Raw genomic sequence first — 57,671 nt, 5'->3', positions numbered from 1 at the left:
GGGCTTGTGAAGGCGCCAGCACCACAATTTGTCGTGTGCGGAGCCGCAACCGCGCAAGCCAGCCATGACCTGCGCGAACGGCCCGCAGCCTGCGGTCGAGTTGAAGCGGATTTCAATCCGCTTTGGACCGCGACCGCGGTCCCGGCCTCTCGCGGGAACTTCGTTCCCGCTGGCGGCAGGCGGATGCCAAAGGCATCCGCTGAGAGCCGCGCGTGCGGCCGAAGCCCGGCTGGCGTGTGAAGGCATATGAATCGAAAGCGAATGGCAATTCGCTTTAGTCGTTCACATTGGCGCCCCGGAAACCCGTGGCGACCACGTAGGTTTCCGAGGATTCGGCCCGGCTGGCCGGCGGCTTCGCATGGCGGACAGTCGCGAAATCGCGCTTCAGCCGCTCCAGCAGCGACTTTTCCGCCCCGCCCTGGAACAGCTTGGCGACGAAGGCCCCGCCGGGAGCCAGCACCTCTTCCGCGAAGTCGTAGGCGGCCTCGGCCAGCGCCATGATGCGCAGGTGGTCGGTCGCCTGATGGCCGATGGTGGGCGCTGCCATGTCGCTGAGCACCAGGTCGGCCGGTCCGCCCAGCGCGTCCTTCAGCCGCTCCGCAGCCCCTTCCTCCAGGAAATCGGCCTGCATGGTGGTGGCGCCGGGCACCGGATCCATGGGCAGGATGTCCAGCCCCACGACCTTCCAGCCATCCTTGGCGGTCTGCACCTTCTCCACCGCCACCTGAGTCCAGCCGCCGGGGGCGGCACCCAGGTCCACCACGCGCTTGCCGGGGCCGAGCAGACGGAACTTCTCGTCGAGCTGCAGCAGCTTGAAGGCCGCGCGCGACCGGAAGCCGCGCTTCGTCGCCTCGTGCACATAGGGGTCGTTCAGGTGCCGCTCCAGCCAGCGGGCCGACGATGTGGACCGCTTGGCGGCGGTCTTCACGCGGACGGTGGCGCGGCGTCCGCCCGGCTTGGAGGAGGACGGGGGCTTTCCAACCATGATCTCACAGTTCCTTAATACAATTCCCGCGCCGAGCCGATCAGCTCCACCAAGATGCCTTCCCGCAGGCCGCGGTCGGCGATGCGCAGGCGCTCCACCGGCCAACAGTCGCAGAGCGCTTCCAGCACCGCGCAGCCGGCGATCACGAGGTCGGCGCGGTCGTGACCGATGCAGGGATGCCGCGCCCGGCCGTCGAAGTCCAGCGTGACGAGCCGTTCGATGACCGCGCGGGCGTGGTCGATGCGCAGGAAGCTGCCGTCCACCGCCCGCCGGTCGTACCGCCCGAGCCCCAGATGCACCCCGGCGAGCGTCGTCACCGTGCCCGACGTGCCGAGCATCTGCACCCGCCCGGCCATGACGAGATCGCGGATCCCGTTGCGTGCCTCGAATCCGGCGATGGCGGAGGCGACCTCGTCCACCATGCGCCTATACATGGCGGGCGTAACCTCGGGGCCGCCGAACTGTTCGGTCAGGCCGATGACTCCGCACTGGATGGAGATCTGGTCGAGGATGCGGGGCGCCCTGCCCTTCTCCAAAGCCAGCCACATCAGCTCCGTCGATCCGCCGCCGATGTCGAAGACCACCGCATAGGGAATCTGCGGGTCGAGCAAAGAGGCGCATCCGGCCAGCGCCAGCCGCCCTTCCTCCTGGCTGGAGATGATCTCGATGGCGATGCCGGTTTCGCGCTCCACCGCGTCGATGAACTCGTTGCAGTTCCGGGCGCGCCGACAGGCCTCCGTCGCCACGGCCCGGGCGGCGGTGACGCCGCGGCGCTCGATCTTGGAGCCGCAGACCTTCAGGGCGGCGATGGTGCGCTCCATCGCCGAGTCCGACAACTGGTCGTGACGGGTCAGCCCTTCGCCGAGCCGGACGATGCGCGAAAAGGCGTCGATGACACGGAAACCGCCGGGCATGGCCCGCGCGATGAGCAGGCGGCAGTTGTTGGTGCCGAGATCGATCGCGGCGAAGACAGGGCGTGCGGGCGCCAACGAACGCAACCGTCCGGTGTCGTTCTGCCGCTCGCTGTGCACCTGTAGGTCCACGAATCCTCCCCGCCGCGCTGAAGAGAAACATACTAACCCGGTTTCAGCGCCGCGCGAAACCCCACGAATGGCGAGGTTTGACCAATCCCCGGCCAATCCAACCTTCCGCGCACAAAAAAAGTCTATACAAGCGCCGGAGCCTTTGCTAAAAGAGCGCCCCACGACGGGAGCGGCAACGCGCCGCCCCGGCGACGGTCTGGGGGATCGTCTAGCGGTAGGACAGCGGACTCTGACTCCGCCAGCCTAGGTTCGAATCCTAGTCCCCCAACCAACTCTTCGAAAATTCCTCCAAAATCAGCCGCGTGGTTCCGCCGCCCCTGCAACGGTCTGCAGGCAGTGCTTGCATGGCTGCGGCCAAAATCTGCTGCGTTCCATAGCTCTCCGCGAGTCGACAGCAGCCGGGAAAAGGACTTTCCCTGGCCGGTTCGTTGGCGCAGCGCCGGAGGATTTGCGGGAGGGTGTCGTCACCAGCCGTGGTAATGGCGATGCCCATAAGGCCGCCCATAATAGCCCCAGGCGGGCGGCGGCGCGTAGTGCCGGTAATGGGGGCGCTCGTAGTAGCCGTAGCTGTAAACGGCCGGGGGCGGCGCCTCGACAACGTAGCAGCCGGTGAGGAGAATTCCGGTCAGGGCAAGAAGGGACAGGGTGCGGAGCGTCATGGTTGACCATCGTGTGGCTTGCTCGCCGTAAGCCCCCGCGAGGGGCCTTACACGGTCATGAACGCGCTGCCCTGCCCCTTTATTCCATAGCCCTGTTCCATGGAACTCTCCGGGTCTACTTCGTCGCCCCTGTTCCGGCCCCCTCCTCGAACAGTTCCCGGAACGGCTTGCCGCGCGATCCCGGCACCTCGGTGAGGATCAGCGCGAAATCCACGCCCTCCAGACCTGGCGTGTGCAGGACCTCGGTGATGCGGAAGGTGAACAGCGTTCCGCTCTCTTCGAACTGGACGGCGTCACCGGACCGCGGCGGCAGGCGCAATGTCTTGTCGCTCCAGACAGGCTTCTGCCCCTCGCGGGCGAGCAGGCAGCGGCATTGAATGCTCACGCACGTTCTCCTCAGAACGGTGGGCCGGGCGGCATGTCTGCTGAGGGTGAGGCGCAAGCGGGCGAGGTCAAGGGCCGTTCGCGACGAAAACCGGCCGGTCACACCCTCCGGGAACCGCTATTCCTTCTTCTCCGATTCATCGTCCCCGCCCCGGAACGGCGCGGTGATCACATGCGCGGTGCCGGCCGCGACATCGCCGGCGATGCTGACCGCCGATCCGGCGACGCTCGCCGCGGTGTCGACCGTCGCCACGACCACGCCGCAACCGGCCAAGCTGAAAAGAGCAACGAACGACAGCGTAAGGCGAAGCATGATTGGGTTCTCCGGAGGAGGAAGGGGGCGCGCATCATGCCCGGCCAGCCGTCGGCACCGCCGTGATGAATTGCGGCCGCCCTCTTATTGGTGCCGTCCTCTTGGTTATGCCCCTCAATTGGTTATGATTGGCCAATCATAACGATGGGGAGGAGACGGGCATGGCCGTCCCGGCGGGCGCGGAGCCGGTGACGCTCTACGCCGCTACGCCGCCATCATCGAGGGCATCATCGACACCGCCGCCACGGAATGAGGGAGCGCGCCATGCCCGTCCCCCTCGCCCATTCCCGCCCAGCCGAGGGCACCAGCTTCCCGGCTGCAATCAACCAGTCCACCATCACATGGCTGGTGGCGGAGGAGGCGCCGGTCGCCTTCGCCCTCTTGCTGGAGTACCAGCCGATGAACCGCGCCAACCGCTCCCTGCACGCGGCGGCCTGGTGCGATCCCGCGGGCCGCATCCTGCTGGCCCGCGAGGATGTCGGCCGGCACAACGCGCTGGACAAGCTGGCCGGCGCGCTCGCCACGGCCGGGCACGACCGGGCGGCGGGCTTCGCCGTGCTGAGCAGTCGGTGCAGCTTCGAGTTGGTGCAGAAGGCGGCGGCGGTCGGCATTCCGCTGCTGGCGACCATCTCCGTCCCCACCGGCCTCGCCCTGACGCTCGCCCGCAAAGCCGGCATGGTTCTGGCCGCCCGCGCGCGCGGCGACGGTGTCATGCTGTTCCGCTGCCCCCGGCACACGTCCCGCCCGCGCCTGTTGGTCCCATGATCGGACACACAATCCACGGAGCATGGCCATGTCCAAGGCGGAATCGAAAAAGCAGCAGATGGCGGCGGGCGCGGCGCTCGCCGCGAAGCGCGGCGAGAAGCCGGAATCGAGCCTGCGCGGCGCCTCGAAGGAGATGGCGAAGTCGATGACCGAAGAGGAACTGCGCGACCTCGCCTCCACCAAGCGCAAGGATTTGCCGGAACGGGAGTCGAAGGACTGAGTCCTTTAAAAAGCCCTCGCCCGGCTCCGCCGGGAGAGGGGGGGGGGCCCACCGCGAAGCGGTGGGAGGGTGAGGGCAAGGTCAATCCGAAAATCCCTGGCCCGCATTCCCTGTATTCTCGGCAAAACCTTGCCCTCACCCTCCCGCACCTTTGGCGCGGGCCCCTCCCTCTCCCATCGGAGATGGGCGAGGGGACTTTTGGCCGTGCGGGCGCCCCAACGTCAGGCACGCCTCACGACGGTCCGGACGGTCACGGCCTCCGCCTCTTCCAGAGCGCGGCGCATGGCATCCTCGTCGGTGAAGCGGCCCCGCAGGCGGCGCCCCTCGCAGACCAGTTCGACGCGCTCGCCCGCGAAGGGCCATGGCTCCGCGACCAGTTCCGCGACATCGCCGGACGGCGAGCGGAGGTGGAGTTCGGTGCGCCCCTCGCCCGTGGTCGGCACGTTGGGGATTCGTGCCTCGCCCCCGATGCCCCAGCAGATTTCCAGCGACATGCGGTCCACCGCGCCGACCAGCAGCCGGTTGCGCTCCACCACCGGTGGGGCGAGATGGGCCGCGTAGCACGGGTCTGCGGACAAGGCGTCGATGCAGGCGCGCTGGAAGCGGTGCTGCTCCTCCAGGAAGCGGCGGACGAGTGCTGCGTCCTCCGGCGTCGCCTTGTCGAAGTCGAAGAAGGTTCCGTAGATCGTGTCCGCGTGCAGCGACACGAGCAAGGCCGGATAGCGCCCATAGGCCAGCGCGCGGCGCACGCCCTCCGTCCAGAGGCCCGTGTGAATCGTGGGGCCGAGTTCCTGGAAGCCGTGCGGCCGGCCGGTCTTTTGGTTCAGGGTCGGCTCCGTCTCCCAGGACAGCCAGCCGATGTCGTGCTGCTCCGCCCCCAGGCAGACCTCTTCGTGCGGCGACGGCGGGGCGAAGGCCTCGTTGCCCCAGGCGCGCAGCAGTTGGCCCGAGAGCCATGCGTGGCTCGGCTGCGGAATGGCGATCACGCCGTCGTGGTCATCTCGGAAGGGCATGGCGCGGAACAGCATGGCGGCACCTCCGACACCGACAACAGTCGGCGCCGACTTATCGCTTTGGCATTCCCGGCATGCTGACCTTTTCATAGCCGGACGGCACGCGGAACAGGGCCGCGTCCTGCGGGGCGACCTCCAGCCGGGTGACCTCCAGCACGGTCTTCGCCGCCTTGCCCTCGCCGCTGGTGACGCGCAGGACGATCCCGTCGGCGGTGATGCAGGAACTGTCCGTGCCCTTGCTCACGGGGTCGGTGTAGGACCACACCTCGCAGGCGTGGCCGGCCACGCGGTCCTGGCCGGTCTTGCGCGCGGTCAGCGCCCCGGATTTGGGCAGGCGCACGGGACCGCCGCCCGCCCCGACCTCCATGGCCGTCTTCTCCTCCTCCATCAGCATCACGCCCGTGCCCTTGCGCGCGTCGAACAGGAAGGCGACCTTTTCGCCGTCCATGGCCATGTCCACGCGCATCACGCCGTTCTTGTGCCGGTAGAGCGCCGGCCCCTCCATCCCGTCGATGCGGACCTGGGCGGCGTAATCCACCTTCGGCACCGGCATCTCCTCCGCGGCCAGCGGGGCCGCAAAGCTCACGGACAAGGACACCAAGGCCAGGACAGCGACGCGCATGGTTCCACCCCCAATTCGGTTGCGGAACTCACTGTAGAAAAGGCAATCGACCGGACACCATGGGCGCGAAAGGGTCAACCCGCCCGGAGGACGCTCGAAGGGCGGGCATCGAAGACGGCCCGGACCATCCCCACATAAGTCCCACAGGCGGCCCAAAGGCAGACAATGCCACAGGCCGCCGAAACTGCTAAAATGCCGGACATGAGCGCCCTGATCTCCTTGAGCCTTTCCCCGCAAGAGCACTGGTGCAACCGTCATGCAGCTTGATTCCTATCTCGGCTTCCGCCCCGGCGACGAGGTTCTGGACGCCGCGGAACTCACGGCCGGAACGGCGCGGATCAAGGCGATCCATCTCGTGAACGACGACCTGGGGCTGGCCGCCATCGCGGTCATGGAGAATGGTGCTGAGCGCTACGTCGTCCAGTTGAAGAAGGTGCCCCGCATCGACCGGGAAGCCCGGACGGACAACGTCACCGCCCTGCATGGCTGAACCCGTAACCACCGGGGAGTCGGGCGAGCCCACCCCGCACGCCCCCTTCGTTCCGCACGACCACCAGATCGAGGCGCGCGACCGCATCCTGGAGCATCGCCGGGCCGGACGGCCGGGCTTCCTGCTGGGCGACCGCACCGGGCTTGGCAAGACGCTGTCGGTGTGGCTCGCCATTGCGGCCATGCCCGAGGAGGTGGTGCTGGTCGTCTGCCCCAAGGGCGCGCTCGCCCACTGGCGCCGCACCATCGCCCGGTCCGGCTGCCCGCCCAAGCGCGTCACCCTCGTCAACTACGAACGGACCAAGTCGCTGCTGAAGCCGGTCGCGGCCAGCACCCGCCGCTCGACGCGCGCCAAGAACAACGAACTCGCCAAGCATGGGGAGCCGAAGCGGACATGGCCCATCGTCGTCTTCGACGAGAGCCACCGGCTGCGCAACCCCGGCGCGCAGCAGACTATGGCCTGCCGCAGCATCGCCGACGCCGCGGCCTTCTGCGTCTACATGAGCGCCACCGCCGGGCAGGCCCCGCATGAGTTGGCTTATCTCGGCGCGCTGCTCGGCCACGCGGCCGGGGTGGACACCGCCGACATCGGCGGCTTCCGCAACCTGATGAAGCGCCTGGGCATCGGCAAGGCCAAGGGGCGCTGGAAGAACTGGTCGTGGGAGCCGAACGAGCGGGACTGCCGCGTCATGGCCGACCTGCTCTACCAGGGTCCGAACGCCATCGGCCTGCGCCGCACGCCGGAAGACATCGCAGGCTGGCCCGAAGTCGAACGGGCGCTGGCCCCGACCGCCTTCGACCGCGAGGAGCGGCGCCTCTACGACGCCACATGGCGCGAGTTCCGGCGGGAGTTCGGGCTGGCCGGCGGCAGCACCCGCCGCCCGCAGGGCTGGGCCGCTGACCTGCGCTTCCGGCAGAAGGGATCGCTGCTGCGCGTGCGCGGCACCGCCGATGTCGTGGAGGAGCTTCTGGACAATGGGCTGAAGGCCGCCGTGTCCGTCGCCTTCCTGGAGACCGCGGCGCTGCTGGAGGACACACTGCGCGGCCGGGGCTGGCGGGTCGGCCGGATCACCGGGGAGAACACGGCCGACGCCAACGAGGCGACGCGCGTCGCCTTCCAGACCGGCGCCCTGGACGTGGTGGTCTTCACCGTGACGGAGTCGATCTCGCTGCACGAAGGGGAGATGCCCGGCGGCGAGGCCCCGCGCGCCCTGGTCGTGCACGACCTGCGCTATTCCGCCATCCAGATGCAGCAGATCGAGGGGCGCTGCCACCGCGATGGCCGCAAGGCGACGGTCTGGTACGCCTACGCCGAGGACACGGTGGAGGAGCGTGTGGCCGAGGCGGTGATCGCCCGCATGGCCTCCATGGACGCCATGGCGGGCGACGACACGTCGCTGCTGGACGACATCTACGCCATCCTCCGCACGACGGTGGAGACCCGCCTCGCGGCCTGATGGAGCGCAAGGCAGCCCAGCCCTTTTGCCGCCTTGCGACCGGCTTCGCGCGTGCCGTACCCTGCCGCGATACCCCGCCTTTGTCACTTTCCGCGCCCATGGAAGCGGCCGACCATTGAGGGTGCGCCGGCCGCGGGTGCACCGGCGCCAGCCTCCCGAGAAGCCTTCATGACGGTCGAACCCTTCAGCCTGATCCTGTCCCTGCTCCAGCAGATGTGCGTCTACCTCGTGGTCGCCTTTCTGTTGAGCCGGACGCCGCTGTTCCTCCCCCTGATGCACGTCACGGTGCGCTGGCCGCACAAGCTGGCCTGCTACCTGATCTTCTCGATGTTCTGCATCATGGGGACCTATTTCGGCCTGCAGATCGACGATTCCATCGCCAACACGCGGGCCATCGGCGCGGTGCTGGGCGGCATCCTCGGCGGGCCGTCGGTGGGCGTGTCGGTGGGGCTGACCGGCGGGCTGCACCGCTACTCGCTGGGCGGCATCTCCGCCACCGCCTGCGCCATTTCCACGGTGGTGGAGGGGCTGATCGGCGGGCTGGTGCACCGGCACATGGTCCGGCGCGGCAAGATCGAGCCCCTGTTCGACCCCGTGCGCGTGGGCGCGGTCACTTTCGTCGCGGAGGTCACGCAGATGCTGATCATCCTGGCGGTGGCGCGCCCGTTCGAGGCGGCGGTGCATCTGGTGGAGGTCGTGGCGGCCCCCATGATCATCGCCAACACGCTGGGCGCCGGGCTGTTCATGCGCATCCTGCTCGACCGCCGGGCGCTGATCGAGAAGGAGTCCAGCGCCTTTTCCGCCAAGGCGCTGAAGATCGCCGCGCGGGCCGACGGCGTGCTGCGCAGCGGCTTCAACGAGGAAAACAGCACCCGCGTCGCCCGCATCATCTACGAGGAAACCGGCGTCGGCGCCGTCGCCATCACCGACCGGGAAAAGCTGCTGGCCTTCATCGGCACGGGCGACGACCACCACCTGCCCGGCACGCCGATCACCTCGCTCCAGACCATGCAGGCGATCGCCAACAACCAGGTCATCTACGCCGACGGCAACGAGGTCTCCTACCAGTGCTCGATCAGCCCGCACTGCCGGCTGGGCGCTTCGCTGGTGATCCCGCTGGTCGGTGAGGACGACCGGGTGATCGGGGCGATCAAGCTGTACGAGCCGAAGACCAAGATCTTCTCCACCATCAACCGCACGCTGGGCGAGGGCATCGCGAAGCTGCTGTCCAGCCAGATCCTCGCCGGCCGCTACGAACAGCAGAAGGCGCTGCTCGCCCAGTCGGAGATCAAGCTGCTGCACGCGCAGGTCAACCCGCACTTCCTGTTCAACACGCTGAACACCATCTCCGCCGTCATCCGCAACGACCCGGAACGGGCGCGCCAGCTGGTGCAGAACCTGTCCACCTTCTTCCGCAAGAACCTGAAGCGCCCCAGCGAGGACGCGACGCTCGGCGACGAGATCGAGCACGTCAACGCCTACCTCCAGATTGAGCTGGCCCGCTTCACCGGCAGCCTGACCGTGGACATCGACGTGCCGGAGGATCTGCGCCGCACCCGCCTGCCGGCCTTCTCGCTCCAGCCTGTGGTGGAGAACGCCATCAAGCACGGCACCTCGCAACTGCTCGGCAGCGGCCATGTGCGCATCGCCGCCGGGCGCGAAGGCGACGACCTGCTGCTGACGGTGGAGGACAACGCCGGCCTGTATGAGGAAAAGCCCGTCGGCCAGGGCCTGGGCATGACCATCGTGGACCGCCGCATCCGCAACCGCCACGGCGAGGCCTACGGCGTTTCCATCGCCTGCGAGCGCGACGCCTTCACCCGCGTGACCCTGCGCCTTCCCCTGGAATCCGTCCCCGCATGATAAACGTCCTGATCGTCGACGACGAGCCTCTGGCCCGCGAGGAGCTGCGCCGCCTGCTGGAAGGCGCTGACGACATCACCATCATCGGCGAGTGCGCCAACGCCATCGAGGCCATCGGCGCCATCAACCGCCAGACGCCCGACGTGGTGTTCCTGGACATCCAGATGCCGCGCGTCAGCGGGCTGGAAATGCTGAGCATGCTCGACCCCGACCGCATGCCGCACATCGTCTTCCTGACCGCCCACGACGAATACGCCGTCCAGGCCTTCGAGGAGCACGCCTTCGACTATCTGCTGAAGCCCGCCGACCCGGTTCGGCTGGACAAAACGCTGCAACGGCTGCGCCGCGCCCTTCAGAACGCCCACGCGCCGCAGGACGTGCGGGTGCTGAAGGGAGCGGCCGAACTGCGGCAGATCCCCTGCGCCGGCCACAACCGCATCACGCTGCTGAAGCTGGAGGACGTGGAATACGTCGTCTCCCGCCCCGCCGGCGTCTATGTCGTCGCCGAGGACGGGCAGGAGCGCTTCACCGAACTGACCCTGCACACGCTCCAGGAAAAAAGCCCGCTGTTCCGCTGCCACCGCCAGCACCTCGTCAACCCGGAGCGCATCAAGGAAATTCGCTTCCAGGACGGCGGCTTGGCGGAAATCGAGACCACCGGCGGCCACACCGTCCCCGTCAGCCGCCGCTTCCTCGGCGCGCTGAAGGAGCGTCTGGGCATCGGGTGATTTCAAACCGGCAATCCGCCCCTCTCCCGCCTCCCGTGGGCGAGGGAAATCAAAAATGCTTCACCGCTAGCCTCGCATGTTCCGGGAGCGGCCGGGCTCCAGGGGCTTGCGGGCCGGGATGGGGGGTGGGGCCGTCTCCTTGCCGGGCTCCGTGAAATAGAGCTGGGCGGCGGCGACAACGGAATGCCAAGGGCGATCGAAGGGAAGGTCGGGCCAGTTGCAGGGAAACAGGCCCGAGATCATCCAGCCCCCCAGCAGCGTCACCGCCAACTGCTCCGAAAAGCCGCCGGTCTTCAGGATGGGCAGGGCGAAGTTGCGGCGGCGCTTGATCGGCCACAGCAGGGGCAGGCCCGCCGGGGTCAGAAGGTCCCCCGCCAGATGGGTGAGATAACCGACCAGAAACGGGATGATCAGGTGCGAGTAGGCGGAGTATTCGCGCAAGGCCCACAGGCAGGCGGCAATGGCCAGCGTCGAATGCGTAATCCCCCGATGGCCGAAGACGCCGGAGATCAGCAGCGACAAGGGCTTCACCCACTGTCCGAGCGTCGATTTCGGGTGGTCGATGTCCGGCGCCAAAGAGCCCAGGATGGCGGCGCCGAAGGCCACCGCGTCGAAGCCGAAGCCCAGCCGCGTCGACACATAGAACCACGTGGCTCCACCGACGATGATGTGGGAAGACGCCATCATGGGCGATCACCACCCGGCGAAAAATAGATCGGCACGGGCCGGATCGGCACGCGATGCCAGTGCCTGTGTGATCACGAGGGTGTCGCCGGATCTTGGGTTTCAGGATCCCAACATTAGGACAGAAGTCGCCTGCGCACAATCCTTTGCAACTGTTGAGGGATTCCGGGGAAGCATGGCGACCATGCACAACGCCGCCGCGGGCGGGAACCCGCGGCGGCGTTGGCGCAGTGACGGATCAGTGCGCGCCGTGGAAGGTGCGGCTGATGACGTCCATCTGCTGCTCGCGGGTCAGCTTGATGAAGTTGACCGCGTAGCCGGAGACCCGGATGGTGAGCTGCGGGTACAGCTCCGGATGGTCCATGGCGTGCAGCAGCGTTTCGCGGTCGAAGACGTTGACGTTGATGTGGTGCCCGCCCTGGGCGAAGTAGCCGTCGAGCAGCCCGACCAGATTGTCCACCCGCTCACCCTCCGTGGGTCCCAGGCCCGAAGGCACGATGGTGAAGGTGTAGCTGATGCCGTCCTGCGCGTGCGCATAGGGCAGCTTCGCCACGCTCGCCATCGAGGCCAGCGCCCCCTTCCTGTCGCGGCCATGCATCGGGTTGGCGCCGGGCGCGAAGGGCTGGCCGGCCTTGCGGCCATCCGGCGTGTTGCCGGTCTTCTTGCCGTAGACCACGTTCGACGTGATCGTCAGCACCGACTGCGTCGGCAGGGCGTTGCGGTAGGTCTTCTGCTTGCGCAGCATGCTCATGAAGGTTTCGACGACCCACACGGCGATCTCGTCCACCCGCGCATCGTTGTTGCCGAAGGCCGGGTACTCGCCCCCGATCGAGAAATCGGTGGCAAGGCCGCGCTCGTCGCGGATGACCGTCACGGTGGCGTGCTTGATCGCCGAGAGGCTGTCGGCGACCACGCTGAGCCCGGCGATGCCGCAGGCCATCGTGCGCAACACGTCGCGGTCGTGCAGCGCCATCTCCAGCCGCTCATACATGTACTTGTCGTGCATGCAGTGGATGGTGTTCAGCGTGTTCATGTAGGCCCGAGCCAGCCAGTCCATCATCGGCTGGAAGCGCGCCAACACCTCGTCATAGTCCAGCACGTCGCCGGTGATCGGGGCGTAGGCCGGGCCGATCTGCTCGCCCGACACCTCGTCCCGGCCGCCGTTGATGGCGTAGAGCAGCGTTTTCGCCAAGTTGGCGCGGGCGCCGAAGAACTGCATCTGCTTGCCGATGCGCATCGCCGACACGCAGCAGGCGATGCCGTAGTCGTCGCCCCAGAAGGGCCGCATCAGGTCATCGCTCTCGTACTGGACGGAGCTGGTCTTGATGGAGGTCTCCGCGCAAAACTTCTTGAAGCCCTCCGGAAGCCGTTCGGACCACAGCACGGTCAGGTTCGGCTCCGGCGCCGGTCCCAGGTTCACCAGCGTGTGGAGCATGCGGAAGCTGTTCTTGGTGACCAGCGTCCGCCCGTCCAGCGCCATGCCTCCGACGCATTCCGTCACCCAGGTCGGGTCGCCGGAGAACAGCTGGTCGTATTCCGGCGTCCGCAGGAAGCGGACCAGCCGCAGCTTCATGACGAACTGGTCGATCAGGGCCTGCGCCTCCACCTCGCACAGCAGGCCTTCGCGCAGGTCGCGCTCGATGTAGATATCGAGGAAGCTGGACACGCGGCCCAGCGACATCGCCGCGCCGTTGGCTTCCTTCACGGCGGCGAGATAGGCGAGGTAGGTCCACTGCACGGCCTCCTGCGCGGTTGCCGCCGGGCGAGCCACGTCGAAGCCGTAAGCGGCGGCCATCCGCTTCAGTTCGCCCAGCGCCTTGATCTGCTCGGAAATTTCCTCGCGCAGGCGCAGCGTCTCCTCGGTGATCTGGTCGAGGTCCAGGGACTTGAGCTGCGCCTTCTTGTCGGTGATGAGGAAATCGGCGCCGTAGAGCGCCAGCCGGCGGTAATCGCCGATGATGCGGCCGCGCCCATAGGCGTCCGGCAGGCCGGTGATGACGCCGGACTTCCGGCAGCGCAGCATTTCCTCGGTGTAGGCATCGAACACGCCGTCGTTGTGCGACTTGCGGATCGCCGGGAAGATCTCGGCCAGCTTGGGGGAGACGGGGAAACCGTAGGCTTCCAGGCTGTTCTTGACCATGCGCCAGCCGCCGAAGGGCATGATGGCGCGCTTCAGGGGCTTGTCGGTCTGAAGGCCGACGATCAGCTCCAGATCCTTGTCGATGTAGCCGGGCGCGTGGGCGGTGATGGAGGAGAAGACCTCCGTGTCGGCGTCCAGCACGCCACCCTTCGCCGCGCGCTCCTCCTTCAGCAGGTCCGTGACCTTGTTCCACAGCAGCTTGGTCTGGCCGGTCGGGTGCGTCAGGAAGGCGCTGTCGCCCTCATAGGGGGTGACGTTGCGGAGGATGAAATCGCGGACGTTGACCTCCGACCGCCAGGTCCCGCCGGCAAAGCCGCGCCAGGGGGCGGGCGGCGGTGCCGGTTCCAGCGACGCGGCGAAGGCTTCCGTCAACAGGGTGTCCATGGTGATGGCCTTTCGCTTTGAAAGGGGGAGCCGCCGCAGGCGCGGCGGCTCACTCGTCTTGGATGCTTCAGGGTTACTCGGCGGGGGTGGCGATGATCCCGGTCGGGGCGGCGGTGCCGCCGATCCGCAGCAGTTCCTTCCACTTCCGCAGCGCGGCGATCAGGATCACGAAGCCGAGCGTCAGCATGATGATGGAGATGCCGGCGTTGAACAGGCTGTGCCCCTTGGCCGCCGGGTTCAGGTAGACGTTGGTGACCATCCAATAGCCGGCGTAGTTCACCGTGACGAACAGGTAGGCCAGCGGGACCAGGCAGGTCAGCATGTAGACCCGCTTCTGCGACAGGCGCAGGATGATGGTGGCGCCGATGATCAGGCCGACCGAGGCCATCAGCTGGTTCGACACGCCGAACAGAGCCCAGACCGAGTTGATGTCGCCCGAGGTCAGCAGGTAGCCCCAGGCCACGCAGGCGAGCACGCTGGCGGTGATGGAGCCGGGCAGCCAGTCAAGGCGCTTCATCGGGGCGTAGACGTCGCCAAGCAGGTCCTGGATCAGGTAGCGGGCGACGCGGGTGCCGCTGTCCACGGCGGTCAGGATGAACACCGCCTCGAACATCACGACGAACTGGAAGAAGTAGGAGGCGAGGCTGCTGAACCACGGGATGCGGGTGAAGATCTCCGTCATACCGACGGCGAGCGTCACCGCACCGCCGGTGCGGCCATAGAGGTCGAGGCCGATGTCCTGGCTGAGGCGCGGCAGGTCGATGACCTGCATGTGCAGCGCCTGGAAGGCGGCGGGGCTGGAGTTGATGGCGAAATAGTCGGCCGGGTGCAGGGCGGTGGCGGCGATCAGCGCCATGACGCCGACCATGCATTCCGCCAGCATGCTGCCGAAGGCCACGGGGCGGATGTCGCTCCACTTGTCGATCAGCTTCGGCGTGGTGCCCGAGCCGATGAAGGCGTGGAAGCCGGAGATGGCGCCGCAGGCGATGGTGATCGAGATGAACGGCCACACCGGACCATTCAGCACCGGACCGCCGCCCGCGATGAAGTCGGTCAGGGCCGGGAAGCGGATTTCGGGGTTGATGAAGACCACACCGACGACCAGCGCGCCGAACACGCCGATCTTCATGAAGCTGGACAGGTAGCCGCGCGGGGTCAGCAGCAGCCACACCGGCAGGGCGGTCGCGAAGAAGGCGTAGACCGGCAGGATCAGCGCCACGGTCTCGGCATGCAGGGTCAGCCATTCGCCCAGCAGCGTGCCCTGGATGTAGGGGCCGGCGAAGACCGACGCGGCGATGGCGGCGATGCCGACCTGGGTGGCGCCCTTGGACGAGCCGCTCAGACGCTCGTAGAGGCCCAGCGCGATGGCGATCGGGATGGTCATGAAGACCGCGAAGGCGCCCCAGGCGTTGCGTTCCAGCGCGTGGACGACGACCATCGACAGGCCGGCCATGGTGATGGTGATGATGAACAGCATCGCCAGACCCGTGCACCAGCCGGCGACGGGGCCGAGTTCGGCCTTGGCGACCTCGGACAGCGATTGGCCCTTGTGCTTCATCGAGGCGAACAGCACGACCGTGTCGTGCACCGCACCGCCGATGACGCAGCCGATCAGCAGCCACAGGAAGCTCGGCAGGTAGCCGAACTGGGCGGCCAGCACGGGGCCGACCAGCGGGCCGGCGGCGGCGATGGCGGCGAAATGCTGGCCGGCGTTCACCCACTTCTTGGTGGGGACGTAGTTGCGGCCGTCCGCCAGGACGTGGGACGGCGTGACTTCCGTATCATCGGCACGGAGCACCTTGCGCACGAAGAACACGCCGTAGAAGCGGTAGCAAAGTGACAGGACGCAGAGTGTCGCGATCACAAAGGTTAGTGCGTGATCCATGACGGCTCTCCTTGGGAGGATCTTGACCCAGCTTTACGCCTCTGCGGCGGAGCTGTGGGCCAGGACGCCGGGAGCGGTGGAATGGGGTGGCGAGCGGTCGCCCACCGGGGGCGAGCGGCGCCGGGGGAAGGCTCAAGCGGCGGCCCGGCGGGGCGGGGCCACGGCGGCGACCACCGCCTGCACGGTGCCGGCGGCCAGCGGGTGCACGCGGTTCACCTCGTTGAAGGCGCTGATCTCGGCGTGGCTGACGTGGGCGAAATGTTCGGCGGCGTTGAGCGCGACCGCCTCGGCGGTCAGCTGGGAGGCCGGGGCGCCGTCCGGCAGGGCGACCGTGACGTACAGCGTAACGGGAACGGCGACGGTCACGGTCTTGCCGGTTATGGCTCTGGGGGAGGTGGTCATGTGAATGCTCCTGATTGGCTGGACGGCACGCTAGAACGGCAGCGCGCGGCCAAGGCGGAGCATCTCGGGAGCGGGGCCGGGGAAAGGGCGAGCGGTCGGAAACGGAGGGCGAGCGGCGGGCCGTCCCGTCGTATCGCCCGCGGCTGCATGGGGATTTAACTCAAGGCGCGGAACCGTTCCCGCCGGCTGGGGGTTTCATCTCTGGCCTTTTGCAGTGCACCATCCCGCCGGAGAAAGCCTTGTCGTCACAGCACCACTTGCCCTCACCCAACGTGTCCCGGATGCCGCGCGGCGGTGCCCTGATCGGCGCTGCCGCAGCGGCGCTGGCCGCGACCGCCGCGGTCAACGTCTACCGGGCGCGGCGGGCCGAGCGGCGGAACCCTCCCCGGGGGCGGTTCGTCGAGGTGGACGGCGTGCGCCTCCATTATCTGGAGAAGGGCGAGGGGCCGGCGGTCGTGCTGATCCACGGCAACATCGTGACGGCCGAGGACTTCGTCCACGGCGGCCTGTTCGACCGGCTGGCCGCGAACCACCGCGTCATCGCCATCGACCGCCCCGGCATGGGCTACAGCAGCCGGCCGCGCGGCCGAAGCTGGGCGCCGTTCCAGCAGGCGGAGCTGTTCCGGCACGCCTTCGACGCGCTGGGCATCGAGCGCCCGGTCGTCGTCGGGCACAGCTGGGGCGCCATGGTCGCGGTGGCCCTGGCGCTCAACCACCCGGAGGCGGTGCGCGGGCTGGTCCTGATGGGCGGCTACTATTACCCGACGGTGCGCGCGGACACGGCGCTGGCCCTGCCGCCGGCCATTCCCGTGCTGGGGGACGTGCTGGACTACACGCTGTCGCCCCTCGCCGGGGCGGCGATGATGCCGGCCTTCCTCAAGGGCATGTTCTGGCCGAAGCCGGTCCCCGACCGCTTCGCCGAGACCTTCAGCACGGAGATGGCCCTGCGCCCCCGGCAGATTCACGCGATGTCGCGGGACGGCGCGGGCATGAGCCTCGCCGCCGCGCGGATGCAGCACCGATACGCCGAACTGACCATGCCCGTCGCCATCATCGCCGGGGCGGAGGACATGGTTGCCGACGTCGGCCGCCAGTCCGCCCGCCTCTACGTCGAGGTCCCGCACAGCTCGCTCCGCCTGATCCCGGAGGCCGGGCACATGGTCCACTACGCGGCCCCCGACAAGATCGCGGCGGTCATCGACAAGATGGCCGGCCCGCCCGCCGGCCATGTGGAAGGTGTGGAGAGGGGTATGGCGGCGACCCGGATGTAGGCGCCGCCCAACACACTGCGGGGAGGATGCGATGATGGTCCGGACAAGGATGGTGCTCGTCGCGGCGCTGTTGACCGCCCTTTCCATCGCCCCATTCCCCGCGCTCGCCGCCAGCGCGAAGGACCGGCTCGCCGCCGCCGTCCCGACCCGTGTGAGCAGCCCGGACCGGAGCTGCCCGCTCTCCTGCGAGCAGGCCAGCCAAGCCTGCGCCCTGTCCTGCGACGCGAAGGCGTCGGAATGCGACGCGCGGATCATCTTCGGCATCGCGAGCTGCGTCTCGGTCGGCCAGTATTGCCGGACCTCCTGCGCCGACGCGAAGGCCCTGTGCCGGCAGACCTGCCGGTAGCGGCTCACACCCAGAAGGTGATCCGGATGTAGTCGATCAGGCGGTGCGTGGCGATCCAGAACAGGCTGCGCCGGCCGACATCGACCTTGGCGACGCCGCTCATGCCCGGCCGCCACCAGTCGGGATAGCCGCCGGTCGGCTCAGCGCGGGCCGGGAACATGTTGGTGCCATCCTTGACGGTGGCGGAGGGGATCACCCGCTTGACCTCCATCGCCCAGTTGCCATTGGGGTTGGCGATCAGGGCGACCGAGGCCGTCTGGCCGGGGGCGACCAGATGCACGTCGCGCTCGTCGATCATGATCTCGGCGAACAGGTCGTCCACGGCGGCGATCTTCACCACCGTCTCACCCCGTTTCACCGCCCCGCCGATGTTCTTTCCGGGCTCGCCGTCCACGACGATGCCGGCGATGGGGGCCGACGCCTGGGCGTGGGCGAGCCGGTATTCGGCCTGATCCAGCTTCGCCTGGGTCTGGGCCACCTGCGCCTCGGCGATGCGCATTTCGACGAGCTGGCCGGCGGCCATGCGCTTTTCCGCCTCGCGGCTGTACTGGGCGAGGTCGGCGAGGTTGGCGACGCGCTCCAGCATCAACTCCTGTGTCGCCAGCCGGAACAGCGGGTCGCCTTCCCTCACCGCGTCGCCCAGCGTCACGGAACTGGACTCGATGTAGCCGTCGAATGGCGCGCCGACGAAGGCCATGCGGTCGGTCTTGATCGTCACGCCCGCGTCGATGCGGTAGGGCAGCGGGATGAACAGCGCGCCGACCAGCGCCGCCGCCAGCCCCCAGGCGAGCAGCTTGCCCTCGGGCGTCGCGCAGGTCAGCCGCTTCGGCACGCTGCGGGCGATTTCGCGCGGCATGCGCCGGTAGAGGGGGCGCTGTTGCAGTTCCAGATCACGCAGGGGCCGCGCGGCCTGATCGCATAGCACGCGCAACGCCCACTGCTCCGATTGACTGAACTTCGCGGCGCGCCGCTCGCAGACGACGGCCCCCAGCGACGTGTCGCCCAGCACCAGCGGAAGCGTCAGCAGGTGCCCCGGCCGGCTGGCGTCGGCGTAGGCCCGGTGCGCCCGTGTCACCGCCTTGCCGCCATCAGGCCACGCGATCTCGCGTGACTGGCTGACGGCCTCCTGCCCGGCTTCCTCCAGCAGTTCGGTCAGTTCGGTGCGGCGTTCCAGCTTTTCGCTGTGGCTGACGGCCCGCAGGGTCAGCCCGGTGCGGGAGGTCCACATCAGCGACACCTGCTCGCAGCCGAAGCGGGTGCACAGCTCGTTGGCGAAGGCCAGCGCCGCCTGATCGAAGCCTTCCGCCTCCAGGATGCGCCACAGCACCTCCAGCATTTCGGAAAAGCGCGCGGAATCCCGCTGCACCCGGCGGCGGTCGCGCCCCAGCTCGTAGCAGCGCGGGACCAGGGCGAGGAGGCCGAGCCACTGCTGCGCGCGGCCGGTCTGCACCCCGTTGGGGACATGAACGCAGAGCATCAGCTCATGCTCGCCGGCTTCCGGGCGCACGGCGATCAGGCAGACGGTCCAGTTGCCCTGCCGTGCGGGGCCGGAGGCGGCGCGGCCCGCCAGCGCTTCCTGCATCAGTTCCTCGCCGACCGTCGCGGTCAGGGTGGGCAGGCGGTCGCGCCGTTCCTCGGCGGTGTGTGGGGCGGCGGTCAGAACGGACCAGCCGGTGAAGAGGCCGCCGTCGCCACCACCATTGCCGCCCGCTGGACGCACGTAGAGCACGGCCAGATCGCCGTGAAGCCGGGCCAGAGCGGTGCGCGTCCAGTCCTTCCAGAACGCGCCGGGCGGCCCCTGGAAGTCCAGCAGGTGCGACAGCGTCGGCGTTGCGGAGAGCGGCATGTCCATGGCTCAGAACCCAGCCTTGTCGAGTTGGATGTCCTGCTCCAGAATCGTCTGGCGCTGGCGGAAGCTGAATCGTTCGGCGCGCAGCTGCGCGGTGCGCAGCATGGCGGGTGCTGCGCTGCGCGACAGCGCGCCGGACAGCCCGTGCAGCCGCCGCCACAGCCCCTCCAGGGAGCGCGGCAGGAAACGGCGGATCACGTCGTCCTCGAAGCACACATAGCCCTGCACCGAACCGGGGTCCCCCTGGCGGGAGCAGCGGCCGACCAGCTGGCGGTCGATGCGGCGGAAGTCGTTCGGTTCCCCGACGATGACGTGCAGGCCGCCGCGCTCCTTCACGGCGGGGTCCAGCGCGATGTCGGTGCCGCGCCCGGCCATGTTGGTCGCGATGGTGATCGCCCCCGGCTGCCCGGCCCGCGCCACGATGGCGCTTTCCTGCGCGTGGTTGACGGCGTGCAGCAACCGGATGTCCGCCGCCCGCACCGGGTCGAGAAGGTCGACGTGGCGCATCAGCGCCTCGCTGCTGCGCACGCTGCGCATGCCGACCAGCACGGCCCGCCCGGAGTCCGCCATGGCCAGCGCGTCGCGGGCGATGGCCGACAGCTTCTCCTCCTCCGTCCGAAAGACCTTGGTGCCGCGCATGATGCGCCGCACCGGCCGGTGGGTCGGGATCGGCAGGGTGCGCAGGCGGTAGACGCCGGTCAGCTCCGGCCGGGCCTCGCGCGCCGTGCCGGTGGTGCCGCCGACGCGCGGGAACAGGCGGAAGAAGCGCTGGAAGCTCAGCCGCGCCGACACCTCCGTCGGCGGGGAGACGGGCACGCCTTCCGCCGCGTCGAGCACCTGCTGAAGCCCCACCGGCAGCGTGCGCTGGTCCGCCAGCCGGCCGGTCAGTTCGTCGATCAACACGATCTTGTCGTCCTTGACCACGTAATGCTGGTCGCGCACCAGCAGGTGCAGCGCGTGAAGCGCGTGGGTCACCAGCTCCTGCGCGCGGTCGGGGCTCTGCCAGAAGGTGGAGAAGGTGCCGGTCAGCGCCTCCAGCCGGTCCTTGCCGGCCTGGGTCAGCTCCACATGGCGCAGGGAGAGGTTGAGCGTGTAGTGCACCTCCGGTTCAAGCTCCCGCGCCAGCCGGACGGCGTCCTTGGCCGCGTCGTCCAGCGAGCCGTCCGGGCGCGGGGTTGAGATGATGAGCGGGGTCACCGCCTCGTCGATCAGGACGCTGTCGGCCTCGTCCACGATGACTTGGTAAAGGCCGCGCATGACCACCTGCCCCTCCGCCGAGCGGCCGGCGCCCAGCGCGCGCAGGGCCAGATCGACGCGGGAGGGCTGGCCGCCCAACGCCAGCCGGTCGCGCAGGAAGTCGCCCAGCAGCTCCTTCGCCGTGGTGTAGACCACGTCGTGGGTGTAGGCCGCCGCCCGGCTGGTCAGCGGCGTGTCCCCGCCGACATGGGCGACGCTGAGCCCGCAATAGGCGTAGAGCGCGGTGAACAGCTCCGCGTCGCGCTTGGCGAGGTAGTCGTTGGCGGTCACCACATGGCAGGGCCGGCCGTTCCAGGCGGCGGTGACGGCGGCCAGGGCCGTGGTCAGCGTCTTGCCCTCGCCCGTCGCCATCTCCGCGATGTTGCAGTCCAGCAGGGCCAGCGCGCCCATCACCTGCTCCGGGTGCGGGGTCAGGCCGGTGACGCGCCGGATCGCCGCGACGACGCCGGCCACGGTCGCGTCCGTGTAGGAGGGCGCGTTCGCCGGCGCCGCCCGCGTCTCGTCCGCCAGGGCGTGCAGGCGTTCCTGCAAGGCGTGGTCGTCCAGGTCGAACAGCGGCTTGGCGAGCGTCAGGATGCGCCGCGCGCGGCGGCGCAGGCCGGCGGCCGGGCGGTGGGTGACGCGGCGCACCCGCGCGGCGATGCCGTAGCCGGCGCGGTCCAGCCAGGGCAGCGGCGGCTTCTCGCGGTGGGCGTCCAGCACGAACAGGCGGGCCAGCGGCGGCACGTCGCCCCGCTCGCCCGCGTCCGTGGCGAGGCTGCGCAGCCCGGTTGCGTCGGCGGTGCTGGTCATCACAGGCGGTACCGTCGTTGGAAGAACTGCTGCGTCCAGGTCCAGGCCTGTTCCGCGAGCGGTCGCCAGGGCAGCGGCACGCGGATCCAGCCGGCCCGCCCGTTGCGGGCGCCGTCCGCGATCCCCTGCGCGTCGTCGATGCGGGCTTCCAGCAGGAAGTAGGGCTCCACGCTCTGGCGGCCCGTGGGGTCGGCGGTGGTGACCGGCACCTCGCCGCCCGCCGCCGGGCCGAGTGCCGCCGAGGGCAACTGGTCGCGGGAATAGGGAACCAGCGTCAGGCCGCGCGCGGTCAGGGTTTGCCCGCGTTCGCCCTCCAGCCGGACCTCCACCGCCTCACGCGGGGCATCGACCAGCACCACGCCGGCCTCCTGCCGGATGACGCCCCGGAAGACGTGCGTGCGGTCGTCGATCAGCTTGCCGAGTTCGGTGCCCCGCCCGACCCAGTTGCCCGTCTTGTAGGCCAATTCGGGCGCCACCCAGACGCCGGCTTGGCTGGCACGGACCTGCAAGGCGGCCTGCTGCTTCACCAGCGTGCCCTTGATGGTCGCCAACGTCCGCAGACGCTCCTCGATGGGGGCCAGATCGACGGCGCCATCCTCGATGGATTTGGAGGCCATCAGCTCGGCGCGGGCGGCCTGCGCCTCGGTGCCGCGGATTTCGGCCTCAAGCTCCGGGTTCACCAGATCGACCAGCGGCGTGCCGGCCTCGACCCAGGTGCCGGAGGGGACATGGACCGCCGACACCATGCCGCCGGCTTCGGAGAACACAGGCGTCTGGACGGCCGCCTCCGCCACGCCGCGCAGGACGCGGTTGTCGGGAGCGGGCACGAACAGCAGGGCGAGGATCAGCAGGACGGCGGCGGCCCCGGCGCGGCGCAGGAAGCCGCGGTGCCGGTGGCGGAAAACCGGATCGCGCACGGTTCTCACATACTCCTTCAGCGGCACGACGAAGGACGACAGGCCAAGGGCGACGGCGACGATCAGGCCCACGCCGAAATAGGCGTCGGCGATGAAGAAGACGATGCCGCCCATGACGAACAGCCGGTAGGCGTTGGAGGCGAGGAAGAAGGTCACCAGCCCGGCCATGACGGCGGGCGGGTGCGGGGCCTCCTCCTCCGGCTTCGGCCCGCGCAGGACACGGGCGTTGAACAGCCGCCGGAAGGCCTGCTTGCTCTGTTCGTGCAGGTTCGGGATGCCGACCAGATCGGACAGGATGTAGTAGCCGTCGAACCGCATCAGCGGGTTCAGATTGAACAGGACGGTGTAGATCGCCGTCGTGAACATCAGGTTGTAGGCAAGGTCGTTGACCTGCCCCAGCGGCGACCGCGACCAGACGATGGTGGCGACGGCGGCGACCACGAGGTCCACCATCATGCCCGCCGCCCCGATGGCCGCCCTCTGCCACTGGCTGCGCAGCGCCCAGCTTGCGCTGACGTCCACGTAGGGCAGCGGCGTGAACATCAGCAGCATCACGCCCATGGTCCGCACCTCCCCGCCGAAGCGCCGGCACATGGCGGCGTGGCCGAGTTCGTGCAGCCCCTTGGCGACGAAGACCGCGAGATACAGCAGCAGGACGTTCCGCCCCTGGAGCAGGTCCTTCGCCTGATAGAAGGCCCGGTCGCCGGCCATCACCAGCTCCGCGACACCCCACCCGACCAGAACCAGCGCGACCAGCGCCCCCGGTCCGCTGAGGACCGCGCGGAACCACGGCAGGGCGGCGCGCAGGTGCGGTTCCGGGTCCAGCAGCGGGATGCGCATGAACATGAATTCGGAGACGCGGTTCAGCACCGGCTTGCGCTTCTTCGCCTCACCGCGCTCCAGCAGGCGGCGCTCGTCGGCGCTGCCGTCCAGGTAGAGCAGGTTGCTGGCGTAGAGCTGCATCAGCAGTTGGAAGACATCCTCCTGGCCGGGCGTGTCCGCGGGGTCGTCCTGGATGGCGCTGCGCCAGACCTCGTCCACCGTGGCGTTCACGTCCAGCCGGGCGATGAAGCGCCACGTCACCGGGTTGACCCGGAAGAAGCCGTTCCTGATGCGCTCGTGCAGCACGTACCAGGGCTCGCCCCGGTAATGGTGCAGCCGCACGATCACCGTCGGACGCAGGCCGAGGCGCAGCTGCGCCACGCGGTGCCAGTTTTCGGAGAAGGTCTTGCCCATGGCGGCGAAACGACGTCCTGCGTGCGCTCATCCCCGCGGTTCTTCACCGTCCCCGTCATCCCCGCGAAAGCGGGGATCCAGGGCAGCGCGGGGACGTGTCGGGGTGCCCTGGATCCCCGCCTTCGCGGGGATGACGGTCAGGAAATTGTTTAAAAAAGACCTCCGTATCACTTGCCCAGCATCAGCCTTGCCTGGAGGCCGGGGCGGATGCGGTCGCCGGACGGCAGCAGTTCGACCTTCACCTCGGTCAGGCCGCTCGCCGCGTCCACGACGGGGGAGACGAACAGCACCTTGCCGTCCACCGGCACCGTGTCCGCGCCGACCGTCACCTGAAGCTTCACCGCGTCCCGCGCGGCCAGCGTGCCCAGCGAGGCCGCCGGCACGTTGGCGACGAACAGCAGCTTCGACAGGTCGCACATCTTGATCGCCGGCTCGTTCGCCTGCACGCTTTCGCCGACGTTCTTCACCAGCTTGGTGACGATGCCGGGCGACGGCGCGCGCAGGGTGCGGCGGGCGAGGTTTTCCTCGGCGGCGAGGTAGTCGAGCTTCTCGATCTGCTTGGCGTTCTTCAGCCGGTCATGCTCGGCGACGGCGAGGGAGTGGGCGAGCGCCTTGTTCTCCATCTCCTCGCGGCTGATGCCCTGGCTGGCGTCGAAGATGCGCTTTGCGGCGGCCATCTGCTTTTCGGTGGTCTGCCGGCGGGCGGCGGCGGCGATGACCTCCGCGTTGCTTTCCCATTGCAGCTTGCGCCGCTGCACCTCCAGCGTTTCCGCCACGAGGTCGAGATGGGCGAGCGTCGTGCCGGCCTTGACCTCCGTGCCCTCGGTCACCGCCACCTCGGCCAGCCGGCCAGCGACCGGGAAGCCGAGGCTGAGGTCCTTCAGGCACTGCGTCACGCCCTTGACGGCAAGCGGCTCGGCGGAGGCCGGCGGCGTCCACAGCAGCGCCGCGGACAGCGCAACGCCCAAGGCAATCCGGAACGTCGGCATGGCCGTCACTCCAGGTCGAACCGGGACAGGAGCTTGCCCTGCGCCTGCGACGCGATCAGGCTCGCGCGGTTGGCCAGCACGACGCTGTCGCTCAGCGCCTCTTCGGCGGCCAGCGCGTCGAGCTGGCGCTTCATCAGGTCGACCGACGACTTGCGGCCCTGGCGCACCAGCCCCTCGTCCATCGCGACGAGCTGGCGCTGCGCGTTCAGCGTCGCGGTCTGGCGGTCCACCACGTCGAGGATGCGGTCGAGCACCGTGGCGCTGCTGACGATCTCGTTGACGATGCGCTGCTGCAAGGCCATCTGCGCCAGTTCCGCCTGCTGGTGCCGGGTCTTGGCGGCGTTCAGGTCACTTTTCTTCTTGTCGTCGCCGTAGAGGCCCATCTTGAAGGTCAGCCCGACGGTCCAGCTGTTATAGGGGATGCTGCTGGCGCCGAAATACTGGTTGACCGGCCGATAGCGCGCCTCGGTGTTCAAATCCTCGATGCCGTAGCGGGCGACGACGTTCAGTTCCGGAAGCGCTTGGTTTTCCGCATATTCCACGTCCGTCTTCTCACGGGCGATGCGGTTCTTGATGACCTTGCTCTCCGGCCGGTTCGCCAGCCCGTCGGTGAAGACCGGGGGCAGCGCGTTCGGCCCGTTCTCCGGCATGTCCGCCCCGGCGGCGATGCCGTCGGGCAGCGGCACGCGCGTGGCCTGGAGCGCCAACCGGTCCGCCGCCGTGTAGTGGCGCGGACGGAGGCCCCGCCCCTGCTCCCGCGCGCGGGCGGAAACGCGGGCCTGCAACTCGTTGATCTGCTCTTCCAGCTCCTGCTGCGCCTGCTCAAGCTGCGCCTGCCGCTGGGAGGTGGTGGCCTCCACGTCCAATGCCTCGCCCGCCGAGCGGAGGCCGTTGCGTTCCTGCGACCGCATCTCCTGCATCAGGCGGCGGGAGATCTCCAGCGCCTGGGTGCGCAAGCGGACGCGCTGCTGCGCCCGCTGGACGTTGAAGTAGACGGTGATGCCCTCGACCAGCCGTTGCGCCTCGACCTGCCGGACGGCCTCGCGCGCCATCTCCCGCTCGTATTCCGCGATGCGGATGGAGCTGTTGGTGGCGTCCGGGCCGGCACCGCGCAGCAGCGGCTGGGTCAGCTTCAGCCCCAGATACGCCTTGTATTCCGGGCTGATGGAGCCGACCGTGCTTTGCAGGCTGTTGCGGATGCGGGCGACGTTGTAGGACACCTCGACATCGGCGCCGGTCGGGACCTTGACGCCGATGGCGTTGTTGACCTGCCCGACCCTGGACCGGTACTCCGCCTGATTCGCGCGCTGGAGGATTTCGTTGGCGGTGTTGAGGATGTAGCTGCTGTCGTAGCTGGCGGTGGAGTTGAAGAAGGGCTCGTAGACCGCCTCGGCCCCCTTCACCTTCTGGCGGGCGATCTCTTCCTCAAGCCGCTGCACCAGGATGGTTTCGTCGGACCCGTAGATCAGGTCCACGAAGCCCTTGAGGGTCAGTGGCTCCGCAGCGGCCGTCCCCTTTCCGGCGGCAGGCGTCGCCACCTTCATCGGCTTAACCGGCGCCAGCTTGGACTGCGAAGGGGCGGAAACGTCCTTCTTCGGATCGGCAAGCGCTTGGGTGGGCAGCAATCCGGAACCAAGCACAACGGACATCAGGAATGCGCGCCACATCTGCGCTGGCCCTTTTCTACTCGACTGGCTTTTTAAACCGACCCGGCGCGTCAGACCGTCGCGCTGATGCCCCAACAATCTCCAAGCCACACACCCCTATCCGTCATGGCCGGGCTTGACCCGGCCATGACGAGGAAGAGACTTTGGGGAAAAGACCGCGGGCGGGTCAGGACGTCCGCTCGGCGGTATCAGACGATCTTGCCGACCTTTTCTTCATACTCGGCCAGGACGCGCTTCAGCGTCTCCGCCAGATTCTTCGCGACCGACGGGGTCATGATGATGCGGTTGGAGAGCTTGATCTCGATCTCCGAACCGATGCTGCCCCAGGTCTGGTTGGTGCCGAACAGCAGCGTCAGCTCGTCCTTGCTCATGCCGACGTTGGCAACGTTCGCGTAGTGGGTGGACATGTTGCTGTCGTCGAAGCGGACCCGCACGGTCTGTTCGGTCTCGTTGACGACCTGTTCAACATCGGCGGTGGCACCGTTTTCACGCACGTCGCTCATGGACACGTCCCTTGATCAAGCCTGAAAGCTCAGTTGCAGATTTTACGATTCATTAATGGTTGTGACATGTTCACAGCACAGACTAGGCCACGAATACTCACCTCCATCAATAGTCGCGCTTTTTAGCAGCTTTTTCTGCAAAACAAAACCTTCTTCTCGCTTTTTAACTCGGTAACATTTTGATTGCCGGAGAGGTTTTACTAACGCCCTCAACTCCGGCGAGTAGTGCGCCCCTCCCATCCAGAAAGGAAGGGGCCGCACGCCCCTCCCCTCCCCGGTCATTCGGCCGCCGGGATCAGCATGCCCACGGCCGGCGCTCCCCCCTGGCCCATGGGCACCAGCGGCGCGTCGAGGTCATCGTCACCGCCCCCCGGACGGCGCGCCACCGTGCCACGCTCTGCGGACGGCTGCCCGACCCCGGCCTGATCGTTCGCCGGGGTTCCGGCCTGCGGCAGCCCGACCGCCTCGATGCTGCCCAGAAGCTCGGTCAGCGACCGTTGCAGGTCCGCCCCTTCGATGACGTCGCGGTGCGGCATCGTCGGGACGGACCGGCCAACCGACAGCGCGTTCAGCATGTCCTCAAGCTCGACCGGACGGTCCTTGCGGGCAGTCTCCTGCCGGGCCGCCTCGCGCAGAGCCTTCACCTCCGGTATCAGCGACCGGTCGGCCGCGGCATCGCCAAGGCCCAGCGTCTCCAGGATGGAGCCGGCGTTGGCCTCCACCGGCGCGGTCGCCATGCGGATCGGGCGGCTGGCGAGGCGGACGACCTTCGGCAGCGACGATGGGGTCTCACCGCCCTCCGGCTTCGCCTGTTCCGCCTGGACGGTGGAGGCGATCTCCTTCGGGAGGCGGTCCGGGTTCGACAGATAGGCGGCGGCCCCGGCCGGAATGGTGCTGAGCCCGATCTGGAAGCCCGTCGCCCCGTTCTGGGTGATGTAGGTGCCCTGGCGCAGGCCGTTGATCACCTGACTGGGGAAGTCGCCCGCACGGTCGCTCTGGAAGCCGACGCGGCTGTAGAGGATGCGACCCTGGCTGAACAGGATGATGTCGCCGGTGCCCCGGTTGACCACGCCCCGTTCGCCGACCCGGAAGCCGTTGCGCATGCGGACGTTGATGCCGCCGCTGCGCTCCGAACTGGCGTTCAGCACATCCGCCTTCACGTTCAGGTCGTCGGCGGTGCGCCCCACCCCGTCCCGCGCCGCCAGCGACAGCGTGCCGGTAACGATCAGCTCGTCCTCCGCCGCCGTGTTGTCGAGAATGGCCCCCGAGCGCGAGGTCATGGTGACCGCGTTGGTGGCCTCCACCCGGTCGAGCCGGATGTCGCCTTCGGCGATCACCTCGATGCGGTCGGACGCGATCAGGCGGGTGTCCGCATCGGCCATGGTCAGCGCGCCCCGGGCGATGCCCAGCACGAGCCGCCCGGCAACCACCGACGCCCGGTCGCCGAGCACCACGCTGCCGCGCTCGACCGCAATGGCCGCAGCGCCGGTGGACGCGGTCACCCGCGCCTGTTCGCGCAGGGTGACGTCGCCGACGACATGGGCCGACAGCGTGCCGTTGGCGTCCGTGACGGCTATGGCCGCACGATCCGACAGGGTGAGGTCGCCGCCGACCGCAACGCCGGCGCTCCGGCCGACGAGGATGGCCGCGTCGCCGGACAGTGCGACGGTGCCGCTCGCCCGCAGGGTGGAGAGGACGTTGCCGACCAGGACCGTCGTCCGGCCGTTCAGCCGGATGTCGCCGCCCACGCTCACGCCGGCCTCATCGGCGGCGGTGATCGTCACCTCCCCATCGGTGGAGAGGTTGCCCGACGCCAGATCGAGCCACAGCTTGCGGGCGGTCATGGCGGCGCCGGAGGCCAGCGACAGGTCGCCCGCCCCGACCGAAAGCGCCATGGAGGAGCCGGCGGAGACCGTCGCCCGATCCTCCAGCCGGACGTTCCCGGTGCCGATGGTGGCGGACAGGTCGCCCCCGGCGGTCACCCGCGCGCTGGTGCCGAGGCGAACGGCACCGGTGCCGACCGTCAGCGTGGCATTCGTCCCGGCGCTGATGGCCGCGCGATCGGAGACGGAAAGGTCCCCCTTCACGACGGACAGCGCCAGCGAACCGTCGGCCTGCAGGGCGGCGTTCGACAGCGTGACGGCGCCCTGGACCCTGCCGGCCAGATTGCCCGTCACCTTGGCCGTCGAACCGTCGGCGAGGCTCAGCGAGCCCGTACCGGCGGTCAGGTCCAGCGAGGCCGCCCGCAGCGTGGCACCGCTGCCGAAGGAGACGTTGCCGTCCCCGGCGGTCAGCGTCATCGCGCCGCTCGCCGTCAGGCTGGAGGCGTCGGCGAAGGACACATCGCCGCGCGTCACCGTCAGGCCCAGCGGACCGCTGCCGGCCGTCATCGTGGCCGCGCTTGCGAAGCGCACGCTGCCCGTGCCGACCGCCATGGTCAGAGCCCGACCAGCGCTCACCACGGCGCGGTCGGACACCGTGACGCTGCCGGTTCCGACGGACGCGGCGAGAGACCCGCCCGCGCTCAGCCCGGCATCAGTGCCGACGCGGACATCGCCGGCCCCGACGGTGAAGGCCAAATCCTGTCCGGCGCTCATCGACGCACGGTCGGAAACCGAAACCGCACCCTTCGCGACCGCCATCGTCAGCGATCCGTCGGCACGCAGCACGGCGGCGTTGGACAGCGTGACCGCGCCCTGCACCGTGGCGGTCAGGTTGCCGGTCACCACCGCGCTGGCGCCATCGGCGAGGCTCAGCGCCCCGGTGCCGGTGGTCAGGCCGAGCGAGCCGGCGCGCAGCATGGCCTTGCTGCCGAAGCCAACGTTGCCGTCGCCGACGCTCAGCGTCATCGCCCCCGCCGTCGACAGGATCGCCGCGTCGGCGAAGGACACGTCGCCCGTGCCGACGGACAGGACCAGGGTCTGCGTCGCCGTCAGCCCGGCCCGCTCCGCAAAGTGGACGGAGCCGGCACCGACCGAGGCCGTTAGGGCGCCGCCGGCCCGCAGGACGGCGTCGGAGCCAAAGCGGACATCCCCCGTACCGACGGTCAGAGCCAGATCCTTTCCGGCGGTGACCGACGCACGGTCGGAGACGCTGACCGCGCCCTTCGCCACGGTCAGGACCAGCTTGCCGTCGGCGCGCAGGGCCGCCGCGTTGGACAGCGTGACCGCACCCTGCACCTGGGCGGTGAGGTTGCCGGTCACCACGGCCGACGCAGTGTCGGCGAGGCTGAGCGTCCCGGTCTTCGCCGTCAGGTCCAGCGAGGCCGCGCGCAGCGTCGCGCCACTGCCGAAGGAAACGTTGCCATCCCCAGCGGCCAGCATCATAGCCCCGCCCGCCGTCAGGCTGGCCGCATCCGCGAAGGACACGTCGCCCGCGCCGACGGTCAGAGCCAAGTCCTTCCCTGCGGTGACCGACGCGCGGTCGGAGGCGCTGACCGCCCCCTTCGTCACGGTCAGCAACAGCTTGCCGTCTGCGCGGAGGGCCGCCGCGTTGGACAGGGTGACGGCGCCCTGCACCTGGGCGGTCAGGTTGCCGGTCACCACGGCCGACGCAGTGTCGGCGAGGCTAAGCGTCCCGGTCTTCGCCGACAGGTCCAGCGAGGCCGCGCGCAGCGTCGCGCCGCTGCCGAAAGACACCTTGCCGTCCCCGGCGGTCAGCGTCATCGCCCCGCCCGCCGTCAGGCCGGCCGCGTCGGCGAAGGACACGGCGCCCGCGCCAACGGTGGCCGTGAGGGTGCCGCCCGCGGTCAGACGCGCCTCGTTCCCGAACCGGACGTCGCCCGTGCCGACGGTCAGCGCCAGATCCTTCCCTGCGGTGACCGACGCGCGGTCGGAGACGCTGACCGCGCCCTTCGCCACGGTCAGGACCAGCTTGCCGTCGGCGCGCAGGGCCGCCGCGTTGGACAGCGTGACCGCACCCTGCACCTGGGCGGTGAGGTTGCCGGTCACCACGGCCGACGCAGTGTCGGCGAGGCTGAGCGTCCCGGTCTTCGCCGTCAGGTCCAGCGAGGCCGCGCGCAGCGTCGCGCCGCTTCCGAAGGAGACGTTGCCGTCCCCGGCGGTCAGCGTCATCGCGCCACCCGCCGTCAAGCTGGCCGCATCCGCGAAGGACACGTCGCCGCGCGTCACCGAAAGCCCCAGCGTGCCGGTGCCGGCGCTCATCGTGGCAGCGTTGGCGAAGCGAACACTGCCCGTGCCAACCGTCATCGCCAGCGCCCCACCCGCACCGACGGCGGCGCGGTCGGAGACCGTCACCGTGCCCGTGCCGATGGTGGCCGTCAGATAGCCGCCCGCGGTCAGGCGCGCATCGCTGCCCAGGCGCACGTCGCCCGTTCCGACGGTCAGCGACAGGCCGGCGCCCGCGCCGATGGTCGCCGCGTCGGAGGCCGTGAGACTGCCCGTGCCCAGCACCATGGTCAGCGCACCGGTGGCGGTCAGCGCGCTGCCGCCCTTCAGCGTCACGTCGCCGTTGTCGGAGGTCAGCGTGACCGTCTCCGCGGCCATGATGCCGTTCAGGACCAGCCCGCCGGAGACGACCCGCGTCCGCAGCGTGGTCTTGGCGCGCAGGCTGTCGGCCTCCACCCCGCGGAGATGCTTCACGTACATCCCGCCCGCCGTGGCTTCCATGCTGATCACGCGGGCGGCGCTGATGTCGATGTCGCCGTCGTCGGTCAGGTCGCCGATGGCGAGCGCCGAGATGCGCTGGATGCGGCCGGCGCCGGTCACCGCGATGTTCGGGCGGTCGGCGCCGTCGGCCAGCGTGCCGTCGATCACCCGCCCGGCGCTGGACACCAGATCCAGGGTGCCGCCGGCCACCACGAGGTGGCTCAGCGTCACGTCGTCGCGCACGCTCAGCGTCGCGTCGCCGTTGACCGTCAGATCGGACTCCGACGCCATGACCAGCCCGCCCCGGCGGACCGTCAGGTCGAGCGAGCCGACCGCGCCGCCCGTCACCACATCGACCGAGCCGTCGTCTACCACCGCCTGCACGCGCCCGGTGGTGGCGAGCGTGCCCAGCGTCAGCGCGCGCGTGGCGGCCAGATAGACGCCGTCGGCGCCGCCGCTCAGCCGGTCCAGCAGGCGGATGGCGACGTTCAGGTCCTGGCCCGCACCGGCCCCGCCGACCCCGCGCGCGTCGATGGTGACCCGCGCGGTCTCGCCGGTGGCGACGATGTTCTCGATCTCGTTGGCGGTGCCGTCCAGCACCCGCCCGGCACGCGAGGTCAGGGCGATGGTCCCCTGCTCCGTCGCGATCTGGGTCAGGGTGATGTCGTCCCGCGCGTCGAGCGTCAGGTCGCCGACGATGGACAGGCTGGAGCCGGCGCCCATCGCCAGGGCGCCCTGGGCGACCCGCAGCGTGGCGCTCTTGCCGGTCACGGCGCCGGACAGCGACAGGCCACCGGTCGCGAGCGTCAGGGCAAAGCCGTTCGCGCCGGTGCCGACCGTGCCGAGTTCGAACGCGTCGAAGCCCGTCCGCGTCGTTGCCGACAGCCACGCGCCGCCCGCCGTCGTGGTCAGGCTGTCGATCCGCCGCGCGTCGAGAACCAGCGCCCGGTCTTCCCGCCCGATCTGGCCGGCGGTCAGCGTCAGGGCGCCGCTGCCGGTCAGGTTCGCGGCGGCGGAGGCGTTGCCGTTCGTCACCGCGCCGCCGGCCGTCAGGGCCAGCGTGCCGGCGCCGAAATCGACGGTGCCCAGCACCATGTCGCGGCCGGTGGTCAGCTGCGTTCCGCTGGTCGCCGCGATGGCGGCGTTGCCGGTCATGATCAGGGAGCCGCGATCGACCCCGACCTGAACGGTCATCGCCGACAGGCGGCCGTCCAGCGTCAGGTCTCCGCTGGCGGCGGTCAGAACTGCGGCGCCACCGGCGCTGGCGGTCTGCACCGTCGTGCCGGCGGCGAGGCCGAGGCGCAGGTCGCCCTCCGTCGCCACGGCGCGGCGGACGGTCCTGGTCGCCAGGTCGATGTCGCCGTCCGTGACGCTCGTCCCGATGCGGCGGGCCGACAGGTCGACCCAGCCGCCGTCCGCGACGGTGGTGATGAGCGCGCCCTCCGCCGGGCTGGCCGTGCCGTCCAGGATGGCGCCACCGCCGACGACCGTGACGTTTCCGCCGTAGCTGGTGACGGAGGCCAGCGTCACGTCGCCCGACGCCGTCAGCCGCAGGTCACCATCCAGCGTCAGGCGCGACTTCTCGGCCTGGGTGAAGGCGCCCTGCGCGACGGTGAGGGTCAGGCTGGTCAATTCCGACGCGCCGGTCATGGTCACGTCGCCGCTGGCCTGCGTGAAGCGGGCCTCGGCCAGCGCGCTCAGCGAGCCGATGGACACGCCGCGCGCGGAGACGATGGTGAAGCCGGTCTCCCCGGTTCCGACGGCGCTTGCCTCCACCCGCGCGATGGCCGGCGTGTCGACGACCAGCGCCGTCGCGGCGGAACCGACGTGCACCGCCGACAGGGTCAGCGCGCCGTTCGCCACGACGAGGTTCGTTCCCTCTCCGCCCAGCGTGTTGCGGATGTCGCCGCCGGAGCTCAGGAGGATGTTGCCGTCGCGCGCCTCGATGCGGGTCAGGTCGATGTCGCCCGACGCGGTGACCGACACGCCGCCCTGCGACAGCAGCACCGACCCGGCCTGCTGGACGAAGCGGCCGTTGCGGATGGTCACCTGGACCGACCCCGCGTTGATCGTGCCCTGGAGGATCAGGTCCTCCGTCGCGACGTCCATGACCAGCGCGCCCGACACGGAGATGCCCGTGATGATCGGGTCCAGCGAGAAGGTGATGTAGGCCGAGCCGCTGTCCGTCCGGACGCTGCCGACCGCCGCCACCGCCACATCCAGGTCGCCGTCGCCCATGGAGCCGACGGAGCGGGCGGCCAGGACCAGCGTGCCCTTCGACACGACGTTCTCCACCGCCTCGTCGGCGCTGCTGTCGGTGATGGCACCGGCGGCGCTGGTCAGGGTGATGACCTGGGCGGTGCCGCGCGCGGCGTCGCCGACGACGCGCCCGATGCCCAGCCCGGCGTTGCCCGCCAGCGCGATGGCGCCGGTGGAGGCCAGCGTGGCCGTGCCCGCCATGTCGAAGCGGCCGACCAGCGCGTTCGCGTCGACCGAGGTCGCCGTCAGGCTGGTCCGCAGGGCGAGGTCGGCCTCCGCCACCGTCAGGCGCAGCGCGCCGCCGATGGTCGCGGTGTCGAGCGTGACGGTCGGCCGGACCGCACCCGCCGGAGCGGCCGTTGCGATGCCGACCCAGGCGTCCCCACCGATGGTCAGGCCGGCGATGGTCGCGGCGTCGAGGTCCAGCGCGTCCGCGGCACTGCCCAGGCGGGCGGCCGTGATCGCCAGCGTGCCGGCCACGATGTTGGCCTCCTGCGCGGCGCCCGCCGCTTCCGTCCGGGCGTCGGTCAGGGTCCGGCCGGCGGCGGCGATGGTCAGGGTGCCCGCAGCACTCAGGCGCGACAGGGCGGCGTCGCCCGCCGTCGTCAGGTCCAGGTTGCGGCCGGCGGTGAGGCTCGCCGCGCTGTCCATGACGAGGCCGCCGCTGCCCAGCGTGATCCGCGCGTCGCGCCCGATGGCCGAGGCGCCGCCGAGACGGACGGTGCCGAGGAAGACAGACGCCGTGGCAAGGGCCAGATCCCGGCCCGCCGACAGGCCGCCGATGACCAGATCCGCCGCACTGACGGCCCCGCAGCCCACCACGGTCAGGTCGCCGGCGGCGGAGAGCCCACCGATGCTGCCCGCCACCACGTCAATGTCGCCGGCGGTGGCCGCTCCGTCGTCGGCAGAGCTGCCACGCAGGGTGACCGTCAGGTCGCCGCTGCCGGCGGCCAGCGTGACGCGGCCGGTCGTGACGATGTTGGCGGACTCATCGCCGCGCACGTCGGTCAGCGCGCCGCCGGAGGTGACCACGCGGATCTCCGCCGCCCCGGCCTCGATCCGGCCGAGCGCGATGGCGCCGGTGGCCTCCAGGCTGACGCCCGACGCGAGGTCGGTGCCCGTGGCCGTGCTGCGGATAACGGAGATGCCGGACATGGCGATCCCGCCGCCCGCCGCGGACAGGACGATGCCCTGCGCCACAACGTCGCCGGTCAACGCCAGCCCGCCGCCGGTCACCCGGACGGCCAGCCCGTCGCGAACGGCGGTGGTGCCGAGCGTCAGCCCGGCGCCGGCCATGGTCAGCGCGGCGGCACCCTGGCTCACCGTCAGGGAGTCGAGCGCCACGGCCGTGCCGTTGGCGACGGCCAGGAACAGGTCGCCCGCCGTGGCGGTCGCCGAGACGATGCGCCCGGCGCGGACCGCGAAGGCCGCACCGTCGGCACCGACGCGCGCCGCGCCGAGGGTCAGGTCGCCACCGGTCGTCACAGCGTCGCCCGCCACGCCCGGCTGGCTCAGCAGAGCGCCGGTCACGGCGAGGGTCACCGGCCCGGAACCGGCGATCAGGCGGCCGATCCGCGCGTCGCCGCCGACGGTCAGCGCCATGCCGCCGCTGGCGGTCGCCACCACGCCGCCGGCCATCACCAGATCGCCGCCGGTCGTGATCGCGAAGGACTGCCCGTCCAGGGCGGCGGTCGCGGTCAGGCTTCCGCCGGTCTGCAAGGTCACCGCGCCGGTGGCATCGACGCGGCCGAGCGTCAGGGCGTTGGGGTCGCGCAGGGAAAGCACGCCACCGAACANCCCCCCCTACCCCCCCCCCCCCCCCCCCCCCCCCCCCCCCCCCCCCCCCCCCCCCCCCCCCCCCCGCGCCACCGACCACACTCAGCGTCTCGAAATCATTGCCGGCGTTCGCCAGGGTCACCGCGTTGCGGCCCGCGTTGATCGCGACGGTCTGGCCCGCCGCGTTGGCGATGATCGCCGTGCCCGCCGTCTGCGTCACCGCACCGCCCGCCGTCAGCGCGGCGGAGCCGCCGACCGTCAGCGCGCCGAGGGTCAGCGCGCCACCGGCGGTGACCATCAGCCCACCCGTGACCGCGCCGGACAGGGCCAGACCGTTGCGGTCGGCCAGAGTCAGACTCCGGGCGTCGATCACCACCGATGCGAAGTCGTTGCCCGCGCCATTGAGCGTTACGTCCTGGCCGCTCGCCGTCAGGCGGGTGACCGTTCCGGCCCCGTTCGCGACGATGCCGGAGCCCGCCGTCTGGGTGATGGCGCCGGTCGCGGTCAGCGTGACGTTGCCGGTCGCGCTGACGCCGCCCAGCCGCAAGGCCCCGGCGCTGACCAGCGTCAGCGCGGCGCTGCCCGTGACGGTGACGCTGCCGGCGAAGCTGTTGGCGCTGTCGAGCAGGATGTTCGCGCCGGCCACACGGGTGTCGCCCGCGATGGTCAGCACGCCGCTGTCGGTGACGTCACCCGTCACGGTCAGACTCAGGTCGCCGCCGACCGTCAGCGTGCCGAGCGCGACGGCGCCACCGGCGGTGACCGTCAGGCCGCGCGCGACAGCGCCGGCCAGCGCCAGTCCGTCGAGGTCGCGCAGCGTCACCGCGTCCGCACCCACCACCTGCACCGCCGCGAAGTCGTTACCGGCGTTGTCCAGCGTGACCGCGAAGCGCCGCAGGCTGCCGCCGCTGCCCGCCTGCGCGGTCAGCGTCAGGGTCTTGCCCGCACCGTCGGTGACGATGGTCGTGCCGTCCGCCTGCATGATGGCGCCGCCCGTGGTCAGGGCGACGTTGCCGCTCGCCAGGATGTTGCCGAGCAGCAGCGCGTCGCCGTTCACCAGGGTCACGTCGCCGGCCCCGGCGATGCTCACCCGGCCGCCGAAGCGGTTGGCGTTGTCCAGCACGATGGCGCTGGCGCCGGACGCCAGGGTGGTGTCGCCGGTGACGACCAGCGCGTCGGTGTCGGCAATGCCGCCCGCCGTGGTGGCGAGGCTGAGGCTGCCGCCGATCACGAGGCCGCCCAACGTCAGGGCTCCGCCCGCATTCACCGTCAGGTTGCGCCCGGTGGCGCCAGACAGGGTCAGGCCGTTCACGTCGCGCAGCGTCGCGTCGCGGGCCGCGTCGATCACCACGGCGGTGAAATCGTTGCCGCTGTTGCCCAGCGTCACGTCCTGCGCCGTACCGTCGCCGGCCAGCGCCTTGACGCGCAGGGTCCTGCCCGCACCGTTGACCAGAACGGCGGTGCCCGCCGCCTGGGTCACAACCTCCGATGCGGTCAGCGTCACGTCGCCGCCGGCGGTGACGTTGCCGAGCAGCAGCGCGCCGGCGTTGGTCAGAACAACGGTGCGCGCGGTGATCCCGACGGCGCCGCCCAGGCGGTTGGCGCCGGTCAGCGTCACGTCGCCCTGACCGGCGCTCAGCGTCGTCGTGCCGGCGACGGTCAGGGCGCCCGTCTGGCGGATCGCCGCGTCGGCGGTGGTGGCGCCGAGCGCGCCCGTCACCGTGATGGTGCCGAGAGTCAGCACCCCGCCCGCCGTCAGCGTCAGGTTGCGAACGGTCGTGGCGGACAGACCCAGGGCGCCGGAGTCCCGCAGGATCGCGTCGCGGGCGGAGACGAGCGTCACCTCGCCCGTGAAGCGGTTGCCGGCGGCGGTCAGCGTCACGTCGTTGTTGCCGGCCGCGATGCTGGTCGTGCCGGCGATGGTCAGCGTGCCACTGCCGGTCAGCGCTCCGCCGGTCCGCAGTGTCAGGTTGCCGCCGACCGCCATGGTGCCGAGCACCAGCGCGTTCACGTCGTTCAGCGTGACGAAGCGGGCCGAGGCGACGGACACCGCCCCGCCGAAGTCGTTCGCCGCGTCCAGAACCACGTCATGGCCGGCGGCCGTGATGCTGGTCGTGCCCGCGACGGTGACCGCACCGCCGTCGGTCACGTCCCCGCCCGCGTTGATGGTCAGCGCCCCGCCGATGGTGGTCGTGCCGAGCGTCAGCGCGCCGCCCGCCGTCAGGGTCAGGTCGCGGCTGGTCTGACCGGCGACGGTCAGGCCCGTCGCGGCGCGCAGCGTCACGTCGCGGCCGGAGACGAGGGTGACCGTCCCGCCGAAGCGGTTGCCGGCCTCGTCCAGCGTCGCGTCGTTGCCGCCGGCGGTGATGGTGGTCACGCCGGTCACCAGAAGGGCGCCGGTGTCGGTCAACACGCCGCCCGCGTTCAGGACCAGATCGCCCCCGACCGTCAGCCCGGCCAGCGTCAGGGCGCCGGCCGTGGTCGTCAGGGTGGCGTTGCGGTCGGCGCCGACCGTCGCTACGAGGTCATCCCGGTCGAGGATCGCCACCGTGTCGCCGGTCACGACCAGCGTGCGGAAGTCGTTGCCGGCGTTGGTCAGCGTGACCGCGTAGCGCTGGGCCGCCGCACCGCTGCCCGTCTGGGAGAGAATGCTTGTGGTGGCGCCGACACCGTCGATGAGAAGCGCGCTGCCCGCCGCCTGGGTGACGGCGCCGCCGGTGGTCAGCGTCAGGCCGCCGGACAGCGTCATGCCGCCCAGCACGATGGCGCCGGTGTCGTTCAAGCGCACATTGCGAGCGGAGAGAACCGCCACCGTCCCGAAGTCGTCGGCACCGTCCAGCGTCACGTCGTTACCGCCGGCGGTGATGGTGGTCGTCCCGGTGACGCTCAGCACGCCGCTGTCGGTCAGCGCCCCGCCCACGGTCACCGTCAGGTTTCCGGACAGAGTCGTGGCGCCGAGGTCGAGCGCGCTCGCGTCGACCAGCGTGGCGTTGCGCGCCCGGCTGATCGACAGGGCTCCGCCGAAGTCGTTGCCGGCCCGGTCGAGCGTGATGTCACTCGACGCTCCCGCACGCAGCGTGGTCGCCCCGGCGATGGTCAGGGCCGAGCCAATAGCCTGCGCGATGGAACCGCCGGCCGTTGCGGACAGAGTCCCCGCGTTGATGGTCCCGAACAGCAGAGCGTTCAGGTCGGCCAGCGTGACGCCCGCCGCTGTGACGCTCACGGCCCCGGTGAAGTCGTTCGCCGCGTGGTCGAGCACCACCGTCCCGCCGTTCGTCGCGACGATGGTCGTGGTGCCCGCGATGGTCAGGGCGGCGCTGTCGGTGATGGACCCGCCCGCGTTCAGCGCGAAGTCACCCGTCGCCGCGATTCCGGCGAGATCGAGCCCGTCGCGGTCGCGGATCGTGACGGCCTTGCCGTCGGCGGACAGCACGTCGAGGTCGTTGTTCCCCTGATCCAGCGTGATGTCCCAGACCGTGGCGCCGTCGCGCGCCCAGGCGCGCGCCGTGCCGCCACTGGTGATGACGCCGGACGCCTGCTGCACGATGGCGCCGCTGGTGCTGCCGAGGTCGAGCCCGGTCCCGGCGGCGATGTCGCGGACCGTGATGGCGGTCGGCAGGAGGCCGCCGTCCACGCGGACGCGGACGTTGCCGGTCGCGTCCGCCGAGGTCAGGACGATGCCGCCGCCCATGACTGTCAGGTTCAGGTCGGAGCCCGCCCCCTCCGCCCGGGCGCTGGCGACCGTCACGGTCTGGTTGCCGACGCGGTCCAGGTTGACGAACAGGCTGCCCGCCATGGCGCGCAGAAGGCCGACCGTGGCGGCGGAGAAGTCCAGGTCGGACGAGCCGGTGCCCAGGCTGGCGCCGGTGACCGACAGGGTGCCGGTGGCCGTGACGTTGTCGATTTCGGTGCCGCCCACCGTGCTGCTGTCGTTGTCGGTGATGGCGCCGGCGGCGGTGATGGTGACGTTGCCTCCGCTGACGCGGCCGAGCGCGATGACGCCGCCGTTGGTGGTGGTCAGCGTGACGGTGCCGCCGGTCGCGATGGTCGCGCGGTCGCCCATGACCAGCCCGCCGCTGCCGGCCGTGACGGTCACAGCGCCGGCGTTGCGCGATTCCAGCGCCGCCCCGGTGCCCAGCACCACCGACGTGCCGGCGGTGGCGGTCAGGGTGGTGGCGGCCGACGCCGTGCCGGTGACGCTGATGCGGTCGCCGCCCAGCGTCAGGCCGCCCGTGTCGGTGGTGACACCGACCACGTTCAGGCGCCCGGTGACGCCGGTGACGGAGACCGGCCCTTCGAAGTAGCCGGCGAGGTCGTAGTCGCCGTTGACGCCGGTGATGGTCAGCGTCGGCGCCCAACCGACGAAGGCGTTGGTCGCGCGGTAGCCGCTGCCGGCCGAGCTGCTGAGCCCGTTCAGCAGGGATTGCGAGAACTCCAGCCCCGTCGTCTCCAGACCCCGGTTCCTGGCATAGGCGGTGAAGGTCCGCGCCGTCACATCCACGGCCTTGGACGTGTCGAGACCGTAGAGCGTGCTGACGAAGCTGGTCAGCGTGCCGGACCCGGCGGCGTACACACCCGTCGGCCAGACATTCTGCGGGATGTTGAACAGGTCGAGCGAGCTGTCGTCCGTGACCTCCTTCACATCGCCGGCCGTGAAGATCTTCACGTCGCCCAGGCTCTGCGCGTCGATCTGGTCGATCAGCACGCCGCCCTGGCCGGCGCGGAACACCATGGTGTTTCCGGACAGATTGGTGGCGAAGCGGACCTGATCCAGCGTCAGCGTGCCGCCGGTGGAGACCTTCATCAGGCCGCCGTTCAGGCTGGCGCTGACGCGCAGGTCGCCGCTGTTGTCCAGCACGATGCCCGTGCCCGACCACTGCGTCAGGAAGTCCGCCGTGCGCGGATCGGTGTTCGGCCCGGCCGCCGTCGTGCTGGTCACGGTGCCGACCGACGTGCTGCGCAGGACAGCGCGGCCGACCTCCGTCCGCAGGTCGATTGTGGAGGCGGAGGTGACCGTCAGGCTGCCGGCGGCGAGGCGCGTCTCGCTGTTGAAGATGGCCCCGCCGGTGCCCGGCGCGATGTCGAGCTTGCTGCTGTCGGACGCGCTGACGCGCGGCGTGCCCGGCGCGGCGATGGCGTTGGTCCGCAGGTCGATGGCGCGCGAGACGGTCGTCACGTTGCCGGCCGCGTCGGTCGCGGTGACCGTGATGGTCTTGCCCGCCCCGATGCCCAGCGCCAGGAAGTCGGCGTCGGTCAACGTGTAGGCCCAGCGGTTGCCGGTCACGGTGGCGGCGCGCTTGGCACCCGGCACGCCGATGGTGACGGTGGCGCCGCTGTCCACGCCGCCGGTCAGGGTCACGCCGGTCTGCTTCTCCGACACGATGATCAGGTCGTCGCCGGTCACCTTGGCGAAGCTGACGCCGGGTCCGCCGGTCATGACGGTCAGCGTCACCGCCGCGGAGTCGGCGCTGACATTGCCGGCGCCGTCGGTCGCGCGGACATGGAAGGCGTGGGCGCCGTCGGACAGGGCCGTGGCCGGGGTGAAACTCCAGGCGCCGTTGGCGTCGGCGGTCGTGTCGCCCAGACGCAGGGTTCCGTCGAAGACCTCCAAGCGGGCGCCGGCCGCCGCCGTGCCGGCGAGCGCCGGCGTGGCGTCGGCGGTCACGCCGCCAGCCCCCACGCCACCAGCCATGGTGATCGCGGGCGTCTCGGCGGTGGTCTGGATGGTCAGGGCGAAGGCGGCGGACGGGATGTCGTTGCCGGCGGCGACGGCGGTCACCGTGTGTGCGCCGGCCGCAAGGTCGGACGCAAAGGTGAACTGCCACAGCCCGTCGGCGTCGGCCGTTGCCGTGCCGATGGCGGTCGTATCGCCGTCCAGATGGACGCTGACGACCGAGCCCGGATCGGCGGTGCCGCGCAGGGGCGGGCGCAGGGCGCTCGTCACGCCGTCGTCCGGGCGGCCGGTGTCGTCGGCGATCCCGACGATGACCGGGCTCGCGGCGGGCGCCCCCAGAACGGTGACGGCGAGCGTGGCCGAGGGCTGGCTGGCGTTGCCGTCGGCGTCGACCGCCACGGCGACCAGCGCGCCGGCGCCGACCGGCAGATGGCGCAGCCAGTCACCCTCGGCGACGCTCCAGGCGCCGGAGCCGTTCGCGACGACGGAGGCGAGCAGCGCCGCGCTGTTCGCGTCGTACAGGCGGACCGTGCTGCCGGCGGCGGCCGTGCCAGTCACGGTCGGGCGGTCGCTGGACACCGTTCCATTGGTGGCGTCGGTCAGCGCGAGGGCGGTCGGGGCCGCCGGGACGGCGGTCTTCACCGTCAGGGTGCGGGACAGCGAGGCGACGGTCGTGCCGTTTGCCGCCGTCACAGTCAGGATGGCCGATCCCTGCGGCAACAGGGCGAGCGTGGCCGCGTCCAGCGTCACCGACCAGCTCTGCCCGCCCGACGCGGGCATCAGCGTGGCGGTCCGGGTCTGGGTCGCACCCTCCTTGTCGGTGAAGGACAGGGTGACCGCGGTCGCCCCCACCCCGGCGGTGCCGGTCACGACGAGGCCGTTGGCCACCGTCGCGGCGGTGAGCGTTCCACCGGCCACGTCGTTCATGGCGACGGAAGGAGCCATGGCGGCCACCACGACCGAGGCCGAGGCGGTGCTGACGTTGTTGCTGGCGTCCTTGGCGCGGAAGGCCAGCGCGGTACCGTCGCCAACCGGCTGCGTCGCCGTCCGGATGTCGAAGAACCAGGCGCCATTCCCGTCGGCGCGCACGCTGCCCACCTCCGTGGCCCCGGCATAGGCCACGACCAGCGCGTGCGGCTCGGTCGTGCCGGCCACGCCGTAGGCCTCGGTCGCCGAGGTTCCGAACACGCGGGTCACCACGGGCGCGGCGGGCGCGGCCGTGTCGCCGGCCGTCGCCGCCGGAGGCGTGGTGGAGCCGGACTGCCACGTCACCGTGCGCGTCACGACGGAGGTCGCCGCGTCGAGGCTGGCCGCGTCCATGACGGCGAAGCCGCGGGTCTGGCCCGGACCGGCGGAGAGCGCCGACACTTGGGCCGCCGTCAGGCTGAGCGACCAGCTTTCCACCGCCGTCAGCACCGCCGTGACCACGGCGTCGGTGCTTGCGGACGCGATGATGACGGCCGGGGCGCTCGTGTAGCCGCTGCCGGCGTCGGTGATGGTGATTCCGGTGACGACGCCGTTGGACACCGTCAACGTGCCGGTCGCCGTGCGTCCGCCGGCCAGATCCGGGGCGGAGAAGGTGACCGTGTCGCCGTCGGAATAGCCGGTGCCGCCGTCGGTGATGCTGATGCCGGCGACGCCGTGCCCGACATCCACCTTGATCGGCGCAAAGGCTTGCGCGGTCGTGATGCTGGCGCCCGTGCCCGTCGAGGGATCGCCCGCCGAGGTCACGATGGTCGAGGTCGGGGCGGCGGTGTAGCCGCTGCCGCCATCGGTGATGACGATGTCCGTGATCACGCCGCCGACGATGGTCAGCGTGCCGGTGGCCGTGCGCCCGCCCGGCGTGGTCGGGGCGGAGAACACCACCCGGTCCGTGCCGGCGTAGCCCGAGCCGCCCGCGGCGACCGTGGCGGTGTTGAGCTGGTCGGTCGCCACCCACAGGCTGGTGCCGGTGGTGGTGCCGCGCAGGGTGAGCCCGTCGCGGCCGTAGGGGCTGACGGTGTCGGTGCCCGCCACGGGCTCCAGCGTCAGGCCGACGCCTGTCGTGGTGATAGCGAGGGGGCCGGAGGAGGCACCCGCGTTGCCCGCCGCGTCGGTCGCCTGTGCCGTCAGGCTGTGGTTGCCGGCGGCCAGGGCGGCGGCCGGAGTCAGAGTCCAGGCGCCGCCCGCGCCCGCCTGCGCGGTTCCGACCAGCGTTGCGCCGTCGAACAGGCGGACCCAGGCGTTGGCCTCCGCCGTGCCGGTGATGACCGGGCGCGGCACCGTGACGCCCCCCGGCTGCTGGCTGGCGTCGATGGAAAGGGTCGGCGCGGCCGGGCCGGTGTTGTCCACGACCAGCGTGCGCGTCAGCGCCGCGCTGCTGTTGATTCCGTCGGACGCGGTGATCGACAGGGCGAAGCTGCCGTCGTTGCCTTTGTTCGGCAGCGTTGCGGTCCAGGTGCCGTTGATGCGGTCCAGCGTCGCCGTGACCGTTCCCGTGTCCGGCGAGCCGCTGGCCGGAGTCCAGGTCCAGCCCACCGTCACGGAGGTCAGGCCCGGAGTCATCGCGCCGGACAGGGCGAGCGTCGCGCTGCGGGTCGTGAAGCCGTTGGCGTAGGGCTGGGCGTTGACGGTGGTCAGCGTCGGCGCGGCGGGGACGATGGTCACCGCCTTGTCCGTCACCGAGGTCAAGCCGCCGTTGCCCGCCGTCACCCGCAGCGTCATGGCGCCGGTGCCCAGCGCGGCGAAATCGCCCTCGGCGAAGGCATACTGCCAGGTGGAGCCGGTCACGGTCGCGTTGAAGACCTTGCCCGTGCCAGGGACGGTCAGCGTCACCGTGGACCCTGCGGTCACGGTTCCGCCGATGGTCAGGCCGGTACGCTCCGCCTCTGCAACCGTGTCGTCGCCGGCGACCGTGCCCACGGTCACCGCCGGACGCGAGGCGCCCATGGTCAGCGTGGTGGCAATGCTGTTGGTGCCGCCGGCCGCGTTGGTGGCGTCGATGCTGAGCGCGCCGCCTGCGGTAGTGAGGGCCGTCAGGTCGGCGTCGGTCAGGCGGTACGACCAGCGGTCGCCCTCCACCCAGGCGGCGTGGCTCTGGCCGCCGATGGTGATGGTGACGGTCGCGCCGCGCTCGACGCTGCCGGCCAGGGTCGCGCCCTTGAAGCCCTCCACCACCGACAGGGCGAGGTTGTCGGAGACCGAGGCGTCCTTGCCCGCCACGGTCTCCAGCGTCAGGGCCGGCGTGGTGCCGGTCACGATGGTGACGACCAGCGCGCCGGACAGGCCGCTGACCAGCCCCAGCGCGTTCGTCGCCTTGGCGCGGAACTGGTGTGTGCCCGGATCGAGCACCGTGCCGGTATAGTCGAAGCTCCAGGTGCCGCCGCCGTCGGCGGTCGCCGTGCCGATGGGCGTAGCGTTGCCGTCGCGGTAGAGCGTCACGGTGCTGCCCGCCGCCGCCGTGCCGGTCAAAACCAGCGTGGCATCGGTGGTGCGGCCGTCGCCGGCCGGTGCGCTGTCGCCGCTGAAGCCGGTGATGACCGGTGCGGCCGGCGGCTGGGCGGCGATGGTGAAGCCGATCGTGGCGGCGGAGGCGCTGACGTTCCCGGCGGCGTCCCTGGCGCGTGCGGTGATGGTGTGGGCGCCGTCGGTCAGGATCGGCAGGGCCGCCGTCCAGGCGCCGGTCTGACCCGCCTGCACCGTCCGCAGCAGCGTCCCGCCTTCGTAAAGGCTGACCGTCGCATAGGCCTCGGCGGTGCCGGTCAGCACCGGCTCCGGATCGACGGACGTGAAGCTCCCGGCGGTGGTGATGACCGGGGCGGCCGGGGCCGTCGTGTCCGCCGCCCGCACCCCCGTCCCGACGGTGAGCGTGTAGGCCTGGGTGGAGCGCGCCACATTGCCGCAGGCGTCGCGCAGCACGGCGAAGAGTTGGTAGGTGCCGTTCGCCAGCCCGGTCGGCTTCGGCAGGCTGACGGTGCCGCCGAGGTCGCCCGCGGTGATGGTGCGGGTGGCGTAGACGACGCCGTCCGCGTCCTCCAGCGTCAGCACCTGCCCGGCCTCCACGCCGCCGTCCGTGGTCAGGGCGACGTTGCCCGTCGCCTGGATGCGGATGCGGTCGAGGTCGAGGTTCTGGCTGGCCGTCAGCACGACGTTGCCCGCTGGTCCGGCGGCCGTGATGTCGATGCGGTCGTAGGCCGCCTTGCCCTGGGCCAGCGTGACGGTGGCGGAGCTGTCGAGGCGCGTGCGCACGGTCATCGAGGTCTCGGCGGCGGCCTGCGCCGTCACCTTCACCACCGAGCGGTCGAGCACCTGGACCCTCGTGTTGGTGGCGCCCGCCGCGTAGATCTGCGCGCCGACCGCCCAGCCGCCGGCCTCCGTGCCGCCGATCAGATACATGGCGCCGGTGCCGTCGGCGCTGTCGGTCAGCACCTGAACCGCCACGCCGGTCGCGACGGTGCGGAAGTCGCGCGCGTCCTGCACGTACTTGCCGCCCACCGTGCCGCGGTAATAGTCGCCGCTTCTGATGTAGGCAAGGTTGCTGCCGGTCTCCGTCGCCGGTTCCGTCCCCTCGATGTAGCTGAGGCCCGAGGCGCCGTCGACGATGCGCTTGCCGGTGACGGCGTCGCGCTCCAGCACCGTGCGCGGGTTGTTGCCGGCGGCGGCGAGCAGGATGGTGCCGACCGCCGAGCCCGAGGCGCGGGTGATGGCGGCGTTGATCGTGATGTCGCGGCCGGACCGCAGTTCCACCCGGTCCTCCGTCGCGGCGGCGCCGTTGACCAGCAGCGGCGCGTCGGCGCGCAGGGATTCGCCGGACTCGACCACCAGCACCGGGGCCGTGTAGCTGCGGCCCAGCGTCGCCCCGCCGACGATCTGCGTGGTCGGGATGGTGAAGGAGGCGCCGGCCTTGAAGGTCACGCTCTGCGGCGCGTCCACCCACAGCGTCGGGTCGATGACGAGGTTGACCGCGGCGTCGAGCAGGATCGAACCGCCGGAGGACACCGCCCCCGCGTCGGCCACGCCGCGCAGCGACAGATCGCCGGCGGTGGAGCGCAGGGTCAGCGTCTTGCCGGTGCCGCCCGCGCTGGCGCGGAACACGTCCAGCGAAGCGTTGGAGGCGATGGTCAGGTTGCCCGCCGTGGCCGCCGCGTCGGTGACGCGCAACTGCGACCGGCCGGAGCCGGTGGCGTTCGCGTCGGTGATGGCGATGTCGCCGGCGGCGCTGACGACGCTGCGCAGTTCCGCCACGTTGACGGTCAGCCCGATGATGCCCGTGCCGGCCTGGAGCGACAGGGCGCCCCCGGCGACGCTCTTCACCCCGCCCGCCCCGGTCAGGACCGGCGCCAGCGTCGTGACATGGGTGCCGTTGCCGTCCCCGACGATGGAGCCGGTGGTGACGAGCCGGACATCCGTCGGCTGCGCCGCGAGGTCGAGATCCGCGCCGGTCGCCGGGGCCACGGTGCGCGAGCCGCTGCGCCCGGCGGTCACGTCGCGCACCGCCAGCGTGCCGGCGGCAGTGACGGTGATCGTGCCGTCGTAGGTCTTCAGCCGCTCCAGCAGGGCGCCCGCCGTGGTGGTCAGCGTCAGGTCGCCGGCGTCGTGCACCTCCGCCCGGATGGTGGAGACGGTCAGCGCGTTCAGGGTGACGGCGTTCTGCGTGTCGATCACCAGACGCCCGGCGGCGACGGTCGAGCCCGCGCGCTGGGTGATGGTGTCCCCGGCGGTCAGGCTGGTCTGGCCGCCCGCGATGGTCCCGATGGACAGACTCCGGGCGCTGGTCAGCGAAACGGTGCTGCGATTCAGCGCCGGGCCGGCCTGGACGTCGCGCGCGGTGACGGCGGAATCGCCGGCCAGCGTGATGCTGCCGTCGGCGGTGCGCAGGCGCGTCGCGTCCACGTCGCCGTAGGCCGTGATGTCGATCACGCCGCTGCCGGCGCTCTGCGCGTCCAGCGTGCCGGCGGCGACCACCAGGGCCGTGCTGTCGGCGGCGTCGCCCGCGATGCTGCCCTGGGCGGTCATGGTCACCGCGCGGGCGACCATGGCGTTGCCCTTGACGAAGATGCCGCCGCCCGGCGTGGCGAGCGTGATCGTGCCGGCGCTGCCGCCCGTCCCGAAGGCCGAGATGCCGGCCCGGTCGAAGCTGATGTCGCCGCGCACCGCGCCGGTGACGAAGGAAATGGCGCCATTGCTCGCCTGGATGTCGGTCGTGATGCTGCCGGTGATGGACCCGGTGCCCTCCACGCCCGCGCCGGCCGTCGCCGACACGAGGTTGACCGCGCGGAGAATGCCGTTCAGCGCGGCGTTGCGGCCGGCGGACAGGGTCAGCGTGTCGGCGGCGCGCGCCTCGCCCTGCAGGGACAGGTCGGCCCCGACCGTCACCGACAAGTCGGCCCCGGCGGTCTGGACGGCCTGCGCGGTGGTCGCGGTCAGGCCGTAGCCGGCCGTCACCACCGACGCGGCGTCGAACTGCGCCGAGCGGCCGGCGGTGATCGCGACGTTGCCGGCGGACTGCACCTGCGACAGCACGGCGGCGACGGTCGAGCCCACGGGCGCCGTCTGGCCGGTGACGGCCATGTCGCGGCCGGCGCTGACGGTCAGGCCCGACAGGGCGCCCGTGCCGGTCGCCTGGACCACGCCGGTCAGTGCCACGTCGCGCCCGGCGTCCACCGTGACGCGGGCGCCCTTGACCGCCGCGTCGGCGAAGCTGCCGTAGGTCGTGCCGCCCGCGCCCAGGATGCGGGTGGAGCGGGTGGTCGTCTGGTCCTGGGTGATCGCCTCGTCACGGTAGAGCGTGACGTTGGCCGTCTGCACGACCTTCGTCTCGACGTCGTAGTTCCGGAACTTCGGCCGGTTGTCGAAGATGTCCGCGCTGTTGCTGTACCACTTGTAATCGAAGGTCGAGCGCTGATCGGTGATCGTCTGGGTCTTGCTCGTCCAGTCGTAGCGGTAGTCCTTCTCCGTCTCGTAGCGGTTGGCGCCGACCCAGAACCACTGCCGGCCGTAGATGATCATCGACGAGATGCCGTCGCCGCCGTTGTTGCCCCGCCACGCTTCGTCGGCGAAGAACTGGCTGCTGCCGGTGAGGTTCGAATAGTCGCCGGACTTCCGGCCGAAATTCGGGTCGTTGAAGATCTCGATCCGGCTGTTCGCGTCCAGCCAGAGGCCCGCGACGTCGTCCTCCAGGTCATAGGGGATGCCGCCGTAATATCCGCTTCCGTACCAGACGTTGTCGGGGCTGCTGTCGTCGTCCAGCAGAAGCGCGCCGCCGCCCGCGCCGGTGGACCAGCGCCAATCCTGATGGTCGCGGCTGTCGTAGCCGACGAGCACGTAATGCGACGCCACGGCCGTGCCGTTCGCCAGAGACTGGGTGCTGTCGAAATAGCCGACCTTGGCGTTCGCGTAGGCCCAGTAGCCGCCGTAGGAGGCGACGTAGGTGCGGTCGCGCAGGCTGTTCCACACGCCGGCGCCCAGCACGTCCTGGCCCTGGACGAAGGTGTTGCTGTCCACCCAATCCGGCAGGCGGGTGAGGCCGACGGTGCGCTGCGCCACGCCGTTGTCGAGCAGGTTGAAGTTGCGCCAGCCGGACCCGTTGTAGGACACGGTCCAGCGGGCCGTGGAGTTGTCGTTGTCGGTCGTCCAGGCGCCGTTGCTGTAATAGGAGGTATAGCTCGACCGGTCCTGCGTGTAGAGCACGCTGGCCGTGTCCTGATAGCTGCCGACCGTCTCGAAGCTGGTGCGCGGCGCGCCCTGGCTGACGACGCGCAGGACGTCCTCCTCCGCCCCCAGCGGCAGGTTGATCCACTTGTCCTCCCAGCCGGACACCTGGATGTTGACGATCTGGGTCGGGCGCTTGGTGCCCGCCGCCGTGGGCAGGCTCCAGTCCGGCGTCCAGGTCTGCACGGTCTCGTTGCCGTTGATGACCTGATGGGTCTGAAGGTTGCCGTACGAGAAGGTGTAGAGCTTCTTGTAGCCGAGTTGCGCGATCACCGCGTCGCGCTGCGCGTCGGTCAGCTGGTTGAAGGTCGGCTGGCGGCCGCCGATCAGCGCCGGCGCGGCCACGCCCGCGGCGGCCCAGTCGATGACGATGCCCGACAGGCCCGACCCGGCGGCGTTGCGGTAGTCGACGCCCTCGACGAACCATTCGCGCTTGGTCTGGGTGGTGCCGTTCCAGTAGCCGTCCTGCGTCAGCGTGACGTCCATGGTGTGGTAGGAATAGCCGGTTTTCACCGACTCCAGCCCCACCTGCTCCGTGACGGTCGTGGACACCCACTTGACCACCGGAACCTGGATGACCCTGTCCACCACCTGGTTGTAGCCGGTCACCACCTGGATGGTGACGGACTCGTTGCTGATGACCGGGGTCGCCACCGTCTTGGTGTCGTCCGACAGGGCGGCGGAGGAGTTCAGCACCACGTCGGCGCCGGCCAGCAGCGTGACCTCCCCCTGCGCCTGGATGGTGCCGAGGCCCAGGATGCGGATGGATCCGTCGCCCAGGCTGGCGCGCGCCACCGTGCCGAGGGCCGCCGCGTCGGACAGCCCGGACGACAGGCCGGCGCGGACATCGACGTTGCCGCCCTCGCCCACCGCCGCCACGACGCCGTGGATGGCCACGTCGCCGGCGGCGTTCAGGACGACGCGGTTGCGTGCCTCCACGATGCCCGCGACATAGACCGTGTTGCCGCGCAGGTGCGCGAGGTCGGCGGCGGACAGCTGAGCGGCCGCGTTCAGGCCGCTGGCGCTTTCCACCAGCAGGTTGCCGGTGGCGTTGATGGTGATGTCGCCGCCGGTGGCCCGCGTCTTCACGAAGGCGCCGGACAGGGCGCTGACGTTGCGGCCGGTGACGGCCACCAGATCCAGCGCGTTGATGTCGCCCAGCAGGTTGACGTCGCCCGCCCCGGCGATCGTCACCGACTTCGGCCGCGTGGTCACCGTGCCCGACGCGGCGACCGGGCGCCCGATCATGCCGGCGAGTTGCATCGTGCCGGCCCCGGTCAGCGCGATCACGCCGCCCGCACCCGTGTCGATGGTCGCCCCCGACAGGCGGACCGGATCGCCGCCGGCCACCTTGTCGGCCCCGGTGGCGAGCACCGCGCCGGCGGCGTCGATGTACTGCCCCTGCGCGTTGATGAGCCAGCCGTCCGCGTCCATCAGGCGGCCCTGCGCGTCCACGAAGGCGCTGCCGCTCATCTTGTAGGTCAGCGCGGTCGTCAGCAGGGAGATGCCGCTGGCGTCCTGCGTGCCGCCGGACAGCGACACGCTGTCGTGGCCGACGATCATGCCGTCCACGGTCATCTGGTGCCCGGCGGTGACGGACACCGTGCCGCCTTCCTGCCCCGCATCGACATAGCCGTCGATGACCATGTCCTTGGGCGCGGTCGCCGTGATGGCGCCGCTGCGCGTGCCGTCGGCGCTGAGCGTCGCGACGCGGCTGTTGGCGTCGATGTACAGGCCGATGCCGCCCAGCGTCGCGCCGGAGCCGCCGTTCAGACGGATCTCGCCTGTCGCGGCGATGTTGCCGCCCCGGGTGACGGTCGCACCCGCCACGCCGTCCGTGGCCTTGACGCCCAGCCGCAGCCAGTCGGAGGCGGTGACGGTGACGACGCCCTGGTCGGCGTTGGCGACGATGGCGCCGTTCTCGATCCGCGCACCGGCGTGCAGCGTGCCGATCACGGTGACGCGCGGCGCCGTGAGGCTGATGGCGGACGCGCTGTCGCGGGACACGAGGCTGACGCCCGCGTTCACGCGGATGGCCTCGGTCGCCGTCAGCGCCAGCCGGCTGCCCGCGTCCACCGTGGCGCCGCGCTGGCTGGCGACGGTGCCGCTGACCGGCGTGCCGAAGGTGATCGTCGCGGCCTGCATATCCAGCGTCGCGACGCGGAAGGCGGCGTCGTAGACGTCCACGCTGTCCGCCGCGACCGCCACGTCGCCGCCGGCCGCCGTCAGGTTGCCGCGCAGCAGCGCGCTGCGCTGAGCCGTGATGGTGATTTCCGGCGCGGCGGAAGTGGCGATGTAGCTGCTGGTGACCGGCCCGTCGATGACGAGGTCGCGGCCGGAGATGTCGAGCTGCCCGGCGCTGACGATGCGTCCGCTTTCGCGGACCAGCTCCAGCGTGCCCTTGGCGGAGGACAGGGCGATGCGCGCCACGTTCGGGCTGCCGACGCCGATGGCGCCGTTCAGGCGGACGTCGTTGGTGCCCGACAGCTCGATGCTGCCGCCGGTGCCGCTGCTGACGATGGTCGCGGTGTTGTCGACGGTCAGGCTGGTGTAGCCCGCCTTCGTCGGGTCGGTGACGGGGGTGCCGTCGCCGCCGGTCAGCGACACGCGGTCGTCCGCCTCGATGCGGCCCTGGATGGTCAGCGACTGGCCGGACGTGATCACCACGTCGCTGCCCGCACCGCGCGCGATCACGTCGCCCTGGAGGACGCCGTTGCGCCCGGCGCTGAAGACGATGGAGCCGGCCAGCGTCTCCAGCACGCCGGTGGCGTCCAGGTCGATGTCGCGCCCGTCGGCCGACGTGCCGCTGTTCAGCGCGATGGCCGAATAGGCCCGCACCTTGCCGGCGATGTAGAGCTTGTCGTTCGGACCGCCCGGCTTGCCGATGGTGACGACCGAGCCCGCCGCCGCCGCGTCCACCGCGTAGCGGCGGCCGGAGGTCAGCTCCGTCGTCGTGGCGTCGGTGAACAGGCCGATGTCGGCGGCGTTGCCGCCCGCCACGGCCTTCGCGGTCATGGCGTAGGGGCCGGCCAGCCGGATGCGCCCGTCGCGCAGCTTCGCCCGGACGTCCGGATAGGCCGGATCGCTGGCAAAACCGGTGTAGGCGGTGCCGACGGCGTGCTCCGCCGGCAGGTAGGTGGACACCACCGTCCAGGCGGCGGAGGCCATCGCCCGGTCGAGGTCGTCGGTCAGGTCGGAGATGGTGGTGTTGGTCGCGGTGTCGCCGGCGCGCAGCGTGACCACCGCCTCCACCACGAAGCTGACCCTGTCGATGCGCAGGGTGAAGCTGACGTCGCGGGTCAGGCGCCCGTCGGCGGACGCCGGCCAGCCCTGGGCCAGCAGCTCGTTCACGTCGGCGGGGGCCAGGATGTCCACGCGGCCCGGCGCGTTCAGCGCGATGCTGCTGTTCTCGCGCGTCGTGGTGACGCTGGCCGAACCGTAGAGCACCAGCCCGCGCCCGGCGTAGGGCGAACCGACGCTCTGCGCGCGGCTGTCGAGGCCGCCGATCAGGTCCACCGATTTGCCGGCGGTGATGTCGGTGCCGATGATCAGCTGCCGGTCGGCCTGGACCCGGACCGTGGAGTCCACGTCGTAATGCACGACGGAGCGGCCGAGATACTTGCCGTTGGCGTCGCGCACCTGATCGACGCGCCCGCCGGCCAGCAGCAGGCCCTGCATGTCCACGTCGTTGACGCCATACAGACGGATCTCGCCTGCCGAGCGCACCAAACCGTCCGCGTTGCGGGTGCCCTGGACGACCAGTTCCGACGCGCCATGCACCAGCAGGCCGACGCCGGTCGCGTCCACCCCGCCGCGCACGTCGATCAGACGGCTGGCGTTCAGGTAGCCGCCGGTCTGGATCGCCTCGCCCGTCTGATTGACCGTGTTGCCGCCGATGAAGGCGCGCTGCGCCGCCGAGATCCGGATGTCGGAATCGCGGCCGGACCAGACGATGGTCTGCGACAGCATGTGCCCTTGCGCGTCGAACACCTGATTCAGGCGCCCGCCCGCGTTGATCCAGCCCATGGTCTCCAGGCGGGACGCGCTGTCCACCGTCACGGTGCTGCCCGCGCCGTTGGCGCCGAAGCCGGCGGCGGTGATGCCACCCGCCGTGCCGATCAGCACGCCCAGACCGTTGTCGTCGGCCCCTGCGACGCCGCCACGCACGGTCACGTCGCCGCTGGCCAGCAGGCCGGACTCCAGGCGCACCTGTTCCCCGGCGGTCACGAGGATGGACGCCCCACCGTCGCCGTTGGCGTCCAGCGCGAAGGTCACGCCCGTGGCGCCCGCCTCGCCGCCCGCGATGACGGCGCCGAGGACGTCCACATCCTTGGCACCCTTGATGGTCACGGTGCTGTTCGCGGCGGTGGTCCGCACGGAGCTGACCGCGTGGACGTAGACGCTGCTGCCCCGGCTGTCCGACCGCGCGCCGGTCCCGGCCAGCGCCTCGCCCGCCAGTCCGACGCCGCCGTAGAGGGCGAGGCCGGCCGTCGCCGTGGTGAAGCCCTCGACGTACAGGAACTCGTTCGACTGCAAGGCCAGCGTGGCGTTGGCGCCGGTCGCGTTGACGTTGCCGCGGACGATCACCTCCTCGTCGGAGCGCAGCACCATCGCCTTGCCGTCGCCAAGGCCGGTGACGGTGCCGGTGACCAGCAGGCCGTAGCCGCCGCTGTGCGTTGCCAGATAGTGGTCCGGGCTGACCTTCGCGATGTTCTGGAAGTAGGCCGTCTTGTTGAAGACCGCGTAGCGCGGCTGGTAGGTCGCGTCGTCGGGGTTGCCATAGGCCGCCCCGTCGTAGGCCTGCGCGCCCGACTGCACCGTCAGGTCGCCGGAGACGGAGACCGAGCCACCGATCAGCATCTCGTGCCCGGCCTTCAGCGTCACGGCCCCGTTGGCACCGGTGACGAAGGGCACCGGCGTGTTGCCCTCGCGGCGGAAGTCCACGCCGGCGCGGATGGCCGAGCCGGGGTTGATGGCGATGGCGTCGACCGACGCGATGGCGATGGTGGAACTCTGGCCGAGGCCGCGGATGTCGCTGCCCTCCACGACCAGCACCGGGCCGCCCGCGTCGATGTCCAACCGCCCGCCGGTGCCGCCCAACTCGATGGTGCCGCGCGTCTCGATGCCGTGCGCGGTGGCGATGGCGATCCGCCCACCGTCGTTGAGCGAGGTGATCAGGCCGGTCTGGTCGAGCATAAGGCTCGCCCCGCCCGCGTAGGGGGCGTGGAAATAGGCGTCCGCACCCGGCGCGCCGGTCACGGTCAGGCTGACCGAATCCCTGCCCTTCACCCAGCCGGAGACCTGCGCCTGATCCCCCACCTTCAGGACCAGCGTCTTGGCGTAGAGGCCGCTGTCCGGCAGGCCGTAGGGGTCCTGGATGTTCTGCCGCTGCACGTTCAGCAGGCGGGTTTCCAGGGTCAGCACGTCCTCCGGCGCCTGCACGTCGCCGACCACGTCCATCACGTCGGAATAGAGCGTGGTGGTGTCGCGGAAGGCCGACTGGCGGGAGTTCGTCTCGCGCGCCCGGCCGGGCACCATCTTGACCAGCGAGGTCAGCTTGGCGTCGCCGATCCACATGTGGTTGCCCAGCGCCATGCGGCCGATGAATAGGCCGGCGAAGCCGTCGGCCAGCGCCGCGAGGTCGCGGTCCGACAGGTAGAAGGCCGGGCGGTCCGTCTGCGCCTGGCTGGTCTCCTCCAGGTCCAGGCCGTAGATGGATTCCGCGGCGGTGCCCAGATAGTAGTTCCAGACGTCCTGGTGCGCCTGAAGGCGCAGCGTGCCGGTGCCGCGCACCATCTCCACGCCGCTCATCAGGTTCAGGTCGTCGGCGGTCAGGGTGATGTTCCGGCCGGTCTCGACCGTCCGCACCTCGCCCGAGGCCAGCGTCAGCAGCGCGTTGCGCTCCACCAGATCGATGGACAGGTCGCCGTGCGCCACCTCCACCGCGTGGCCGGTGCGGCGGCCGGTGAGGATCTGGCGCCACGCCTCCGGTGCCGTGTTGTCCCACTGGACGGAGGCCTGCCAGCCGTCGACCGCCGGGGTGCTGTCGATGACGTAGCCGGGGTTTTCCGGGCTGGTCAGCATCCGCTCCTCGACCAGCGTCAGGCTGGTCGCCTCGCGGATCACCACGTCGCCGACACCGTGCGAGGCGGTGACGAGGGTCATGGAGCCGACGCGCGTCTGGATCGGGTCGGCCACCGTGCCGATGGCGTTGCGCGCCTTGATCAGCAGGTAGGCGCCCTCGCCCGCGATGACGTTGCCGCCGGGGTTCAGGAAGGAGCCGTCGGCCACCTGGATGCGGATCCAGCCCGCGCCCTGGTCGTTCTTCGTGCCGCCCGAGGAATTGTAGAGGTTGCCGCCGTTCAGCTTGATGTCGGCCTTGTCCCCGTAGGTCCGCAGGTCGATGTAGCCGTTCTCCAGCGCCGTGATGTCGTGGGCGATCACCAGCGTGCGCGAGGATTCCAGGACGACGTGCAGCGCCTCCATGGCGCTTTCGCCGTACACGGCGCGGCCGATGCCCCGGAAGCCCGTGCTGGTCAGCAGCGAGGTGGCCTCGCCGTTCACCAGCAGGCCGGCGGTGTAGCGGATGTCGCCGCCCAGCGACACCAGATGGTCCGCGTCGTAGCTGGAGCCCTTGCCCTTCAGGGTGACGCGCTCGATGCCACGGTTGGCGGCGTTGTAGACCAGCACCTCCCGCCCGTTGGTCACGGTGTTGGTGTCGAGAAGGATCGCGTCCGACGGGCGCGTCTGCTCCAGGATGATCTCGTCGAACCCGCCGTCGCGGTCGTCGATGGCGATGGTGCCCGTCGCCATCTCCGACGCCGCGCGGCCCAGCGTGACGCGGTAGTCGTCGTTGCCGCCGACGTCGCGCACGTCCACCCGCCAATCCGGGAAGTCGGCGACCAGCAACGTGTCATTGGCTTGGCCCAGCGTGATGGAGACGGTCTTGGCGCCGGACGCCCGCACCTCCACCCCGTCCCCGATGACGGCGGAGAAGCCGCGCCGGGACAGGTTGGCCGTGACCTGTTTGGTCATGGCGGAGAAGTCGAAGCGGCTGTCGCCGTCGCGGTCGGTGATGGCGGTTTCGCCGGCGCTGTCGTCGAAGGCGTAGGTGTCGTCGCCCGTGCCGCCGCGCAGGGTGTTCAGGCCAGCGCCGCCGTTCAGCGTGTCGTCGCCGGCCCCGCCGTCCAGCTTGTCGTCGCCGGCCCCGCCCAGCAGCACGTCGTTGCCGCTGCCGCCGGTGATCTTGTCGTCCCCGGCCCCGCCGTCGAGCGTGAAGCCGCGCGTGATGGCGGAGGCCGCGACCTTCGTCTCGTCGACGCTGAGCGTGTCGTTGCCCGCACCGCCGCGCAGGATGCCGCCGCTCTTGCCGCCGATCATCTTGTCGTCGCCGGCCCCGCCGTCGGCCTCGACGAACACGTCCAGCAGGCGGGAGCTGTCGAAGACGTCCTTGCCCTGGCCCATGTTGGCCACGACGCGGCGCACGCCCGAGTAGGTCTGGTAGTACTTGTCGAACTCGACGTTCACCGTACCGCCCTTGCCGGACAGGATGAAGGTCTCGTCGCCGTCGGTGGTGTTGAAGTACTTGCGCAGCGCCGCGCGGTCGCCCGCGTTGATGTAGAGCGTGTCGCCGACCTGCGTCGCCAGGAAGGGCTGAACCTTCGGCGCCTCGTAGTTCAGGTTGAACAGGTTGATCTTGAACAGGTCCATGTCGAACACGGTGATCGACGTGAACAGCAGGTTCAGTTCGACGAACAGGCTCGCCTTGAAGTCGGCGCCCATCGTGATGTTGAACAGGTTCTTGAAACCGCCGTTCTGGTACCCGTACATCGTGGCGATTTCGCTGCCGCGGATCTTGCCGTCGGCCTTCCAGTTCACCTGCGTGACGTAGCCCAGGTCGTCCTTGACCAGCGTCGGGTAGTAGATGTCCTGGAGATCCAGCGTCGTGTAGAAGGTGACGCCGGCCTGGATGCCGCCGGAGATCGGGCCGATGCCCACCGCGCCGCGCAGGCTGACGCCCGCGGTGATGGTGATTTCCGGCTTGTCCACGCCGCCCGTGCCGGGGACGATCTTGCCGTTGGCGAAGGTCGGCAGGCTGACGTCGTAGATGAAGAAGCCGTCCATGACGTCGAGCGGGTTGCCCGACGCGATGGCCTGCCGGATGCCGTAGGTGTCGAAGCCGACGGCGAGATCCGCCCAGGCGCCGAATTCCACCTTCGCGCCGATGGTGAAGGTGAAGGGGGTCGGCGGGAACAGGATCGTCGTCTGGATGGTGCTGGCGACGTCCTTGCCCAGCAGCGGGAATTCGTAGCTGAACAGGGTGGCCTCACCGCCCGTGAACAGCTGCTTCCAGTTGTTGATGTCCTTGATGTACTCCAGGAACTTGAAGCCGCTGCGGGGCGAACCCTTGGCCGGCTGGCTGCTCTTGGGGGCCATCAGCTGGTTGGCGATGCTCGACAGACGGTCGGTCAGCGCCGCCGGCAGGACGGAGCCGGCGAGCTGGTTCAGAGATCCGACGGGGTCGGACGCGTATTTCAGATACTCCTCGGGGATATTGGCGGCCTTCATCGCCGCCACGCGATCCGCCATGGTCTTCAGGTTGGCGTCGCGCAGGATGGCCGTGACCCGCTCCACCATCGCCGGGTCGATCTTGGCCACCTGGACGTTGCCGCTGCCGAAGCCCTTCAGGTCGCCCAGCAGAAGCTCGCCGCTCTCCGCCCACTTCTCGACCTGATCCGGCAGGTTGATCAGGAACTTCGCCGCGTCGAAGAAGTCGGTGGGGATCGCCTTCTGCCCCTTCATG

General features: G+C 70.5%; 26 protein-coding genes and 1 tRNA gene (1 of these 27 only partly in view). 9 read left to right on the top strand and 18 right to left on the bottom strand.

All coding sequences use genetic code 11. The annotated features are described in order from the left end of the window. Positions 1-274 precede the first annotated feature (274 nt). A complete protein-coding gene (locus tag ACSVC7_RS10840) occupies positions 275-985 on the bottom strand; it encodes an RlmE family RNA methyltransferase (RefSeq protein WP_448204263.1) in 711 nt (236 codons plus the stop codon). A 14-nt stretch (positions 986-999) separates the two neighbouring features. After that, on the bottom strand, positions 1,000-2,028 hold the full coding sequence (locus ACSVC7_RS10835) for a Ppx/GppA phosphatase family protein (protein WP_448204264.1): 1,029 nt from the start codon (positions 2,026-2,028) through the stop codon (positions 1,000-1,002). A 197-nt stretch (positions 2,029-2,225) separates the two neighbouring features. Between ACSVC7_RS10835 and ACSVC7_RS10830 the strand changes: the two genes are divergently transcribed. Continuing rightward, positions 2,226-2,299 (top strand) — tRNA-Gln (locus ACSVC7_RS10830). 193 nt (positions 2,300-2,492) lie between these two features. Here the strand turns inward: ACSVC7_RS10830 and ACSVC7_RS10825 are convergent. The 3 genes from ACSVC7_RS10825 to ACSVC7_RS10815 form a co-directional block, all read right to left on the bottom strand. Beyond that, on the bottom strand, positions 2,493-2,687 hold the full coding sequence (locus ACSVC7_RS10825) for a hypothetical protein (RefSeq protein ID WP_448204265.1): 195 nt from the start codon (positions 2,685-2,687) through the stop codon (positions 2,493-2,495). Positions 2,688-2,802: 115 nt separating this feature from the next. Further along, positions 2,803-3,072 (bottom strand): hypothetical protein, encoded by a 270-nt coding sequence (locus ACSVC7_RS10820; protein ID WP_448204266.1) that lies wholly within the window; start codon positions 3,070-3,072, stop codon positions 2,803-2,805. A 117-nt stretch (positions 3,073-3,189) separates the two neighbouring features. Further along, positions 3,190-3,384 (bottom strand): hypothetical protein, encoded by a 195-nt coding sequence (locus ACSVC7_RS10815; protein WP_448204267.1) that lies wholly within the window; start codon positions 3,382-3,384, stop codon positions 3,190-3,192. Positions 3,385-3,648: 264 nt separating this feature from the next. Here ACSVC7_RS10815 and ACSVC7_RS10810 point away from each other — a divergent pair, with 264 nt between their 5' ends. Both ACSVC7_RS10810 and ACSVC7_RS10805 read left to right on the top strand, forming a co-directional pair. Beyond that, the gene (locus ACSVC7_RS10810; RefSeq protein WP_448204268.1) at positions 3,649-4,149 is read left to right on the top strand and encodes a formate dehydrogenase accessory sulfurtransferase FdhD; all 501 of its coding nucleotides are present in this window, start codon (positions 3,649-3,651) and stop codon (positions 4,147-4,149) included. 28 nt (positions 4,150-4,177) lie between these two features. Next, complete coding sequence (locus ACSVC7_RS10805; protein WP_448204269.1) at positions 4,178-4,369, top strand: DUF3008 family protein; 192 nt, start codon at positions 4,178-4,180, stop codon at positions 4,367-4,369. A 221-nt stretch (positions 4,370-4,590) separates the two neighbouring features. On the opposite strand, the gene ACSVC7_RS10800 is transcribed toward ACSVC7_RS10805, so the two are convergent. Continuing rightward, positions 4,591-5,397 (bottom strand): DUF3891 family protein, encoded by an 807-nt coding sequence (locus tag ACSVC7_RS10800; protein ID WP_448204270.1) that lies wholly within the window; start codon positions 5,395-5,397, stop codon positions 4,591-4,593. 37 nt (positions 5,398-5,434) lie between these two features. Continuing rightward, entirely contained in the window at positions 5,435-6,004 is a 570-nt protein-coding gene (locus ACSVC7_RS10795) for a hypothetical protein (protein ID WP_448204271.1), read from the bottom strand. 256 nt (positions 6,005-6,260) lie between these two features. Between ACSVC7_RS10795 and ACSVC7_RS10790 the strand changes: the two genes are divergently transcribed. The 4 genes from ACSVC7_RS10790 to btsR all read left to right on the top strand — a co-directional run bounded on the left by ACSVC7_RS10790 (position 6,261) and on the right by btsR (position 10,541). Then, on the top strand, positions 6,261-6,494 hold the full coding sequence (locus ACSVC7_RS10790) for a hypothetical protein (RefSeq protein WP_448204272.1): 234 nt from the start codon (positions 6,261-6,263) through the stop codon (positions 6,492-6,494). Then, positions 6,487-7,950 carry a DEAD/DEAH box helicase family protein gene (locus tag ACSVC7_RS10785; protein ID WP_448204273.1) on the top strand — a complete coding sequence of 488 codons (1,464 nt, stop codon included), beginning with the start codon at positions 6,487-6,489 and terminating at the stop codon, positions 7,948-7,950. Before ACSVC7_RS10790 ends, ACSVC7_RS10785 begins: the two co-directional genes overlap by 8 nt. Before the next feature lie 168 nt (positions 7,951-8,118). Continuing rightward, positions 8,119-9,813, top strand: a complete 1,695-nt coding sequence (locus tag ACSVC7_RS10780) for a LytS/YhcK type 5TM receptor domain-containing protein (protein WP_448204274.1) — start codon at positions 8,119-8,121, stop codon at positions 9,811-9,813. Continuing rightward, complete coding sequence (gene btsR, locus ACSVC7_RS10775; RefSeq protein ID WP_448204275.1) at positions 9,810-10,541, top strand: two-component system response regulator BtsR; 732 nt, start codon at positions 9,810-9,812, stop codon at positions 10,539-10,541. The genes ACSVC7_RS10780 and btsR overlap by 4 nt, the downstream gene beginning before the upstream one ends. Before the next feature lie 66 nt (positions 10,542-10,607). Here the strand turns inward: btsR and ACSVC7_RS10770 are convergent, their stop codons facing one another. The 4 genes from ACSVC7_RS10770 to ACSVC7_RS10755 all read right to left on the bottom strand — a co-directional run bounded on the left by ACSVC7_RS10770 (position 10,608) and on the right by ACSVC7_RS10755 (position 16,036). Continuing rightward, entirely contained in the window at positions 10,608-11,228 is a 621-nt protein-coding gene (locus tag ACSVC7_RS10770) for a metal-dependent hydrolase (protein WP_448204276.1), read from the bottom strand. 235 nt (positions 11,229-11,463) lie between these two features. Then, on the bottom strand, positions 11,464-13,749 hold the full coding sequence (gene pflB / locus ACSVC7_RS10765) for a formate C-acetyltransferase (protein ID WP_448204277.1): 2,286 nt from the start codon (positions 13,747-13,749) through the stop codon (positions 11,464-11,466). 73 nt (positions 13,750-13,822) lie between these two features. After that, positions 13,823-15,634: a carbon starvation CstA family protein gene (locus ACSVC7_RS10760; protein ID WP_448204278.1), complete on the bottom strand. Its 1,812-nt coding sequence runs from the start codon at positions 15,632-15,634 to the stop codon at positions 13,823-13,825. Between the two features lie 132 nt (positions 15,635-15,766). Further along, positions 15,767-16,036, bottom strand: a complete 270-nt coding sequence (locus ACSVC7_RS10755) for a hypothetical protein (RefSeq protein ID WP_448204279.1) — start codon at positions 16,034-16,036, stop codon at positions 15,767-15,769. A 239-nt stretch (positions 16,037-16,275) separates the two neighbouring features. Here ACSVC7_RS10755 and ACSVC7_RS10750 point away from each other — a divergent pair, with 239 nt between their 5' ends. Together ACSVC7_RS10750 and ACSVC7_RS10745 are read left to right on the top strand one after the other, a co-directional pair. After that, positions 16,276-17,307, top strand: a complete 1,032-nt coding sequence (locus ACSVC7_RS10750) for an alpha/beta fold hydrolase (protein WP_448204280.1) — start codon at positions 16,276-16,278, stop codon at positions 17,305-17,307. Between the two features lie 31 nt (positions 17,308-17,338). Then, entirely contained in the window at positions 17,339-17,653 is a 315-nt protein-coding gene (locus tag ACSVC7_RS10745) for a hypothetical protein (protein WP_448204281.1), read from the top strand. 4 nt (positions 17,654-17,657) lie between these two features. On the opposite strand, the gene ACSVC7_RS10740 is transcribed toward ACSVC7_RS10745, so the two are convergent. The 7 genes from ACSVC7_RS10740 to ACSVC7_RS10710 all read right to left on the bottom strand — a co-directional run. Beyond that, a complete protein-coding gene (locus ACSVC7_RS10740; RefSeq protein ID WP_448204282.1) occupies positions 17,658-19,499 on the bottom strand; it encodes a GAF domain-containing protein in 1,842 nt (613 codons plus the stop codon). 9 nt (positions 19,500-19,508) lie between these two features. Beyond that, a complete protein-coding gene (locus tag ACSVC7_RS10735; RefSeq protein ID WP_448204283.1) occupies positions 19,509-21,551 on the bottom strand; it encodes a preprotein translocase subunit SecA in 2,043 nt (680 codons plus the stop codon). Next, the gene (locus tag ACSVC7_RS10730; protein ID WP_448204284.1) at positions 21,551-23,704 is read right to left on the bottom strand and encodes a site-2 protease family protein; all 2,154 of its coding nucleotides are present in this window, start codon (positions 23,702-23,704) and stop codon (positions 21,551-21,553) included. Before ACSVC7_RS10730 ends, ACSVC7_RS10735 begins: the two co-directional genes overlap by 1 nt. Positions 23,705-23,871: 167 nt before the next feature. After that, on the bottom strand, positions 23,872-24,693 hold the full coding sequence (locus ACSVC7_RS10725) for an efflux RND transporter periplasmic adaptor subunit (RefSeq protein WP_448204285.1): 822 nt from the start codon (positions 24,691-24,693) through the stop codon (positions 23,872-23,874). Between the two features lie 5 nt (positions 24,694-24,698). Beyond that, positions 24,699-26,342: a TolC family protein gene (locus ACSVC7_RS10720; protein WP_448204286.1), complete on the bottom strand. Its 1,644-nt coding sequence runs from the start codon at positions 26,340-26,342 to the stop codon at positions 24,699-24,701. Between the two features lie 206 nt (positions 26,343-26,548). Beyond that, complete coding sequence (locus ACSVC7_RS10715) at positions 26,549-26,863, bottom strand: DUF3467 domain-containing protein (protein ID WP_448204287.1); 315 nt, start codon at positions 26,861-26,863, stop codon at positions 26,549-26,551. Between the two features lie 7,854 nt (positions 26,864-34,717). Beyond that, on the bottom strand, positions 34,718-57,671 hold the final stretch of the coding sequence (locus tag ACSVC7_RS10710) for an Ig-like domain-containing protein (RefSeq protein ID WP_483508265.1). The gene runs 23,315 nt beyond the window's last position; the window shows 22,954 of its 46,269 coding nt (coding positions 23,316-46,269); the start codon falls outside the window, past its right edge; its stop codon occupies positions 34,718-34,720.

The organism is Azospirillum mesophilum (genome assembly GCF_053470405.2).
Note: the sequence above shows the minus strand (reverse complement) of the source record. Positions and strands in the feature narration are given on the sequence as shown.

Bases quoted from the DNA above. Each gene is read 5' to 3' on its own strand.
- ACSVC7_RS10840 (WP_448204263.1), bottom strand. From the start codon at position 985: ATGGTTGGAAAGCCCCCGTCCTCCTCCAAGCCGGGCGGACGCCGCGCC.
- ACSVC7_RS10825 (WP_448204265.1), bottom strand. From the start codon at position 2,687: ATGACGCTCCGCACCCTGTCCCTTCTTGCCCTGACCGGAATTCTCCTC.
- ACSVC7_RS10815 (WP_448204267.1), bottom strand. From the start codon at position 3,384: ATGCTTCGCCTTACGCTGTCGTTCGTTGCTCTTTTCAGCTTGGCCGGT.
- ACSVC7_RS10810 (WP_448204268.1), top strand. From the start codon at position 3,649: ATGCCCGTCCCCCTCGCCCATTCCCGCCCAGCCGAGGGCACCAGCTTC.
- ACSVC7_RS10805 (WP_448204269.1), top strand. From the start codon at position 4,178: ATGTCCAAGGCGGAATCGAAAAAGCAGCAGATGGCGGCGGGCGCGGCG.
- ACSVC7_RS10800 (WP_448204270.1), bottom strand. From the start codon at position 5,397: ATGCTGTTCCGCGCCATGCCCTTCCGAGATGACCACGACGGCGTGATC.
- ACSVC7_RS10795 (WP_448204271.1), bottom strand. From the start codon at position 6,004: ATGCGCGTCGCTGTCCTGGCCTTGGTGTCCTTGTCCGTGAGCTTTGCG.
- ACSVC7_RS10790 (WP_448204272.1), top strand. From the start codon at position 6,261: ATGCAGCTTGATTCCTATCTCGGCTTCCGCCCCGGCGACGAGGTTCTG.
- ACSVC7_RS10785 (WP_448204273.1), top strand. From the start codon at position 6,487: ATGGCTGAACCCGTAACCACCGGGGAGTCGGGCGAGCCCACCCCGCAC.
- ACSVC7_RS10780 (WP_448204274.1), top strand. From the start codon at position 8,119: ATGACGGTCGAACCCTTCAGCCTGATCCTGTCCCTGCTCCAGCAGATG.
- btsR (WP_448204275.1), top strand. From the start codon at position 9,810: ATGATAAACGTCCTGATCGTCGACGACGAGCCTCTGGCCCGCGAGGAG.
- ACSVC7_RS10770 (WP_448204276.1), bottom strand. From the start codon at position 11,228: ATGATGGCGTCTTCCCACATCATCGTCGGTGGAGCCACGTGGTTCTAT.
- pflB (WP_448204277.1), bottom strand. From the start codon at position 13,749: ATGGACACCCTGTTGACGGAAGCCTTCGCCGCGTCGCTGGAACCGGCA.
- ACSVC7_RS10760 (WP_448204278.1), bottom strand. From the start codon at position 15,634: ATGGATCACGCACTAACCTTTGTGATCGCGACACTCTGCGTCCTGTCA.
- ACSVC7_RS10755 (WP_448204279.1), bottom strand. From the start codon at position 16,036: ATGACCACCTCCCCCAGAGCCATAACCGGCAAGACCGTGACCGTCGCC.
- ACSVC7_RS10745 (WP_448204281.1), top strand. From the start codon at position 17,339: ATGATGGTCCGGACAAGGATGGTGCTCGTCGCGGCGCTGTTGACCGCC.
- ACSVC7_RS10740 (WP_448204282.1), bottom strand. From the start codon at position 19,499: ATGCCGCTCTCCGCAACGCCGACGCTGTCGCACCTGCTGGACTTCCAG.
- ACSVC7_RS10735 (WP_448204283.1), bottom strand. From the start codon at position 21,551: ATGACCAGCACCGCCGACGCAACCGGGCTGCGCAGCCTCGCCACGGAC.
- ACSVC7_RS10730 (WP_448204284.1), bottom strand. From the start codon at position 23,704: ATGGGCAAGACCTTCTCCGAAAACTGGCACCGCGTGGCGCAGCTGCGC.
- ACSVC7_RS10725 (WP_448204285.1), bottom strand. From the start codon at position 24,693: ATGCCGACGTTCCGGATTGCCTTGGGCGTTGCGCTGTCCGCGGCGCTG.
- ACSVC7_RS10720 (WP_448204286.1), bottom strand. From the start codon at position 26,342: ATGTCCGTTGTGCTTGGTTCCGGATTGCTGCCCACCCAAGCGCTTGCC.
- ACSVC7_RS10715 (WP_448204287.1), bottom strand. From the start codon at position 26,863: ATGAGCGACGTGCGTGAAAACGGTGCCACCGCCGATGTTGAACAGGTC.